Here is a 57,533-nt window from a genome sequence, read left to right as displayed (position 1 = left end):
CTGCAGCAGATCAACACCGGCCTCGACTACGCCCGCCAGACCGGCGCAGCCAGCGAGCGCAGTGTCAGCGAGCTGGATGGCCAGCTACGCCTGCTGCGCACCGCGCTGTCGGCCATGAATCGCAATCAGAGCAAGCTGGCCGAACAGGTCGCCCAGATCCGCAAACTGACCGGCGTGGTGCAGGAGATCGCGCACCAGACCAATCTGGTGGCGCTGAATGCGGCTATCGAAGCGGCGCGTGCAGGTGAAGCGGGCCGTGGCTTCGCCGTGGTGGCGGACGAAGTGAAACAGCTGGCCGAGAAGACGTCCCTGGCAACCGACGAAATCGAGCAAGTCACCGGCTCCATCGGCGATTTCTCACTGCAACTGGACGGCGATGTGCAGCAAGGCCTGCAGCGCCTGGAACGTGCGCAAGGCGGCCTCACGCAGACCGAGACCTCATTGCAGGACAGCAGCGAGGCGTTGCGCCAGGTCAACGAGCGCATTGCCACCATGCACAAGAACCAGGATGCCCAGCATGCACGCGCGGTCGCCGCGCAGGCTGCCCTGGGTGCCTGGCACCGTCGCGCTGCCGAGGCCAACCGCCAGGCCGAGGCGCTCAGTCGCGCCGCCTTGCTCGCCCATCGCCTCGCCCTGGACTGGCTGGAGACCGAAAGCGGCGTCGATCCGGCCAGCCTCAGCCTGACCGTGCGCGAAGCCGCACAGGGGCTGCGCCAGGCCATGGAACTGGCCCTGCAGGAGCCGGCCGCGCTGGACCGCCGCTGGTTCGACACACAGGCATTGAATCGCACCCTGCAGCGCCTGGCCGCCAGCCGCGACGGCCACCCGGCCGCCAGCGCCCTGACCGCTGCCGGTGCCCGCCTGCGCGAACATGGCAACACGTTTGCCACTTTGTTGTGCGATGGCCAGCTCGACCAGGCCAGCCGGGTGGTGCAGCAGATCGAAAGCGAACGGGAGCTCATGCTGGCCCAGCTCAACGTGTTGCTGGCTGACCTATGACGATCCGCCCGCTGTTCGCCTTGGTGCTGTGCGCCCTGACGCTGCCCGCCATCGCCGCGGAGCCGGCGCAGGCGGCGCGCGCCAAGGCCGAACAGTGGCTGCACGACCAGTATGCGAGCACGGGGAGCCGTGTCGTGGCCCAGGCCGCGGCACTCGACCCGCGACTGACTTTTGCCCCCTGCACGGCGTCATTGAGCGCCGGCCTGCAGGAGGGCACGCATCTCGGACCGCGCATGAGCGTCGTCGTCCGTTGCCCGCAAGCCGATGGCTGGACCCTGCGCGTCCCGGTGCAGCTGCAGGTTTTCCGCCAGGTGCTCGTGGTCACCCGCCCACTGCAGCGCGGCGACGGCATCCACTCCGACGACGTGCGTAGCGAGGAGCGCGACGTCACGCGCCTGGGTTATGGCTATGTGGGCGAGATGGGCGAGGTCGAAGGCCGCACCCTGTCGCGGGCGCTGGCTGCCGGCAGCGTGCTCACGCCGGGCGCCCTGGGTGGCCGTAGCGCCGTGCGGGCGGGCGACCAGGTCCAACTGGTGTCGCGCCTGGACGGCATCGAGGTGCGCGCCAGCGGCGTCGCCCTCGGCGGCGGCGACAGCGGCTCGCGCCTGCGCGTACGCAATGGCAGCTCCGGTAAGGTGGTCGACGCGATGGTGACGGCGCCTGGCGTGGTGCTGGCCCTACCCTGATTCGGAAGACTAAAGTTTGCGGCCACCCGGCCGATCCTGTGAGCAACAGGGCCAAAACCGCATAGAGAACGGACCCATGAACACGACCATATCCAACAACGGTCTACCCAAGCTCCCCCAGGCACCCAGCGGCCAGGGCAGCGCGTCCACGCAGACGGCCGGCTCGGCGTCCAGCGAGGCCGCCAGCACGGCGCCCGGTACCGACGATCGCGTTCAGCTGACCGACTCGGCCCGTGCACTGCAGGAAGCCTCGCGCACCAGCCAGGGCGCCACGGTCGACACCAAGAAGGTCGAGCAGGTACGCCAGGCCTTGGCCAACGGCACCTACCGCATCGATGCCAGCCGCATCGCCGATCGCATGATGACGCTGGACAGCCAGCTCAACGGCAAGTCATGAACAGCGCACTGCAAGCCGAACTGGACCACGCCTTGACGGCCACGGTCGAGGAAATGCGGCTCGCAGTGGAGCAACTGGCGGATGCGCTGCAGACCGAGCGAACCGCCCTCGCAACCGCGGACGTCGAGGCGCTGAACCAGGCCGGTGCCAGCAAGCACGCCCTGATGGTGCGACTCGAACAGCTCGACAGCGAGCGCGTGCAGCTAGGCCAAAGCGCCCCAGGAGCCACGCATGCGCTGGCACCGTTATGGCAGCAGGTACTGCAGTCGCTGCGCGCATGCCAGCAACTCAACCAGCGCAACGGTTACCTGGTGAGCCTCCGTCTGCAGCAGGTGCGCAAGGCGCTGGCCGTGCTGACGGGCAATGACACCGAACCCAGTGTGTACAGCCGTGGCGGCGAGCTGCGTACCAGCTTGCGCTCGCAGACACTCGCCGAGGCTTGAACATCATGATGCGCGCCATCGCTTATGAGCAGCGCATCCGCACGCACGCGGCGTACCGCGCGATCATCTTCCACTGCCATCACGTCGACCTACCATGAGCGAAGCCGCGGCACTCCCCTCCGCCCACGAAGCTTCAGGTAACGCCGCCAGCGAACTTCCGCTGCCGGTCATCCGGTTGCCGATGCTGGACGCCAAGCGCGAACTGTTCGCGTATGAAATCGTCTTCCAGAATGATGACGAGGACGAAGCCGCGCTGATGCGGCGCGCCCTCGCCACCATCACGGACGGCGCGCTCGCGCGCCTGGTGCGCGGAAACCGCACCTTTCTGCGGCTCACGCGCGACCTCCTGATGGAGGAAACCGACGTGCTGCAGCACCAGCCGCGTTTCGGCGTGCTGCTGGAACCCGAGGCGGCCACCGATGCTGCCCTGGTTGAACGTCTGCAACGCATGGCGCAGCGTGGATGTCCGCTCATGCTCGACGCGGGCGCCACGGCGCTCGAGTTCAACGCAGCAGTCGAGCCGCTGTTGAAATTCGTGCAGTTCGTGCGCCTGGATGCCAGCAAGCTCGATTCGGCCACGCTGCGCTCGCGCAGCGAGTACCTGCATGCACGCGGTACTCATGTCATTGCCGGTCACGTGGATGACCACGACACCTATCATCTGTGCGAAGAGCTACCGGTACAGGCGATTCAGGGCCGCTTCCTGCTCAAACCCGAGCCGGTCGAAGTACCGGTGCTGACCGCCAGCCGGCTGAGCCTGCTCCGCCTGATGAAGGCGCTCGAAGAAGGTAACCCCGGCCCGGTCGAACTCGGCCAGATCGTGCGTGACGACGCCATCCTCAGCTACAAGCTGCTGGGCTGCGTGAACTCGGCCTACTTCGCCCTGCCCCGCCAACTCAAGTCGGTGCAGCAGGCGGCGATCTTTTTTGGCGCCACGCGCATTCGCAACTGGATCTACACGATGGCGCTCAGCGGCACCGGCGACCGTCCGCCCGAGCTGTTGCGCGCCGCCCTGATCCGCGCGCACATGTGCGAAAAGCTGGCGCAGCACATGCCCAATGAACAGCGAGAGATGGCGTTCACCGCCGGCCTGTTTTCGTTGCTCGATACATTGATGGAAGCCCCGATGGACTTCGTGCTGTGGCATCTGCCGCTGGCACGCGAAATCAGCAGCGCACTGCTCGAAGGCAAGGGGCCGTTCGCACCGTTGCTGGAGCAGATCTATGCCTGGGAAGCCGGCAATCTGCGCAGCGGCCAAACCCAACCGCAGGTAATCCGTCGCATGGCGGCGATCTACCTCGAAGCCACGCAGTGGGCTGATCACGTCTACGCGTTTGCGGACCAGCGCCCGAACTGAGCTTTGCTCCCGACCTTGCTCCCTCTCCCCTCCCGGGAGAGGGTTGGGGTGAGGGGGCAATCTAGCGACAAGCCAGCTTCAAAGCGGGCTCTTTTGACAGTCCTTCGCGAGCCCCCGCCCTTTACCCCCTTTTTGGGGCTCACCTCAATCCTCTCCTCGCTTCTCAAAGCCGGGGCCATCCATGGCCCCTCCCCGCGTGCCCCGCAGGGGAGAGGAAGCTAAGGCGACGTCGCCCTTAGCCGCCACACGGCAAGCCCTAAACCTGCCAGCGCAACGGCAAACCACACGCCGCCCGCAACAACATCCGTACCCAACCACAGTACGCAAGCCACGGCAGCCACCACCAGCACGCCCGCACCACCGGCCAGCATCAGGTCGAGGCGCGTCCTGCGGCGTTCGGGCATCAGCAGCCACACGCCGAACATACCCAGCAGCAAGGCCGCGAGACGGCGCGCCATCACGAATGATGGCGCGTCGGGCACGTCCGGCACGACATCGGCCAGCGTGCGATCGCCTGTCTGCAATTCGTAGCCCTTGCCATCGAGTGCGTGCGCCGCCGGCACCAGCTCATCGCCGTCCACCTGCGCGAAGATCGTGACCTCTTGCGCCGGCACGGTCTCCCAGCTCACCCGCAAATCACCCAGGCGTGGCTGCTCCGGGTGGACACTCGTCACCAGGTGATCGTTGTAGAGCGAAAAACTGGCGGCGAGGTTCGGCGGCACCGATTTGAAATCCGGCGGCAAGGGATCCCCACCCGGCAACGCATGCAAGAGCGTTGGTGAAAGAGCGTAACCACCCACTCGCACCAAGCCCGCATCGAATTGCTTGCCGCGGATGGGGAAACTCTCCGGATTGGCATGACCCGAAGGCTGCGCGAATCGGCGGGCATCCAGCGGGCGATCAACCCAATCCAACTCGTAGTGCACGTCGGCACCCACACGCACTTCGCGCCATTGGAACATCTCCACGCGGCGAATCAACACCGGCGTCTTGGCACGCTGGCCAAACTCAGGATCGTACGGCTCCTCGATCACGCGAACCGGGCCGGCCACGCGAACCATATAGCCGTGCTGGCCCGCCTGCGGGGGGCCACCCTCACCCAGGTCGAGTATCTGCCCACCGTGTCGGGCAGCGGCATGGCGAAGATCGAGCACGCTTCGCTCGGTCATCGCGACCAGGCCGACACCTCCAAGCAACACCAGTGCACCCAGCACCCGCCGCATCCATTGCTGCATCTTCGCTGCGCCCCCCTGCGGCGTGTTCATCGGTGCCCCTATCCTCGTAATTCACGCTGTTCGTCGGCCGTACCGTAGCGGCCGCGCTCGTCGCGCACCACCCTGGCTACGGCGCAATCATGATCGTGCGTAAAGAACAGCCGCACGTCACGCGCCAGCTTGTCTTCCAGGAAGACCCGCTTCTCGTCGATCAATTTTTCCGGCCAGCGGTCATAGCCCATGGTGATGGGCAAGTGCACCCAGAAGCGCCCCGGAATCAGATCCGCGCAAAACACCACGCCGCCCACTTCGGACAGCATCAGTCCTGGCGTATGACCGTCGGAATAGTGGAAGCGCACCGCGGACCCAAGCGCTCTCGAGAACTCGCCCTCGACCAGTTCAAGCCGTCCGCTGGCTTCCAGCAACGGCTGCAGCTCTGGCACGAACGAGGCACGGTCGCGCGGATGGGGCTTCAACGCGCGGCGCCAGTGTTCGGCACCGACTACGTAGGTCGCGTTGGGGAACAACAGGCGCGGTGCCTGCCCTTCCTCCCATGCTGCGAGCAAACCGCCGGCATGGTCGAAATGCAGATGGGAAAGCACTACCACGTCGATGTCTTCGTGCGTCAGCCCCGCCTGCGCCAGCGAATCGAGCAGCACGTGACGGTCTTCCACCACGCCATAGCGTTCGCGCAGCGCCGGCTCGAAGAACGCCCCGATGCCGGTCTCGAACAGCACGTTGCGACCGTCCAGATCCTTCACCAGCAGGCAGCGGCAAGCCAGCGGAATGCGGTTTTCCGCATCCGGCGCAATCCAGCGCGACCACAGCGCCTTCGGCGCATTACCGAACATGGCGCCGCCATCAAGTTGCTGCGAATTGCCGATGAGTGACCAGAGTTGCATTACTGCACCTTACCCAGGCCCGACTGGCGGCGCGGGTCGCTGGCCGCATCGAGCTTGTTCGATTTCACGTCCCAGGTGACCACGTTCATGAAGCCCCAGGGATTGCGCTCCTTCAGCGTATGCCCCATCTGCGTCAGCGTAGCGGCCGTAGCGGGGTCGAACGCGCCCGGCTCCACGTCCACGCGATCGGGCATGTACTGATGATGGAAGCGCTTCTGCGCCACGATGCCCGCCGCGTCCTTGCCATCGATGAACGCCAGGATGCCTTCCAGCACCTGGGTGATGATGGTGGAACCGCCCGGCGAGCCGATCACGGCCACGCGATCGGCGCCAAACACGATGCTTGGCGTCATCGACGACAGCATGCGCTTGCCCGGCGCTGGCGCGTTCGCGGCGCTGCCAAGCAGGCCATAGACGTTCGGCTTGTTCGGCACCAGGGCGAAGTCGTCCATTTCATCGTTGAGCAGCACGCCGGTGCCTTGCGCCACGAAGGTGGAACCGAGCACGTAGTTCACCGTCAAGGTGATCGAGGCGATATTGCCGTCCGCATCGATGACCGAGAAATGCGTGGTGTGCATGCCCGGATCGACGCCCGAGCTGGCGGCCAGCATGGACGAAGGCGTGGCACGATCCGGCAGGATGGTCTGGCGCAGACCCGCCGCGTAGTAAGGCGACAGCAGCATGTCCAGCGGCATCTTCACGAAGTCCGGATCGCCCAGGTAGTCGTTATGATCACGGAACGCGCGACGCATCGCTTCGATGACCAGGTGCGTACGATGCGCCTCGTCGAGCTTGGTCAGGTCGAAGCCGGACAAGATGTTGAGGATCTGCGCCACCGCCACGCCGCCCGACGACGCCGGCGGCGCGGTGACGACACGGTAGCCGTGGTAGTCCACGGTAATCGGCGTGCGCTCCTTCACCTGGTAGGTTTCCAGGTCCTTCGCGGTCCACTTGCCACCTGCGGCACGCACGGCATCGACGATCTTCTTCGCCGTCTCGCCGCGATAGAAACCATCCGCACCGTGCTCACCGAGCAATTCGAGCGTGCGCGCCTGGTCCGGATCGCGCCATACCTGACCGGCTGCGGGCGGCTTGTCGCCTGGCAGGAACTTGCTGACCGAGGCCGGCCAGCGGCGGATGTCCTTTTCGCGTTCCGCGATCGAGTTGATCAAACGCGCGTCCGGCTCGAAGCCATCGCGTGCGGTGCGAATGGCCGGCGCCAGCGAATCCTTCAGCGGCAACTTGCCGTAATGGGCGGCAAGCCACACCAGGCCGGCGGGCTCGCCGGGGATGCCGGCGGACAGCGGGCCGTTGAGCGCGTTATCGCGATTGGGCGTGCCGTCCTGATTGAGGTAGTCCTTGCTGTCCACCACCAGCGGCGCGGTTTCGCGCGCATCGATGAACACCTCGCGCCCATCCGAAGCCCGATGCAGGACGGCCATGAAGCCGCCGCCGATGCCGGAGCTTTCCGGCTCCACCACCGAGAGCGTCGATGCCACCGCGATGGCCGCGTCGAAGGCATTACCGCCCTTGGCCAGCACTTCGAGGCCGGCTTCGGTGGCGTGGAAGTTGGCGCTGGCGATGCCGGCATGGCCGGGTCGCTGGGCGAGGACGTGCGAGGACGGTGTTGCAGCAGGCGAAACGGACGGACGGCTATCGGCGGCATACGCGACGCTGGCGGAAAGCAACAGTGCAAACAGGGTCACGCGCCCATTCAACAAACACTTCATGCCTGGTCCTTTGCCGCCATCAGATGTTGGTATTTCAGATCAAGCTGCGCGTGCGTCTCGGTGTGCTCGGGATCGATGATGATGCACTCCACCGGGCATACCTCCACGCATTGCGGCTGGTCGTAGTGCCCGATGCATTCGGTGCACAGCGACGGTTCGATCACGTAGAACTCCTCACCCAACGAAATGGCTTTATTTGGGCAAACTGGTTCACAGACGTCGCAATTGACGCAGGTATCGAGGATTTTCAGGGACATGGCGGTGAGTTTACACGGTAGGCCGCCATGCTGCGGAGCTGGCCGGGCTGGCGCGAGGCCACGAAAGTGGCGCTATTGGCCCGTTTAACGCCTTCCCGATGTGCGGCGCTGGGATGACGGCTCGTGCTGCGGTCGTTACGGCGGCTTGAACAGGCTCCAAGGGCGCGACCTGAAGATCGGCCCAGGTCACGCGGTGTGCTGAAAACGAAAAGCCCGCGGCACTTTCGCGCCACGGGCTCTCCTACTTGCTTTTGCGAAAGCGTGATCGCTTGCGAAGCGTCGCTTACATCGCCACGAAGCGCACGGTGGCGCCGGTCGGCTGCAGGGTTGCGTTGACGCGGTCCTCATCGGTCTTGTCGCCGATGAACAGGATGATCACGTCCTTGAACGAACCCGGCTTGGCGTCCTTGAAGGCTTCGATCAGCAGGTCGGCAGTCTTGGTCGAGCTCGGGCCGGCAAACACCAGCATGTTGCCCGGCAGCACGCCGCGAGCCACGGTGTCCTGCACCTGCTCGAGCTGACGCTGGTACTTGGCCTTGTCGTCATCGCTGTCGCCGGCCGGCACCAGGTACGGGAACGGACGGTCCGCAGTCATGCCCTGCATGTTCTTCTGCACGATCTGGCCGAGGTAGGCGCCCCATGCCTTGGTGTCGTTCGGGTCGGTCGGCTTGGAGACGGCCTGTGCCTGCTCGGTCGGCTGCGCGGCTTCTTCTTTCTGGCTGCAGGCGGTGATGGACAGGGTGCCGGCAAGCGCGGCGGCGGCGAGGAAAACATACTTGTACATGGTGGTCACCTTGGATGGCGGATTCTGGGCGCTTTGATCCGTTGGATGACGGGACCATCCAGCCGCCATTTCGGCGGCGCCGTGAAACCGGGAGAACGTGCTGCCAGCCGGAGTGAACCCCTTGCCATGCACCGTATCGCGCCCCTGGTTCGCGGCGAGTGACTGTCCTGTCCGCAGGATGCACGCGAGGATACACGAGGCCGGCCCGGCCTGACACCGTTGCACGTGTTGCAATGCGGGGTCAGGCAGCCTCCCCCCGCCCCATCAATGCCAGCGCTGGCGCATCGCCTGCTGCACGGCCGGATGCACGAAGCCGGAAATATCGCCGCCAAGGCGGCCGATTTCGCGCACGAGGGTGGAGGAGATGAAGCTGTACTGCTCGGCCGGGGTGAGGAACAGCGTCTCCGCCTGAGGGATCAGATGGCGATTCATGCTGGCCAACTGAAACTCGTATTCGAAGTCGGACACCGCGCGCAGGCCGCGAATGATCACGCCTGCGCCGACCTCCTCGACAAAGTGGGCGAGCAAGCCATCGAAACCGCGCACCTCGACGTTCTTCAGATCGGCCAGTGCCAGCCGCGCCAGCGCAATGCGCTCATGCAGGCTGAAACCCGGCCCCCTGCCCTTGTTGGGGCTGTCCGCCACGGCCACGATGATGCGCTCGAACAGCGGCGCCGCGCGTGCCACCAGATCCGCGTGGCCATTGGTGATGGGATCGAAGGTCCCCGGATAAACGGCGAGACGTGTATTGACCGGCGGCTTGTTCACGTGGGGATGCTGCTGGGCTTGAGGGAGGGCTAGCTTAGAACCAGACCTTGATCCCCGCCTAGAGTGAGTTCGCCAGCAAACACCAACCATACGCCAGCGTCAGGCAGCCGCCAGAACCCGCCGATAGAGCGCGTAACGCACTTCGCCAGCCACACCTTCCCGGTGCGGGTTCCACTGGATCGGCAGCACGGGCGCCACGGGCCGCGGCGATTCGACATAAATCCACGCACCGGCAGTCAGCCAGCCTCCCTGCTCCAACCGCTGCGCCATCGCCGCCCACAGGTCTTGCGCGAACGGCGGATCCAGAAACACCAGCTCGTAGGGCTGCGGCGGCCCTTGCAGGTACGCCAGCGCATCGACGCCAGCCACCTGCCCGCCCTGCGCCTTGAGCCGCGTCAGGTTGTCTCGCAGCGCCTGTGCCGCACGCAGGTCACGCTCGACGAACTGCACGCTGGCCGCGCCACGCGACAAAGCCTCGATACCAAGCGCGCCCGTGCCCGCGCACAGATCAAGGCAACGCGCACCGGCAATCACTGGCGACAGCCAGTTGAACAGGGTCTCGCGTACGCGCTCGGCGGTTGGCCTCAGGCCGGGCAGATCCGGCACATCAAGGCGCGAATTACGCAACTGGCCGCCAATGATGCGGATGCGCCCGGAGGCGCCCCTTACGTTGGCAGCCATGACTCAGGGGCTAGTACAGGTGGGGGTGGTAGCATGCCGCCCATTGTCTTTGAATCGCAGCCGCAATGCTCAAGTTCTGGAAGAAGAAACCCGCAGAAACGCCCTCGGGCCAGCCTGCCGCAGCCACTACGGAATCCGCTCCGGCGGAACAGCTTGCGCACGATACCGACGCCTTCTCGCTGGACAACACCGCATCCACCCTGGGCGAAGCACTGGCCGAAACGCCACCGCCCGCGGCCGCTCCGGCCGAAGACGAGGCCTTTGAGCGGGCCGCCATTGCCGAGGCCGCACCGGCCAAGCGCAGCTGGCGCGAGCGACTTTCCGGCAGCTCGTTCGCCAAGGGCCTGTCGTCGCTGTTCAACCGTCACCCCAAGCTCGATGACGACCTGCTCGACGAGCTCGAAACCACGCTGATCACGGCCGATGTCGGCATCGAGGCCAGCACGAACCTGGTCGAGGATCTGCGCAAGCGCATGCACAAGCGCGAGTTCGCCGATGCCACCGCCTTGCTGTCCGCCCTGCGGCAGTCGCTGATCAGCTTGCTCAAGCCGGTGGAAACGCCGCTGACTGTCACCGGCCGCCAGCCGTTCGTGATCCTTACCGTCGGCATCAATGGCGCGGGCAAGACCACGACCATCGGCAAGCTCGCCCGCCGCTATCGCGACGATGGCCACCAGGTGATCCTCGCCGCTGGCGACACCTTCCGCGCCGCCGCCGTAGAGCAGCTCAAGACCTGGGGCGAACGCAACAAGGTGCCGGTGATTTCGCAGGGCCAGGATGCCGACTCCGCCAGCGTGATCTTCGATGCGCTGCAGGCCGCACGCTCGCGCGGCGCCAATGTGCTGATCGCCGATACCGCCGGTCGCCTGCATACGCAAGGCGGCCTGATGGACGAGCTGGGCAAGATTGCCCGCGTGCTGAAGAAACTCGACGCCGACGCACCCCATGAAGTGCTGATGGTGATCGACGGCACCACCGGCCAGAACGCGGTGAACCAGGTGCGCCAGTTCCGCCAGATCGTTGGCGTCACCGGCCTGGTCGTGACCAAGCTCGACGGCACCGCCAAAGGCGGCGTGGTGTTTGCGCTGGCTCGTGAGTTTGGGCTGCCGATTCGCTATGTGGGCCTGGGTGAAACCGCCACCGACCTGCGCGTGTTCGAAGCCGAGGCTTATGTCGATGGCTTGCTGCCGTCCAGCCTGGGCCAGGGCTGAGGACCGCCGCCGGTGCCGCGCTGGCTCCGCCTGACCTTGCTGATTGCCAGCAGCGCCACGCTGCTGCTGGTCGCGGTGGCGCTGACCGCCGTGCACCTGCTGCTGCAGCCCGAACGCATCACCGCGGTGTTGCAAACACAGGCACGCGCTGCCGGCCTGGAACTCAACCTGGCCAGCCCGGCCACCCCCGCGCTGTTCCCGCGCCCGGCACTTGAACTCCAGGGCATCACGCTCAGCGCCCAGGGCGCGAACATGCCGATCCTGCTGGCTGCGCGCGGCACGCTGGCGCTGACATGGCGCACGTTGCTCGGCAAAGAAACCGTCATTTCGCAGATGGCCATCGATTCGCCTCGCGTCGACCTCGATGCGCTGCAATCCTGGCTGGCCCATCTGCCATCCGGCCCGGCCAGCGCGCCGACTGAGATTCCGCGCATCGACGCCGGCGTACGCATCACGCGCGGCAGCCTCGTGCGCGGCAACGAACTGCTGCTCGGCGACGTGGAGCTTGAAACCGGCCAACTGGCGGCCAACCAGCCCTTCCCGCTCACGATCTCGGCCAAGGACGCGCAAGGCATACCCACCCAGCTGCGCCTGTCACTGACACCGAGCATCAAGAATGGCGCACTGCAGTTGGACAACATCGCGCTGCGCCTCTCCCACAGCACTACGCTGACCTTGCAGCTTGCAGGTGAAGCGCGCTGGCGCGGTGCCGCCGACGCTTCGGCGCTTTTGTCGGGCAAGCTCGATCATGCCGACAGCGGCCAATACGTCACCGCGATCGAATTGATGCCGGCCAATGAAAACAGCCCGCTGATGCTGGGACTGAAGCTCGATGGCCCGAACAATCACGCCGATCTGCGCCTGCCACCGCTGGCACTCGCCGATTGGTGGGCGGAGCTCGACCATGACGACGGTCCGACGCTGGCCGTGCCGCCCGGCAGCGGCCATGCCGAAATCGCCAGAATCGATACCGGCAATATCACCATCGAAGGCTTGACCATCCGGGCCGGCTCCGATGTGCCGGCCAGCGCGGCCAGCGTCGCAGCTCCCGCACCGACGGCACCGACAAAAGCCGCGCCAGCGAAAGCTGCACCTGCCAGGCCCGCACCCGCAAAGCCCACGCCCGTCAGCACATCGCCATGAATCCCTTTGCCTCCGCGCTGCTGGCCTGGTTCGATCGCCACGGCCGCAAGGATTTGCCATGGCAGCACCCGCGCGATGCGTATCGTGTGTGGCTGTCCGAGGTAATGCTGCAGCAGACGCAGGTGGTCACCGTCATCCCCTACTTTCAGCGTTTTGTCTCCGCGCTGCCCGGCCTGCGCGACCTGGCTGCCGCCGACGAAGACACCGTGCTGGCGTTGTGGTCAGGTCTTGGCTATTACCGCCGTGCCCGCTTCCTGCAGCGCGCCGCGCAGATCTGCGTTGAGCAACATGGCGGCGAACTGCCGCGTGATTTCGACGCGCTCGCCGCCCTGCCCGGCATTGGCCGCTCCACCGCCGGCGCGATCCTGGCGCAGGCACATGGACTGCGCTTCCCGATACTCGACGGCAATGTGAAGCGCGTGCTGACGCGCTACCTCGGCATCCACGGCCATCCAGGACAAAGCGCGGTGGAGAAAGTGCTGTGGCAACACGCCGATGCACTCACGCCGGCAGAGCGCACGGCCGATTTCACCCAAGCGATCATGGATCTCGGTGCGACCCTGTGTGTACGTACACGTCCGCAATGCGACAGCTGCCCGTTCAGCGATAGCTGCGTGGCAAAGCGCGAAGGACTGACCGCGCAATTGCCCAGCGCCAAACCGTCTAAGGCGATACCCACGCGCGACACGGTGATGTTGATCCTGCGCGACGCGAAAGGTCGCGTGCTGCTGGAGCGACGTGGCCCGCAAGGCGTGTGGTCGGGATTGTGGAGCCTGCCCGAGGCCAGCGATCACGATGGCGCCTGGCGCGCGGCGCAATCTTTTGCGCACATCGATGACGCGCAGGCCCTGCCGCCCTTCGTGCACGTATTCAGTCACTACCGCCTGCAAATCGAACCGCTGTTGTTCGATGAGGCAGCAGCCCACCGTGGGATCGCCGATAATCCCACCCTGCGCTGGTGCGATGCCGGCGAACGCGCCGCCCTAGGCCTGCCTGCCCCCGTGCGCAGCCTGTTGCTCGGCCTTTAAAAACTTCACCTGATGAGTGGCACCACATGAGTCGTATCGTTCACTGCGCCAAACTGGGTCTCGATGCCGAAGGCCTAGATTTCGCCCCCTGGCCCGGCCCGCTCGGCCAGCGCATCTACGCCGAGATTTCCAAGCAGGCGTGGCAACAATGGCTGGCCCACCAGACCATGCTGCTCAACGAATACCGCCTCAACCCGCTCGATCCCAAGTCGCGCCAGTTCCTGAGCGAGGAAATGGAGAAATTCCTGTTCGGCGGCGACGTGAAACAGCCCGAAGGCTACGTCGCCCCCGACTCAGAGTCTTGACGCACGGCCCGGCATCAGATTTAATACGCGGCTCACGCAGTACCCGTGGCCGGGTAGCTCAGTTGGTAGAGCAGGGGATTGAAAATCCCCGTGTCGGCGGTTCGATTCCGTCCCCGGCCACCATTAAAAACAAGCTGTCACGCGAAAAAGGGCCTCTCGGCCCTTTTCTGTTTGTGTCGCTGTTAGCCGGTTGCTATCCGTTTGCAAAGTCCCGACGGCAAACGAGAAAGCCCGCGCAATGGCGGGCTTGTCTCCGACAGCTATGTCACTTCGATTTCAGCATAGCCGTCAACGCAATGGCGATGCCTTGCCCCATTATTGGCCTCGAAGTAACCTGCGAATTGGGGAAACTAGGGGAAACCACATGATCTTCATCAGACGCTTCGCCGCCGTCGCGGCGGTCTTGGCTTGCACGCTCTCGGCGGGCTGCGCCATGACATCCAAGGTCGTACCCGTGGGGCATGGTCAGTACACCGTGAACGCCACCGCTTCACCTATGCGTGGTGGCAGCGGCGGTGCGCGTGCGATGGCCTTCGACGCTGCCAACGACTTCTGCACCAAAAAGGGACAGCAGCCGGAAGTATCCAATTCAGGCACCGACACGCTTAACGGCTTTGGTGCCGGCTCAGCCGATCTAACGTTCCGTTGCGTCGATAAGTGATTCTTTGTCGGCTACTCGCCGTTGCGTTGCTGGTGTCGCTGCCTGCTATCGCCCAAGCCGGCTCGCGCTGCGAAACCGACGCCAACGGCGTCGTTCAATGCGAGCGAAAAAATGACCTGCAGCCTCTGCCTCCTGGTTTTGGGGCAGGGTCGCTGGGTCAGGCTGGTAGCAATACTGGGGCATCGGCGTTTTTCACTGGCAGGAAAAGCCAAGTGCAGACCGTTACGTACAAATGGGTTTGGTCCTGTGAGTACAACTACAACGGCCAGTTGTTCACGCGCCTCTTTGAAACTGGGTGCCCAGCCACTGTATCGGTGCAATAGCAACGATTGAACAGGCGGCCCTCCGCGGGCGGGCGCCGCAACTGTCTCCGCTCAACATAGATTCAACGGATTTGGGATTGGTCTAGTGCGACCGTAAACACACGACAAACATTGAATCACGAAAATGGCCGTAGGCAGCATCATCGAAGCCCAACAGAAAGCCGAGGAATGGCACGACTTCTTACGCTTCGTTGATGCAGCGGAGCTGAAGATCGACGATGCATCAATCAAGCAACCATCCCCGCGCGCGCCGGACATAGAGGTGCATGTGGATGGTGTCGGCGTGATGGCGTTCGAGTTTGGCGACTTGAACAGCCATGCCTGCCGAAAAGGCATGTCGCTGGTGGAGCAATCGCGCAGTCTTCTGCGGGCGCATTACGATGGGCTTCCAGACATCCGCCGCCAAGCATTCCGTAAAAAGTATTGGGGAGCTCATATCTCGTTGCCCTCGAATGAGGTCGACTAGATGAAAGTGATAGCTGGGCGTAGGGGCTTTCTCGTATTCGAATCGAGCACGACACGCGCCGCCATGGAGATTGATTTGTCGTTCTTCCAGTACAAGCCGTAAGGGAGATACGGTTGGCGATAGATAAAGATTCGATTGAAGCCCGCCTTCAAGAATTCTCGTAGCAGGGACCGCTCAGAAAACAACCTCATCTCCAGGGTAGCGCCCTCGCCGCCGTGAAAGACAAGTTCGTTGAATACCTGAACCTTTCCACGTCTCGTTGTGTTCTTCAGATAGGAATGGCCGTCACTATGGACGACCTCATATTCATGAAGGTCTGGGAAACGTTCGATCGTTTGCGCCCACCATTTTCCAGGGCGATCGTAGGGCACGGAGAACACGAAAACGCCACCAACCTTTAACAGGCGGCGAGCATTTACGAATGCCCGTCTCACCGGCGGGGCCACATGTTCGAACACATCTGTCGATGTGATGAAGTCGTACTGGCCGACATTCGCGTCAGAGATGTCTGTGATGTCGAGCCTCGGCTCCTGGTGGTAGAACGTATTGGTGAAGTTGAGGCGTTCAGCCAGAGGGGTGGCGTAGCCTTCCCAGCAGCTCATGCCGACGCCACTCAGATCCTTTCGCATCGGAAGGTCAGGCAGGGCGATGCTTTCGCCGAAAAGCTCCGTCGTGAGGATGTGTGCAATCGATCGCATGCGAACTGTAGATCCACATTGCGAACAACTCGGCATTTCTCGACCGAGGTCAGCGATGGCGCACTGGTTGGGCGATCCGCAAATGTTGCAGGTGAAAGCCACGATCTGAGCTGGATCCATGCCCTGCATCTTTGCACCCTTAAGCAAGTCTATTTGCGCGAGAGGCCTATCATAGCCGCGGCCTGGCAAATGCCCAATGTGACGTTCTTAATGTCTAAGACCGCGCCGGCGTACCTTCGCCGGCATGAACGAGCCAGTCGTCATCCAGTGGCCGCAATTGAAGATGAGCGGCCAGCCGCTCGAAAAATGGTGTCAGGGACCATTTGAAGGGCCTGGTGGGCGTCCGACCGGTCGCACCAGATCGAAACGGCCCGTCCTGTTTTCTACCCACGACCGGAATCTCCCTGTTCCAAGCACCTTCTGCTGTTGTAGGTAGCTGCCGGTCTCGTCGATAGGATCGTTGGGCAACGCCTCATCAAACTGGAACCAGAAATTATCCCTGGCACCTTCTTTTTCACATCCGAACCGGCATCGATCTGCGTCCCAACATCCGCTCGCCAGCAAGATCGGCACATGGCCTTCGTCGCCTCTGAGCCGTACCGGCTGCAAAGCACAAGGTCCGACCAAAATGCACTTGGGATCGGTCTTGAAGGTCGCCAGGCACTAGTTCATAACAACCACAAAATAGGAGTGGCGATCGCTCGCCACTCCAATCGATCACAAACACTTGTTGCGCTCGAGAGATTTCAGGTCAAGCTGGCTGACCGCACTCGCCGCAGAACTGGTCGTCCGGCGCTCGCCTCGTTCCGCAGCGCATGCAATTCTCCGCCGGTACTGGAGCAGGCGTTGCCTGTGGTCGATGCTGTTCCATCTTTTTCTTGAGCTGCGATACGCCGCCACGCAGACGCCCTTCGGCACGCGAATCGATGCCTGCGCCAAGCGAGTCATAGACCATTACATAGCCGAACATACCGACCAATACAAAGAGCGCGATCAAGATAAGCATGACAAATCCAACCGACGCGGTAGCCGCACCCGCGCGCTGCAGGCTGTCCATCGCCGTGGCCATTAGACCGCCACCGAAGCCATCAAAGGCGCTATACGGATTGCCGCCCCCAAACATTGAGCCCCGGCCCGCGTATATCGCAACGGTAGTCGTCGACGTGAACGTGAACAGGCCTATCACGAAGACCGCCACGGGTGCCACGATTAGACCCAGCAAGAGGAAATTGAGCAGTGCCTCAAGCGGACGCTTCAGGACTATATCTATAGCGCGGCCGAGAGCTCCCAACGCACTCTCCCCACGCCAAACAGCCACCAAGAGCAGCGGCACTCCGATGACCAAAAGGCCGTAACAGAAGGCGAGCACGACAGCACTCGGTCCAGCAAACAGGAAAGCGAACACGGGACCGATGCCCGGTACGTGTGCAAGCAACGACAGCAGATACAGCGCGACTTCGATCACGACCACGCCCAGGGTCAGCAGTGTAAGTGCAAGGAACACGGTCACGGTGGCGTGCAACCCACCCATGAAGGCAGCGCCCACGCCCCGGCCCGGACGATTATCTGCTTGATCTACCAACAGCAAGCCCGCACCATTGATGCCCGCCAGATAGACCACTAGGGCGATAACCGCCACCAACAGCCCACCCAGCCAGCCAACTGTTTGCGCTGCATTACCAGCCGCCGCGATCAGCGTACCGCCGGCAACGACGCCGCAGCTTAGCAAGAGAAACGCACGCCCGTTTCTCAAGCCTTCGAAACTGCGTACGAGCAGGCCAATATTGTTCACAGTCTTTTCTGTCATCAATCTATCCCTTCTTCCGAAGCATTCATCCATAAAAATCGCGCGCTCATAGGCCAGCGGACGATGGGCGCGCGCATGGGCATCGCCTTAGCTGACGATCAGGATCGGCATGTCGTTTGTTTCCACCGGATGGTTATTCATCGTCAACGACGACCGGACGATGTACTTCCCGTTCTGAATGCCCTTCGGCAGATTGAGCGTGAAGTTGGTCTGGTACTCGCCAGTCTGATTCTCCATCGCCGGTTTGGTGACGGTGAATGCCTGCTTGCCGTCGGGAGTCAGCAGCGTGAGAGTCTCGGCAAGTTGAGGCTGCGTGTCGTGGGTACCATTGACGACGACAATGTTCGAGGTCAGCTCTACAGGGCTGCCGGCCTGCACGGTGCCACCCGGATCTAGCGAACTCTTATACGAGGTGACAGTGTTACTCGCCGGCAATGCACCGCGCTGCTGGATGTATTCGGCCTCGACAGCCTGCGCGTCCCGCACCTTCTTGCTGTGGTAGTTGTACGCCGTGCATGCCAGTGCGCCCACTCCCGCGCCGACCACCGCGCCCACGATATGCCCTTTACCCTTGCCGAGTAGGGCGCCGGCCAAGGCACCGATCGCCACGGCTGCACCCGCGTTGCAAGGCGATGATGTTTGCTGGACCGGAGCAACGCTGCCGTAGCTCGTGCTATTACTGCCCGCTGTTGTGTTCTGGGCCGGCATCTGCGCACAACCGGAGACCAAGGCCAACGTCACGCTGCAGACAAGCAGGCTGACGGTCTTAAAGCTGCAACTACTCGTACTCATCAAAAAACTCCCTTTCATTGGATGGAAATGCTGTTCATGGCTTGCTGCTGGGCTCGCTGGGCTTCATCCAGCAAATTCTGTGCTCTTGCCAGTCCAGGCTTCACCTCAAGCGCCGCCTTGGCGTTGGCGATCGCAGTCGAATAGTCCTGGCGGAAAAACGCGATCTCGCCCTTGCGCACCAAATTGAGAGCGATGTCCTGCACCTGCGATGCCGCGAGTGCATCCGCAGGCACGTGCGACCGCTCGTCCTTTCGAGGCGTCGGCGCAGGCGTCTGCTGATCGTTCGCAGCGCGAACTGGGAGCGGAGCGGCGCGCTGGTTCGCCACCGAGTCTGGTCTGGGCTGCTCGACCTCCACCGTGGTCTGCTGTGGGGCTGCGCCGGGCGCGGACGTCACGGCCTGCACCGACTCGTCGCGCGGTAGAAGCGTGGGTTGTGCCAACACAACCATTGATGACCCTGGCTGAGGCATGGCCTGGGTCGTCACGGCCGCGGGAGTTGAATTTGCAGAAGCAGGCGTTGCCGCGATCGATGCCAAATCATTCGACTTCGGTGTGCTGGGTGCGGATCTGGCTGACTCGGGCACAACCGCTGCCGCTGAGGCTTCCATCGTCGTGGTTGACGCGACCGCCGCTGCATCGTCGTGGCGCAGGAGTTTGTAGGCAACGAGCGTGCCTACCATCCCCACGATGGCGATGGTGCCTACAGCGAAGGCAATCACGCGTCCCTTGCCGGCAACCGGGGCTGTCGGTGCCTTCGTTTCGTTGGGGCGAGCCGACTCAGCGGGTCGGTCGGCACGAGCGACGGATCCAAGCCGCGAGGGTGCACCCACCCCGCTCGGTGGCACACCCTCTGGCGTTGCTGCTTCAGTCCCGCCGAGCGGGGTCGATATCGTGTGTGTGGGCTGGGACAAGGCAGCTGCCGTTTCCGCTGGCGACTGATCTTTCGCAGCGGATGGAGTGGCGGCCGCCACTGCACCCATGGGTGTGCCGCAGGCTTTGCAAAAGCGTTTACCGGCCGCGTTCTCGTGGTTGCAGTGAGTACACGTCACAGCGTCGCTTTCGGTCATCGGCTTGTCGACCGGCGTACCGCAACCGCGACAGAACTTGCTTCCTGCAGCATGGCTTGGCCCGCACATGGGACACGTCATGGTTGAATCTCCCCTTATTCTGGTTCGGAAAATGAACGGCCTGGCTAAACTTGCGAACCCTGTACCACCCCATACCGCGCTCGGCGACATATCGATGACCGATCTCGAGCCGTCGATGACGACGGTATCGGCCAGGGAACGAAAAAATAAAGGGCACCAGAATTTGAGTCGCGCAGGCGGCCCTTTCGGCGCCGATGGCCGGCCCCGCGCTCGCTCCCCTACATCCGCCTCCGCGGCCTCCTTGCTCGCAACTAGCCATTGCACCAGCGTGAGGCGTTGGTAATCCTATGCGGGAAAAACTGTCAGTTGATTCACTAGCGCCACCGCAGCACCGGCGCGAGATCGCACGCTCGTCACTCACGATGACCCAGTCATTAGCTCAAGGAAGGATTCACGATGTCCTATGAATACAGCGGTGAAAGTAAGCGGATGGACTTTCCCAATCCGTTCTACGTCGAGAACTGGTTCCTACTGGCCGCGACCGCCTCGCTAATTCTTGGCAGCCTCGTCCTGCTGTTGCTGAGCCGCGGAAATATGGCCGGTGGTCATGGTGTGCAGAGCGCGTTGCCCTTGATTCTCGGATTGGGGCTTCTGCTATCCGGACTACGCCAGGGACAAAGGCTGCTCGTGCAGTTGCGCTTTTTCTTTGGTCGAAGTCAGCCTGTGGGACTCGCGGCGGAAATCGCGGCCGATGCAACCGGGACCAGTCCGCTGGCAGACGAGCTGAAGGAGACGCTGCGCCAGAACGCCCTTAAATACCCTGAACCTAAGGGTCCACTGAACGGGCTGCTTTACGCGTGGATACCCGAGCTCATCTATGCACCGCTCCCGGTGCAGCGCATCGCTCAACGCCAGTTTCAGACGGGTGTCGCTATTACGGTAACTCTCATCTCATTCCTCGTCGCATGGATCGGATTCTCCGATTCCCAAGCGGCGTCATGGATGGGTATGTTCTATTTCGGCTTTAGCGTATTTCTTTTGCTGCGGCCTCTCGAGGACGGGGCGGGTGCCCGCGCAGACGTAGGCATCCGTGGCCTTATGACGCTGATCATAGTGGCAATCTTCGGGCCAATCGTGCTTCCACTGTTCTCGCACGGCTTGCCAGATGTCGGCTGGCTTTCACTTGAGGGTCAGACCCTGTTTCTCCTGCTCGCTTCGCTGGGTAGCGTCGCCCTGTATTTCGTCGCCCTCATGAACCAGATGAGCGGCCCTCCGACGACCAACATGGCGCGCGAGCAGACGAGTCTTTCGATCAACTGCCATCCCAAACAGCTTATGGACGAGCTTGATCGTACGCTCCAAGACAGCTGGGTCGAGCGCATCCCCAATCGTCGCTACTCACGTGTACTGCCGCTGGTCGGAGACGGCACTGGCACCTTTAGTGCTGAACTGGTCGAAGAGACGCAGCCCCTGCCGGCGAGCGACCAGCGTCGCCTCGACATCCTGGAAGCCTTCGCCTCGCCACGGTTTCGCTGGATCGCATGGCTTGATGTGACGGGCGTGTCGTTGCTGGTTCTGGCCACCGCGTGGCTTGTCACGTTTGGTGCGCGCCTTCAACCAGCGGCGGTTGAGCCCCGGTTGTTTTCCCTGGCCACCCTCGGCCTTGCCATGCTCACGCTCGGACACTATTGCCTGCGTGCTGGCCATGTCCTTTGGAGCCGCTTTGACTTCACGTCACGCGTCATCTGGGTAGAGATGCAAGGCAACTATCAGTCTGCTCGAATGGACTTTGGCAATACGTTCAGTGATCGAGTGAGGACGGAAAAGCAAATCATCAACATCGAGACGATGACGCTGCGGGTCTGGGCAGCCGAGCTGGACAGCGTGATTTTTGGCAAGGGTACGCCACGCAAGATCACCGGCCTGCGTGGCACACCAGGATTCGCCAAGCAAATGGTGGCGCATCTCACGCAGTTCGCCAATGATCAAAGCATTGTCGTCGCGCCCACCTCGCAGAGGGACCTGCAGAAGGGCGCGATGCTCGGAGCACTCAATCAAGTAGGCGGGGCGGTTCCAAGTGGAGCGTTGCCACCGGCTATGCTGCAGACGGTCCGCGCAGCAGCCACAGCTGCCATTTCGCCGAGAATGGCCCAGACCCTAGCTATCAACTGCTCCAACTGCCAGTCACCAATAGAGGAAGGTGATCGCTTCTGTGGCGCATGCGGTACGGCGCAGTAGCTTGAGTATCATCACCCTGAATAGACCGGCCTTGCCTAGATGCCTTTGGAAAAGTGGTGTCTGAAAAAAGGTGTCAGGGACCATTTGAAGGGGCTGGTGGGCGTCCGACCGGTCGCCCACCAGCGAAACGTCCCGCGCTGTCTGCTAGCCACGAGTGCCAGAAATTGTCCCTAGCGCCTTTTTCCAAGATCCGGCCTAACGTCAGAAATTGGCCCTGGCACCTTTTTCCTGGCACCTTTTTCGCAGATGTGCAGTGACTCTTCTGGCAGCCAAGCTAGTGGGCTGTCTGATCAATGCCATATCGTATGGCTGCTTTGAGCGTCTCTATCCTTACATCGCTGAGCGCTTTGAACTTGATGCAATACCCAGTTATTTTTGCCTTACCGAGGTCCTTTCCATACGCCTGCGCCAGGTATTTCCTGTCTTCGATGCCAAGAATGTAGACGGAAATTCCCGTTGTGTTTGCGCTGATGCCGATCTGGTAGAACTCCCTGGTATTGCCGTTGGCGTACTTAATCGTCTGGGTTCCATACCCGACGTTTGGGTTGGAAACGGTTTTACCTGATTCGTCCTTGCCATCCAGGAACCACAGTCTGCACTTCGGCATGACATTCAGAATAATGCGGTGCAACTCCTGCATATCGCTGCGCTTTGGTCCAGGCAGAGCGGCGAAATATGCTTTGATTTGTTCATCAATGCTCATACAGGCCCCCTTACCTGAGTTGCGGCAGGGCTCTGCCCTTCCCTCGCACCGATGATCAGGAGCCAGAGCATGGCGGCGAGCTCGGCCAGGAACACCGGCTGGAGGTAGAGGAAGAGATTGTCCTGGTAATCCGGAGCGAGGAAGTAGGCCACACTCAAGGCCACCCAGGCGACACCGTCAAGCAGGAGCCAGTAGCCGAGCCAACGCGGCAAGAAGCCTGAGCTCACGACCAGCGATCCAAAAGGCAACAGCCACAATCCCCAGAACATTTGGTTGATGCCATTCGCTTGCCCATGCATCCGGATCAGGAGCATCCCGATAGTCGCGCGCGTGTGGTCGTCGAAGGCTGCGAAGGGATCACCACCGCGAAAAACGAGGAGCGCGGCCGCATTGAAAAGCACCGTCACCAGGCCGAGGGAAGACGACACGAGTACCAGGGCAACCAGTTGTCGTGCGCGGTGGCGGTCCACACCTTCAAAAAGGCGATAGAGCGCCAAGCCCAGTCCGACGAAAATGACCGCGCCCAGCGTCTCGGCGAGCATGCCCCAGCGGAACAGTGTCTCGTGGCCGAGAACACGGGCCGCAGTAGTAGCAGCGTCATTGCGCACGACCGTCCGCGACGGGACATAGAGTAGGTAGAACGGCCCCAGGGTGAAGCCCAGATACCATAGACCGGCGATACGTGCCGTCCTCTTCAGCGTCATGATGCGAACCTCCAACGTCAGGGGCGGGTACGCGATATGGCCTACAGAAGTGCGGCCAGGATTATGGCCAAACCACCCCACCGATTCCAGCGGCCTCGCTGAGCGGAGTCCAGCGCGTCTGTCGCGAGCTCTGATTGCGTCGAATCACGTGAGCCGCGTGTATCCGATCGCTCGACACCGAACTTTGTACCCGAATGTATCGGCTCAAAGGTCTACTACACGACCTTACAACTCATGAGCGATGCCAACACAAACGGGACACACTCGTGTGTTTTCGTATTGCCGTACCGCTTGCCGTGAGTGCGTCATGTCGAATCCTATCGACGAGATGAGTCGAAGCACCCTTTGCAAGATCATCTTTGACTGGTGAGCGACACGTCGGGAAGGAAGAACAACGTTAGCGAAAAGTATCTTGGGTAGACCGCAGATGCGTTGCCACAAGGGCCAATAGAAGAGGTCGCTTGCTCGCGTGCATCTTCGCTCGGCCGTCGCAGGGCTTCCCGAGCCACATCCTGTCGTGGAAAACACGCTCGCGTCGCGAAACCGGGCCGCGGCCGCTGCGAGAGATAGTCCGGTCAATTCATGCAGAGACTTTTATGAGCAAGACATTCCTTTTGACCGGGAGCGCCCGCGGGCTCGGTCGTAGTATTGCCATCGCCATCCTTGATGCCGGCCATCAAATCATCGCGACCGCGCGTAAACCGAACAAGCTAGACGATCTTGTCGCCCGATACGGTAATCGCATTTTTTCGGTGGCTCTCGACGTCACTGACTTCGAAGCGGCGCAGCGTGCAGTAAAAGCTGGAGTCGAAAGGTTCGGACGACTTGACGTCCTGATCAACAATGCCGGATTCGCCAACGTCGGGGCTGTCGAAGACATGCCCATGGAGGCGATTCAGTCGCAGCTCAACACAAACTTCATAGGTAGCGTGCACACCATCAAGGCGGCACTACCACTCTTTCGTGAGCAGGGCGCCGGACAGATCATCCAGATCTCTTCCATTGGAGCACGCATCGCCACTCCTGGCGCAGCGGCTTACTACGCCTCCAAGTGGGCATTGTCCGGCTTCGTGGAGTCGCTCGCGCAGGAAGTTAAACCGCTCGGTATCAAGGTAACCGCCATGGAGCCTGGCGGCATGAAGACTGAATTCGCCGAAGACTCTTCGCTAACAATCTTTCCCAGCCAACCCGCCTACGACGCAACAGCCGGGGCGACTGGCAAGATGATGAAGTCACCTGACTATCTTGAATATTATGCCGATCCCGAGCGGGTAGCTGCTGTGGTGATGAAGATCTCGGAGCTGGATGAGCCCCCGGTTCGACTGTTGCTCGGCGGAGGAAACTTTGACTATGCCAACTCATTCGACGAGGCCCGCATGCGATCTGACAATGACTGGAAGTGGCTAACGTTGGAGGGTTGAGTCTATTACGGCCACGCCGCCCCTCCGCCGTGAGGGGCGGCTCGTTTTTCATGCGCATAATCTCAACGGGAAAATTGGTGTCAGGGACAATTTGAAAGTCCTACTGGCCATCCGACCGATCGCACCACAGCGAAACGGCCAGTCCTGTCTTCTACCCACTCGCGGAACCTATCCGTTCCAAGCACCTTCTGCTGTTGCAGGTAGCTGCGGACCTCCTCGATAAGATCACTGGGTAACGTCGCGTCAACCAGGGATCGGTACATTGACGCCTACCATCGTTACAAAAAAAAAATCTGCAACGATGCAGTCCTTTTTCTTTTGCCCAACGGAAACCCGGGCTCCGACACGTCGCCATTTGAACCCTCCGGAAATCGGAAATCCAGCAAGACAAAAGGCCGGGCATCCCTGCCCGGCCTTTCTTCACAAACAACGTGACTCGCTCACAGATCCCATGAGCGACTAGTTACGGCATGGTGTAACCCGCGGTAGCAGCACCCTGCAGACGGTTGGCCTGGACTTTGGCGCCGGCCGGAATCATGAACGGCGCACCCGTCGGGTCGGTCACCTGGAACGACTGGAAGCCATTACCCGTGCTGCGCCACTGGTAAACGTCACCCGCGGTGCCTACCCACAAAATGTCGGCCAGGCCATCACCGTCATAGTCAGCGATGCTGGACATCGTGTAACCAGGCTGGACGTTGCGAACTTCCTGATCGACGATGTTGAACCCGTTCATGATCCACCAGCTCATCTGGTTCGTGCTCGGGTTGGTCCAGATCAGATCCGTCTTGCCATCGCCATTGAGGTCACCCGCGCCGTAAAGCACGAATCCCGGCTGATGGTCCGTAACGCGATGACGAACGAAATCACCGGCGTGGTTGTTGATCCACACATAGACACTGTTGTCGTGCGGATTGGTCCAGATGATGTCGGCATAGCCATCACCATCGACGTCCGCAACAGTCGGGGTATATCCCGATGCCGCCGTCATTGGCGTAGGCGCATCCACGCTCCAGTGGTATTGCCGACCACCGCGGACAAAGTACAGCCCCAGATTCAGGTGCCACCACTCGAGCTGGCCCGTGCTGTCATTGCGCCACAGCAGTTCGTCCTGACCGACGCCATCGAAGTCGCCTGCGCCAACCAACGTCCAGCCGGATGCATAGGGACTGCCAATGGCGTGAGACAGATAGTTGCCCTTGCCGCCAACACCATTTGAAATCCAGACATACAGCTGATTATCCGGACCGGTCCACGCAATGCTGGCGTAGTTATAGCCAGGCAGTCCTGCCGACGCGAGCGCGCCCGCAGGATCGTCAAAGTGCGGGTAGAACGCGCCGATCACGCCAATGGTGTAGCCCTTGCCCACCGTCTGCGTCTTCACCTGCACCGCGAAGCTACCCTGCATGGCGACGTCGGTAAAGACACCCGCCACCGGGTCAACCAGCGCGATATCGCTGTAGCCGTCCACACCGGGGATAGTTGGGCTCAGGAAGTCCTCGGGCGATGCATATCCACGCTTGCGCGGCGTGTCGTAGGCAACCACAGCATCAACGAGGTTGGCTGCGTTGATCGAACCCAGGCCCGTCGCATAGTCATACCCGGCATTGGTTTGCCATGCCGGTGCCAAACTGACATCGCCGCCGTGGCTCAGCACACCAAAGCTGTTCTTGCCACTACCGCTGTAGCAGGAGGAAGAGCCCGCATAGCACGGCTCATCGATATCGCCCTGGGTCACGTCATAGAAGACGCATGAACTGTCCACCGACGTACCATTGGACGAGTTGCACGCACTCATCTTGGCGTAGTTTGGCGCCGTAGTGGTGCCATATTCCTTCGAAGCAATGTCGTAGAGCGTCGGCGTAATGATGCCGTGGGCCTGTCCGGCCGCCTGATTGATCAGGGCCTGGATGCCAGCCATGGCAGGCGCGGCAAACGACGTACCGCCTGCGCTGTTGAAGGCCACATTGTCAGGGTTACTGTAATCGCAAGCCGTGCCGCCCACATTCGGGTCGGACATGCAGAAGACCAGCGCGTGGCCGTACAGACCATTGGCGGCAAACAACGCGATATCCGGCTGCATGCGCATGGCATTGTTGGCGGAACCGTAGATGCCGGTCTGCCATACAGGCTTCGACCACAACACGCTGGGGCCACCACTACCGCCAGCGGTGTTCATGAAGCGCTGGCCGGCGCTGCTGTTGCATGCGGTGACACGATCACTGAGCTTGAGTACGGCGTCCAGCTTGCTGCTGGCACAGGAGTCGTTCCAGGTCTGCTCCGGAATGTAGCCCAGTGCCGACAGGCCATTGGCCATGTTGGTCGACGTCCAATACTGGCTGTATTTATTGAAATCGTCGAAGTCCGTGCCACCCACCGAGACGTTAAAGGGCGTGGCCGACATCATGTTGACGTTGATGCCGAAGACCGCCGCGCTCTGGTTCTGGTCACAACCTGCCGAACCCGCATCGCCCGAAGAAACGTATACCGTCACGCCTTGGGCAGCCGCTTGCTGCCACACTTCACCAACGTAGCTCACGATGTTGGTGATGCTAAGCACTTCGCATTCACCGTAGCTGAGACTGAACACCGTCGGCGGCGGAACGCCCGGGTTATTGAGAAGATTCAGTGCCGCCGTAAATGGACCGAACGACGGACTATTGCTGTCGTCACAGGACGCAAACACGATATTGGCATCAGGCGCTGCTGCACCGATCCACTCCACGTCGAGCGCTGCCTCGCCTTCGTCGCCATTCAGGCCTGGATCGTTGCAGGTCGTGTCTGTGGGTAAACCCACGTTCGTGTACGGCGATTGTGGGTTCACGTAGCTGACTACACCCTGGGCATCAGCAGGGAGGAAGGCGCTGCGGAAGGTCACGACGTCAGACGGCAAGACGTCCGTTCGCTCAAGTACCGCTACGGTCTGGCCGGCGCCGCGGATGGGCGTGGCACGCCCCCACAGCGATTCAACGTTGTAAATCTTATTGAAGTCGGCCGGTGCTACGTCATAGACGGTTTTCGTGATGACGGTGCCGGGTGGGACGGTGTAATCGGGGCTATTCGCCAGCTGCGACCACTTGCCGGTCTTCTTGTCCTTCGTCACAACGCCGACATTGTGGTAAAGCGGCCGGGGGAAGAAGTTATCCAGCGAACTGACGCCAGCCACCACCGGTGATAAGGCTTCGGGGATCTGCTGATCCGTGGCGTTTGCAAAATGCGTTTCACCCTTCAAGCTGAAGCTGTGCATTTGGGTGTGGAAGGCGCTGTTGACAGTAGACGCAGTGCCGGAAAAGCGCACCATCATACCGGTCGGCAACACGCCATCGACCTTGAGGCCCTGCGAACTGAGCCAGTTCGTCACCTGCTTGATGTCCGCGTCCGTCGGGCCGAACATCGTGCCGATTTGCTTGGCGGTGAGCCACTTGTGATATTTCGGCGAACTGGGATTGCTTAGCTCGTTGATGTACGCGTTGTACTTGGCCTGGCGTTCCGGGCTCCGCTTGAGCACCAAGGTCATGTTCCGAATCGACTTGGTGCCAGGCATCGCTCCCTGGTCGGTGGCCACCTGGGCTTTCAGCGAGCGCGTGCCTGCAATGGTCGTCAGGCGTTTGTTGTCGATAGCATTGGTGATGCGTGACGCTTCGGGTTGCACACCCGTTGACGCGTTTACTTGCGGCGCGGCCGCCTGAGCCCCCAGCGGCAGCCCACCTCCGAACAACAGGAGTGCCGCATAGGCCAGCAATTTATTTCCACAGTGGGTAGTCATACCCCCCCCAAAGATTTTTTTGAACAAAGAAAAATCCAGGCCGGATCGCCTGCAGCGATCCAGCCTGACTCGTCTGACACTTCCCCCCTACCCACACCATGTCAGTGACGTGCATGTGACACGCGTGGGTCGCCGGAAAATAGAGAACGGTCCGCCAACCGTCACGCACCATAATTTCGGTCGATTAGCCAAATCTCACCGAACACGAAAACTGGCGTGAGGGACCATTTGAAGGCGGACAGTTGCCTGCGAAAAGGTTCCAGAAACAACTTCCGCACGGGTCCGTTCGTTGGCCAATGAGATGGTCTGTGTGGACGGGCAGTCGCTATCGGCAGACAAGCTCCATGTGCTCATCCGCTCTCCAACCTACGTGAGCACTTCAGCTGCAATGCCTCTTGGATTTGCCTCACCGTTCATGGTGCCTGCCTGTTTGCCCTTGCCAAGGACGAGCGCCAACGCAGCGATAGGGTCGTCACCTGGACCTGGCGGGGGCTTGCCGAGGAACGGCGGTAGTAGAGGCGTCGACCGGCTCAGCGTCACCAGCTTAGGTACATAGTCGACGCCAATAACAGCTAAGCCCCACACGAAAGCCCGCTGCTGCACCACGCAAAACGCAGCGCTTCTCAAGCCATGCGCGGGACTTCTCCGGACGGACACGACGGTCGCCGCGTGCGATGGTCCGTGGGTCGGCGGCAGCGACGTATCGAATCTGTCCGCCGACGCTTTGCTTCATCGCAAGTGAAATAGCGCGGGCCGAAAGGGCTGGAACCCAGACGACCCGCTGACCACAACCAACTTATATGGAGTTGATCATGGCTACGGTCGATCATACGTCAGCACCAAGCCCTTCCGCGCCCAACGGCGTCACCCGCCCCACCAATCCACTCTGCCGTCCGTTCTGGACGTTTTCGCGCGCCAAGGATGGCGACAAGTTCCGCTCCGCGCGTATCGCCGGCTTGTGCATGGGCATCCAGGCGGTGACGCGCATCCTGGTCAATAGCGACACCTTCCGCGTGATCCAGTCGAAATGCCGAGAGATGGAACCCGGCAACTGGCCCCTGGATAGCGAAGTCACCGAGGGCATGTTCGCGGCGCTCTATTTCCTCAGCGAACAGGCAGAACTCGCCTGCAAGGCGTCGATGGACGAACTTGGCTTCGAATAACAATCGGGGCTCGAAGGGTTCCAGGTTCACTTATCTCTTGATCAGACTGACTATGTCTGGAGGTGAGCCTGGAACCGTATTTCCGTCCCTTGTGAACCTCACGAACGTGCCGGCTTCGGGGTCATGCCCGAAACGCTACTTACTGACGACCGCCCCATCCGCTTGCGCGATCGTGGCGCTGGAAGGTGCTTCCGTTGCCTGCAAGCGCTTGGCCACGACAGCGGCTTCGCGCATGACGCGCAGCATGTTGCCGCCGGCCACCTTGCCGAGCTCCTCGTCGGTCCAGCCGCGTCGTGCCAGCTCCTGGAGCAGGGCCGGATAGTGGTCGACACCTTCCAGACCTTGCGGCGTGTTGGGAATGCCGTCGAAATCCGAACCGATGCCGACAGCGTCGATCCCTGCCACCTTGCGTATGTGTTCGATGTGATCGGCCACCATCGCCAGCGTGACCACGGGCCTCGGGTGTTGACGATCCCATTCGGCCATGGCCGCCTGGGCCCGCTCGGGCTGACCGATGTAGAGACCGGCATAGGGAGGTGCATTGAAACGCGTCTGCTCGGCCGCGCGATCGGCTTCCCACCGGCTGCGCTCGGCCGAGACATAAGTGCCCGCGAAAGTCGCCATGACGATGCCGCGATTGCGCGCCACCATCGTCAGCACGTCGTCCGGCACGTCGCGCGGATGGTCATTCAAGGCGCGGGCGCCGGAGTGCGAGAAGATCACCGGCGCTACCGAGGTATTCAAGGCATCGCGCATGGTGTCCGGCGACACGTGGCTCAGGTCGACCAGCATGCCGAGGCGGTTCATCTCATGCACCACGGCGCGGCCAAACGGCGTCAGGCCATGGTGCTTCGGAGCATCCGTGGCCGAGTCGGCCCAGTCGTTGTTCAAGGTATGAGTGAGCGTCATGTAGCGCGCACCGAGCACATACATGCTGCGCAGTACCGGCAGCGAATTGTCGATCTGGTGGCCGCCCTCGATGCCGATCAGTGAGGCAATGCGGTCGGCCTTGTGGGCGCTGACGATATCGTCTGCCGAATAGGCCATCTGCAAATCTTTCGGATAACGCGCGACCATCGTACGGACGATGTCGATCTGCTCGAGCGTCATCTTCACCGCCGCCGGTCCCGTGACCGTGGGCGGAATCCACACGGACCAGAACTGGCCGCCGACGTGGCCCGTACGCAGGCGCGGAATGTCCGTCATCAGCGGGGTTGGCGTTTCACCGGCCTCGGCTTTCATCGGCAGGTTCGCCGTGTTGGTGCTCAGGTCCACGCCGGCAACGTTGCCGAAGCCGGTCCGGATCGCCCACGGCAGGTCATTGTGCCCGTCGATCAACGGCGTGGCGGCCAGTACCCGATCCACTCGTGCGGCCAGCGCGGCATCGCTCGGTGTGGCGGCGCGAGACGACCCGCACAGCACGAGCGCAACGGCCATGACCGTCTGGACAGAGAGGGATCGCGGGGTCAGTTTCATCGCAGGTGTCTCGCAAGAAGATAGGTTTTCGATGCTGATGATGCTCAGGCATCAGAGCATGGCCGCAGCGCCGCGTCGACCAGCTGTTCGAACGCCGCGCCGCCGCGCATGGGGTCAGCCACTGGCAGGCCGAGCCGCTGGCTCTCGGCCAACAAAAGCGCCTGCGCCGCATCGGCATCCAGCATGCCGGTATTGAGGCTTACCCCGGCGCAGCGGATCAAGGGATTAGTACGCCGGCCAAGCCGGATCGTGATGTCGATCACTTCCTCGAGCTGCGGCAGTGGAAACTCGGGATAACCGAGCATGTGCCTACGCCCAGGTTCGTGGCATACAACGAAGACATCGGGCTGGCTGCCATGCAGCAAGCCGAGCGACACGCCTGCATAGGCCGGATGGAACAGCGAGCCCTGCCCTTCGATCACGTCCCAATGCTGCGGCGACGCCGCGGGGCTGAGCAACTCGGCGGCCCCGGCCTCGAAGTCGGCAACCACCGCGTCCATCGGGATGCCGCCACCGGCGATCAGGATGCCCGTCTGGCCGCTGGCGCGAAAATCCGCGTCGACACCTCGCGCCACCATGGCCCGCGCCAGCGCCAGCGCGGTGTATTTCTTGCCGAGGGCGCAGTCGGTGCCGACCGTGAGCAGCCGCTTGCCGGAGCGCTTGCGCCCGGATGCCACGGGGATGTCGCGTGGCGGCGTGCGGATGTCGATCAGGCGGCGGCCGAGGCGCGTCGCGCTCGCCGCGAGCAGCGGGATGTCGGCCAGCCGCATGTGCATGCCGCCGACCAGGTCGAGCCCGGCCTCGAGCGCCTCGATCAGCGCCGGCATCCAGCGGTCGGGAATGAAGCCACCGGCATTCGCCACGCCGATGACCAGCCCGCGTGCACCGCGCGCCCATGCCTCGGCCGGCGTGAGCGTCGGCAGTCCCGTGCTGACCGTCGCGCCGCACGACCATTCGCCAACGCAGCGATCACCTGCCCAATCGCGCAGCCCGAACGCGGTCTTGGCATAACCGGGCTCGCTCGTGTCGCCAAGAAAGAGCAGGTAGGGCTGCGGCAACCTGCTTACCTGCGCATCCGTAGAAGAATTAGGCGTATCCAAGCGACCGGGTTCCTGATGATGACCGGACCGATTTCGCGTCGACATCAACGCGAATAGCGGCCGAGTGGGCATGTCTATTTCGACGCGTGGACCGGCGTGAAGCGCAGATCCTGGTAGTCCCAGCTGAAATCGGCGATCGGCGAGATCGCCTTCATGGTCATCTCATCGATGCTGCCGTCCGGCTTCAACGCAAAGGTGACGTAGGCGTCCTCCACGTCCGGTATGGTCCAGTGCGTGCGGAACGTGTCGTACTGCACATGCTCCAGCGTGCCGTGCATGCCGGGCGAATGATCGAAACTGATGGTCAGTGCGCCCTTGCCGTCCCGGCCGAGCGTCGCGGTGCCGTACCACGGATCACGGTAGACCCCGACATAGTCGGACAACGGCAACGATGGCCCGCGTGCGGGATGCGCGGCTTTTGCAGGTGACTTGAGCGCGGCCACGGCCTCGGCGTTGATCCCGTCGAACACCTGTTTGTAGCTGGCGATCCAGTCCGGCGAAGGCAGGCCCAGCAACGTATCGAGCAGATGCTCGCGCACGGCGAACAGCGTGCCGACATCTTCGGAGTTGAGCATGATGGCGAATGCCGCGTGCTTTTCCGGAATGATCACCACCGCCGAGACACCACCCAGCACGCCGCCGAGATGGGTGATGATCTTGTGCCCGCGATAATCCTGTACCTCGAAGCCCAAGGCGTAGGCCTCGAATTGCGGCTGCGCCAGCGCCAGCGGCTTCGGGAACGTGGGAATTGGAATGAGTGTCTGCGGCGTCCACAGCGTCTTCGCCGCCGCTTCGCTGAAGATCCGCCGGCTCTTATCCAGCTGCCCGCTGTCGAGTTGCAGGCGCAACCAGGGGCCCATGTCCGTCGCGCTCACCTGCAGCGCTCCCGCTGGCGCGAACACCTGGCCGGACATCACCGTTTTGAGCACCGATTGTTGACCCACGCCGCGAACCGCCGTGGTGTTCTTGGCATGCAGCGCCGCCTGGTCGCCGGTGCGCGTGTCGATGCTGACCTGCGTGTCATGCATCTGCAGCGGATCGAGGATCTGCTGCTGCACGAAATCCTCCCAGCGCTGGCCAGAAACGGCCTCGACCAGTGCCCCGGCCACGATGTACAGCACGTTGTCGTAGTCATAGCCGCCGCGAAACGAACGCGCCGGCTTCAGATAGCGGATGTCGTGCACCAGCTGCGCACGCGAGCGGTCCGAGGTCGGAAACATCATCAGATCGCCCTCGCCCAGCCCCAGGCCGCTGCGATGGACGAGCAGATCGGTGACGGTCATCTCGCTGGACGCGTAGGCGTCGTACATGCGAAAGCCCGGCAGCTTGTCGACCACGCGGTCGTCCCAACGCAGCTTGCCCTGGTCGACCAGAATCGCCAGCGCGGCCGAGGTGAAGGCCTTGGTGTTGGAGCCGATCGGGAAGATGGTGTGCGCATCCACCGGCGCCGCATCACCGAGCTTGCGCACGCCATACGCGTGCGTGGTGACCGTGTCGCCATCGACGATCGTCACCGCCATGCCTGGCGTGTCGAACGTCTGCATGGCCTTGTGCGCGAACGCGTCGAGTTCCGGCGTCGACACGGACGACTCGGACGCGGATACCGTCGCGCAGGACGCTACCATCAGCGCCACGAAGACACTCACACGCCAGCGCTTTGGCTGGATCGGCGAGGCGGCATTTTCACGGCAACGGTGAATCATCAAGAACACTCCCCTTCTGTGGACGCTGCCGAGCAAACCGCGAAGCGCCGCGGTGGCGCAGGTATTAGGCTTTGGGCTTATTGCGAGGCTTGCTGGCAACCGTCTTGCGTGGCTTGCCAGTCTTGCCGGGTTCGCGCTTCTCCAGCGCTGGCGCTTCGACGTAACCCACAAGCTTTTGCCGCAGCTGCGTGATGTCACCGATGCGATCGAACATGTCGCCCTGTTCGCGGGTGACCGCGCCGATCAGCAGGCTCAACAAGCTCGTCGCCGCGGTGAAGTTATGCCACGGCCGCGTCAGGTCGGCCGGCAGCATCAAGACATGGCTGGTGAGCTGGCGTGCCCAATAGCACTGGCTGTCGGTGATGATGACCAGCGGGATGCCGCGTGCGGCCGATTCCTCGGCCAGAATGCGGAAATGCCGCGAATAGCGCCGGAAGTCGATCAGCAGCACGCAACTCTTTTTGGTCGAATCCAGCAGCAGGTCGGTGTAAGCGCCGTCCAGCCCTTCGTGGAAGATCGTGCGCGGTTTGACGTGCTGCATCAGGCTGGCGAAACCCAGTCCAAGGAAACGGCCCTGGTGGAAACTGGCGACCGAGAGCCGGTCGGCGTCCACCAGCAGCTTGACGATGGCCTTCCATTCCGCCGTGCGGGTCAGCCCGTGCGCAATCGTGATGCCGCGGATCTCGGCCTTGAGGCTCTCGGACATCGTGGCGGAATCGCCCGCCTGATCGGGGTTCTTGTACAGCTGCAACCAGGGCGCGTCGCCACGCAGTTCTTCCTTGAGATCGTTGAGGCCCGCATAACCCAGGTTGTGCAGAAAGCGACCGACCGTCATGGGGCTTACGCCCACGCGCTGTCCCAGCGACGCGGCCGTCTCGAACGGGATGCCATTGAGATTGTGCAGCAGGTAGGTGGCGATCTTCTGCTCGGACGTGGTGAACGTATTCCAGCCGTCTTTAAGCTTTTTCTGCAGATCCTTGATCATCGGCACTCGCTCATCGGGCCAGCACCGCGGTGCTGCCGGCTTGTCCATGTTGCCCCACGCCGCTGTGGCGGCGATTGAGCATATACAAAAGCACGGCGGATAGTCCCGCGACTGCACCGATCAAAACAAAGAACGCGCCGTGGCCCATGCGGCTCCACAAGGTGCCCAGCCAGCCGGCCAGCAGGTTGCCGAAGAACCCGGCGAAGAACCACGTGGCGATGCTGGTGGCGCGAAAGCCTTCCGGCGCCATGCGCCCGAACAAGGCCAGCCCGGTCGGCAGGATGTACAACTCGCCGATCGTGAACACCACGAACCACACGAACAACCAGATCCAGCTGGCCCGTGTGCCATGTGCCTCGCTCCAGGCCGCGACCAGACCCAGCGCGACATAGGACGCCCCCACGATCGCCGCACCGAAGGCCATCCTGCCCAGCAACGGCGTCACGATGCCGCGCTTTGCCAGTCGCGCCCAGCGCGCCACCAGCACCGGCGTCAAGGCGAACACCGCCAGCGAGTTGACCGACTGGAACCAGGTCATCGGTATCGTCCAGCCGGGTGCCAGCACCCGGTCGATGCCGGTGTCGGCCCACAACGCAATCGTATTGCCGTTCTGCTCATAGGCACCGCGGAAAATCACCACGATCGCGGCAATGCCAATCAGCAGGCCGAAGCGTTCGCGTGCCGCACGATCCATCGGCGGGCGGACCTCACGCGTCGCCGCACCAAGCGCCGGTTCCGGGGGCAGGTAACGACGTCCGCCCAGATAGATCACCAGCGACAGCAGCATGCCGATACCCGCCGCCGCGAATCCCCAGTGCCAGCCAAACGCCTCGCCGAGGGTGCCGCATACCAGCGGCGCCAGGAAGCCGCCGAGGTTAATGCCGACGTAGTAGATGTTGTACGCGCTCTTGCTGCGCTCGTCCCCGGCGCGATACAGCCCTTCGATCTGGCTGGCGAGGCTGGGCAGGAACAGGCCGTTGCCCAGCGCGATCATGCACAGCGCCGGATAGAACAGCGCTTCGGACGACATCATGAAATGCCCGAGCGCCATCATCGAACCGCCGATGACCACGGCGCGCCCCTTGCCCAGCCAGCGATCGGCAAGCATGCCGCCAAACACAGGAGTGAAGTAGACGAAGGCCGCGTACACGCCGTACACCACCGACGCGTACTCCTGGTCCATGTCCAGGTGCTTGGTCATGTAATAGACCAGGATGGCGCGCATGCCGAAGAAGGAGAACATCTCCCACATTTCGGTGAGGAACAGGATGGTCAGGCCACGTGGATGGCCGAACCAGCTTTTCTCCGTTGCCTGGGTCGTTTCGATGGAAGTCATGCGGACGGGCATCCTCGCTGATGGCGCATGGTCACTAGCTCGCGGCCGACGCTGGGCCACCCCAGAGCATGTCGGGACACCAGATAGTGCCATGTTCGTACACCACCGACGGCTGGTAATCGGCCACCAGGCTGATCGGACCGTCGAGGTCTACCACGTCGCACAACTGGCCCACCACGAACGAAGGTGCCATCGCCAGCGAGGAGCCGCCCATGTTGCCGACCATCAGGTCGAAGCCCAGCTTGCGCGCCTCTTCGGCGATGGCCAGCGCTTCAGTGAGTCCACCGCACTTGTCCAGCTTGATATTGATGACGTCGACGCGGCCAACCATCTTGGCCAGGTCACTGCGGTCCTGCACGCTTTCGTCCGCCGCGATGCGGATCGGCCGCTGCAGGCCGTCCAGCCAGGCTTCGCTGCCGACCGGGAACGGTTGTTCCACCACGTCCACGCGGGCTTCGACCAGGGTGGGCAACAGCTTCGCGAACGACTCACGGGTGAAACCCTGGTTGGCGTCGACCATCAGCCATACGTCCGGGCGCGCCTGGCGCACGGCCAGCACCCGCTCGGCATTGCGCCCGTCGTCAGTGAGCTTGAGCTTGATCGCGCGGGCCACTGAGTAGGTGCCCGCCTTTTCGGCCATCACTTCCGGCTCGTCCGCGCCCACCGTATAGGTGGTCAGCAACGGCTTCGGTGCCGACAGGCCGGCCAACTGCCAGACGGGCTTGCCGGCGCGCTTGGCTTCCAGGTCCCACAAGGCGCAGTCGAGCACGTTGCGTGCGCCGCCGGCCGGTAGCAGCTGTTGCAGGGCTTCGCGCGTGATGCCTGCCTCGATATGCGCGCGCAGCGCCTCGATCTGCGCCAGCATCGAGTCCGGGGTGTCGTGGTGGTAATAGACGCCTTGCGCTTCGCCACGCCCGGTCAAACCCTGGGCGTCGGTCAGCTCGACGATCAGCGCATCGAAGGCGGTGAAGGTGTAGCCGGTGATGTGGAACGGCGTATGGATCGCCCAGCTCTTGCGCGTTGCCTGCAGGCGCAGGCGCCCGTCAACATGGATATTCATGTCTCTACTTCCTCGGATGGAGCGCGCGACGGCGGTGCTACGCCGCCGCGCAATGAACTCAGTAATGGGCGCTGAAACTGACCAGGCCGAACGTAAGGATCAGCCAAACCAGGTAGATCGCCGCCAGCGCCAGCAGGGTTTCGCCGGCCAGTACCCAGCGACCGCGACGCGGCGCCATCCAGCTACGTACGCTATGTGCCACCACGGCCAGCGCACCGAGCAGACCCAGCACGCCGAGCACGTAAAGCACGTAAAGCCACGGCGTCATCGTGCCCTGCAACAACATGTCGTCACTGATCGACGAGACCACCAGCAGGCCCATCCAGCCCGCCAGGACTACGAACAGGGCGAGCACGCCAAGGCGCGACAGCAGGCGCGAACGGCGCTGCGCGGCATCCAGCGCGAGCGGACGGCCATAGTGGCGACGTACCCAGGCGCCCACGCCCCAGCTCAGCAGTGCGACCACCAACAGGAAGCAGGACAGCCCGGCCCACAGACCCACCGAGCCCATCGAGCGCGCGCCCGAGACGCGCTGGAACACGAATACCGGCACCTCGACGTCGGTCGCCCAGTACGCAATGTTGCCGTCGGCATCATTGACGAACTTCAGGTGTGCGTCGCCGTTGACCTGACGCCACGTCGACGGGCCCACCTCGCGCCAGTACAGCGGCTTGCCCGCGTAGTTGTTCCATGCCGATACCACGATGGTGCCGTCCGGCTGCGCGGCCACGCTGGACTGACCGAACAGGTACAGCGGCTTCAGCGCACTGTCGTTGCGGCGGCTCGATTCGTAATAACCGGCCACGCGCGCAGCATCGGCCTTGGCCGTGGCCAGGGTCTCTTCCTTCGGCGCGCTGTAAGGGAAGTAGCGATCCAGGAAGGTCTGGAACACCGCCTTGCGGATCACATGCGCGCCGCCCTCGTTGCCGGCGCTGTTGAACGACATGAAGACGCCGACGTTCGCATCCAGCATCAAATGCAGGTCACTGTGGAACACCTCCGTATCGCCCGCATGGCCGATGATGCGCTGGCCGTGGCTGTCCTCGTGATAGAAACCAAGGGCGAAACCACCGAGTCCTTCCGCTGCAGTGTGCTGCGGGCTGTGCATCAGCTCGGCGGTTGCCTGCTGCAGGATGCGCGTATCTCCGAAGCGGCCCTGCTGCAGGTGGGCGATCATGAAGTTCGCCATGTCTGTCGCGGAGCTGCTCAGCGCACCGGCCGGCGCCGGATCGACCGGCTCGAACGGATGCGGCTTGCCGTCGGAAGCGCTCTTGTAGCCATTCGACAACAACGGCGCCAGGTGCGCAGGCAGTGGCTGCTCAAAGCTGGAACGCGTCATCTGCAAGGGATCGAAGATGTGCTTCTGCACGTAGTCCTCGAAGCGCTCGCCCGATATGCGCTGCACGATATAGCCGGCCAGGCCGCAGCCATAATTGGAGTACGCCACGATCGTGCCCGGCGCAAAGATGCGCACCGGGATGTGCGACTTCAGGTATTTTTCCAGGTTCACGCTGTCCGTGGACGCCGGCAGCAGATCGCGCGCGGTGTCCTCGAAACCCGGCGTGTGGGTCATGATGTTGCGCAGGGTGATCGGCTTGCCGTCACGCGGCGGGATCTTGAAATCCAGGTACTGGTTGATGTCGGTGTCGAGATCCAGCTTGCCCTGCTCGACCAGTTGCATCACCGCGGTCCAGGTGAACAACTTGGAGGTGGAGCCGGGACGGAACAGCGTGTTATCCGGCGACGGTGCCTGGCGCGTCTTGAGATTCGCATAGCCGTAGCCGCGCGCGAAAATGACCTTGCCGTCCTTGACCACCGAGATCACGCCGCCGGCCACGTCGCCACGCTCCAGCGCAAACGGCACCAGACCGTCGAAGAAGCTCGACAGGTCTTCGTTGGTGAGCGCATGCGCCTGGTCGCCCGGGTTCGTCTTGGCATCGGCCACGACGGTCGTTGCGCTGCTCGGCGCCGGCAGGGCTGCCGAGGTTGCGGGGGCCGGGTTCACCGGCGCGGGTACCTGCGCCAACGTCACGCCGGTGGCGAACGTCACCAGCAATGACGCTAAAAATTTTCTGTAATGCTTCATTACGCGAATGCTCCAATAATGCCAGCGTGCGATGCTCAGAAATCGAGGCCGAGGGTGACGCCCACCGTGCGCGGTGGCACGTAGGACGCAGCAAACGGGCTGCCCTGCGGATCGGTCGTTTCAGAGGCCAGTGACGTGATGCCACGCTGGTTGGTCAGATTCTTGACGTAGCCCTTGATCGTCCAGTTGCCGATATAGGTGCCCGCGTGCAGATCGATGCCGTGATAGCCGGGCACCGAGATGCGCGGTCCGGGCACGGAGAGGAAATCGGACTCGCGCCTGCCGACGTAGTTGTAACTGCCGCCCACGAAACCGGACCACCCTCCCCCCAGCGGGAAGTCGTATTCCGCACCCACGCTGGCATTCCATTTCGGCACCCACGGCAGGCGATCGCCGTTGTAGCCATACAGGCCCGGCGGGGTATCCGCGGTCAGTGCCGCATCGGTCCAGGTGGCGTTGGTCGACAGCACCAAGCCTCGCACGGGCGCGTACTTCCAGCTGGCTTCCAGACCTTGGCTCTTGGCCTTGCCGCCGTTGCTGAGGTAAGCGAAATTCGCGTTGACGGTGGTGAGCTGGATCTGGCTCCAGTCGATGTAGAACGCGTCGGCCTCGAAGGTCATGCGCTGATCGAGCAAGGTGGATTTGAAACCCAGCTCGTAGCTGGTCAGCTTGTCCGGCGCGAAGGTCAGCGGCGCACCCAGGCCTGGCGGCACGCCCACGTTGGCGCCGCCGGGACGGAAGCCCGAGGCCACACGCAGATAGGCCATCAGGTTGTCGGTGAACCTGTAGCTGGGATTGAACAGGTAGGTGGTCGGCGTATCCGAGCTGCGCGTGGTGAAATCCGCAGGCCCCGTCAGCAGGCCGCTGCTTACCTGCGTGTACGAGGTGCTGTCGTGGGTCTGGCGGGCGCCCACCAGCACGCTCAGCTGTGAGGTGGCATGCCAGGTCACGTCGGCGTAGCCGGCCCATTCCTTGAAGATGCCTGGGCCGATGTGGATGTCACCCAGGTTGGGCAGATCGATCGGTACCCCGGTTGATGCATCGAAGACGTTGACGGTCTGATGGTTCGTGGTGCTTTCGCGGGTGTAGAACACGCCCGCGCGCCACGCCAGCATTTGCTCGGCCGGTGACTCCAGCCGCAGCTCCTGGGTGAATTTCCCGAGCGTAATCGGCTGCGTGATCGAATACCCGCCATTGTCCAGGCCGAACACGGGGTTGAGCAGCGGACCATAGGCGGTGGTGACGTCGCCGGTCTGGTCGACTTTCTGCGAGCCGTAGCTGCTCGACGAGACCAGCTTGGCCCAACCGAAATCGGCGTCGACGGAAAGGTCGTAGAGACGATACTGGATCGCCAACAGGCCGGTCCCGGCGGCACGGCTCTGCTTCTGGTAGCCGTAGATGGGCAGCAGCGTGGCCGGATCCACTTCCACGCCGGTGTTGGCGAGGCCGTCACCACGGAGGTTCTGGGCCAGTGCCGACAGGCGCACCGACACCTTGTCCGTGGGCGTCCACATCAATTGCGCCCGGCCGCCGCTGACGTTGGCCTCGTTGACTTCTTTTTGGCCGGTAAACACGTTGTCGATGTAACCGGGATCGTCGCGGTCGTAAGCGTTGACGCGTAGCGCCAGCTTGCCCTCCACCAGCGGCAGGTTGAACATGGCGCGCTCGGCGAAGCCGCTACCGCCGCCATCCACGCTGGTGTAGTCGACCGAAGCGCGACCGAACATGCGCGTGGAGTCCGGTGGCGCAGTAACGAATTTCACCAGGCCACCCAGCGAGTTCGAGCCGTACAGCGTGCCCTGCGGGCCGCGCAGCACCTCGATGCGCTCGATATCGGCCGGATCGATATCCGGTGTCAGCAGGCTGCCCGCGGCATACACGGTGCTGGAACCGTAAGGTGCATCGTCGATATACGTGCTGACGCTCGAGTTGGCCTGCGAGCTGCCCGACGTGATGCCGCGCAATACCAGCTGCGTCTGCCCCACCGAGGTGGAGATCAGGTTGAGCCCGGGTATCTGGCTGGCGTAGTCGGCGAAGCTGTTGGCGCCCTGGCGCCGGAGGTCGTCACCGGAAAGAGCAGTGACCGCCATCGGCACGACCTGCAGGCGCTCCTCGCGCTTGTTGGCGGTCACCATCACGGTGCCCAGATTGATGGGCTTCGTGTTGCCGGATGTGGACTGCGGATTCTGTCCCCCTGGTGCCCCAGCATCCGTCGCAGCCACCTGGCCCTGTGCCGAATCACCGTTCACGACCGCCGGAGCCGCGAGATCGCCGCTGGCGGACGCCAATGGCTGTGCCGTCGCAGCGAAAGATCCAAACAAGGCGATGGTGACGGCCACACTGATACAGCGGCGCCTTGGCCGCAGTTGCCGAAATTGCATGAGGTTCTCCCCCCGGAGAATCACGTGGACAGTCCACGCCACGACTGATATCGCATTATCAGAGGCGTGTCAATGATATTTCTATATCAGACGGAGTGCGGCGTATTCCCGGATATCTGTGGAAAATCCCCGCGCCGACGCTTCGATTCCGCGCCAGGCCACCCGCGCATTCAGCAGTAAGCCCGCTCGCTGGAGCGCGCTATGGGGTTGCCTCAATGAAGCGCGGGCGGCAACGATTACGCGTCAATGGTCGAAAACAGCCGCTCGGGTAATTGCGCGCGCAGTGCCGCTGCGTCCAGATGGACGAGATTCTTGTTCACTTCGAACATCACCCTCTCGCGGGTGGCCCCATCCAGCTGCACGCGCATGGCGCCAAGGAAAGCCGGTGCGGCAATCAGCGCCAAGGCGTCGAAGTGGCCATCGGTACGCGCCTTGCGCAGACACCGGGACAGCTCCGTGGCGAAGCTCGTCATCTCATGGGCGGTTGCCGTGGTATCCGGATCTTCAGCATGACCTCCGGGGCCGAATCGCTCGAAACCACGCCCCGCGCGATCCGTCACCAGTTCCTGATCCAGCATCCGCCCCTCGGGGTGGATGAACGAGTCCATTTCTTCCAGCGGGCCGGTCGGCTGACTCGTCCGAAACAATCGCGCCACGGCACGATTGGCGACGACGATCCACACGGTTTTTTTCATCACGCGCTCCCAGAGAGTTTCACCAGGAATGCCCTGCCAGATCAGCCACTATGCAGAGCAGGAGCGAAGCCTCGTCGGCTTTGCTGCAGTACTCAGGTTCGCTGAAAACGCGTCAAGCGGGCGTGAGCAGTCCGCCTGACGCCTCATTCAGTGACTAGACGCTGCGAAACAGCGTGAGCTGATCCACGATCTGTTCGCCCTCGACCTTGAGCCAGGACTCCTGCAAAACCGCGTCCGTGCAGGGGCCTAGCGTACAAACGCGAATCTCGCGCTTGCTCGCTTCATGTTTCAACATGTCGAGCACGGTACGCAGTACGCCACCTTTGAACGGCGTGTAGAGATAGAACACCGTGCCTTCAGACAGATCGGCTAAACGCACGTCTTGCTGAATAAACGTCACTCGCTTCAATTCGAGCGCCTGCGCACTGCGGCGAGCGCAATCGGCATAGACACCTTCGATTTCGATGCCGATACAGCGTGCGCCCGTGCAGATGCTGGCCACCAGGGGAACATGCCCCAGTCCCGAGCCAAGATCGATCAGCACATCCTGCTCATTGAGCGCACTGCAACGAATCAGGTCGAAGATGAAACGCGCCGGCGTGGGCTGATAGAACACCATTTCCGGCGCAAGCTCGGCAATCCCGCCAGCGGGCTCGTCAAATTTAAGGACGCCCGTCACCAGTGCGTCGAGATAGTCGTAACCCACACCGTTCAACTGATAGTCCGCATGCACGGCGGGGTCGTAAATCCTGGCCCAGTCGAGCAAGTGCTTCGCCCCTTCACCTCGACGGATCTCGGCGCGAATCTCCTGATAGAGCGTGTGGTTGGCCACTTCCAGATTGGCCGAAATGGCTTCAACGCGGCGTTGCAGTGCAGACGCCCGGGCAATCTCGGCTTCGCTCTGCGGGGGCGGCATATGAAAAAGGCAGGTTTCAATGCGATCGAGCGCTTCCAGGCGTCGCCGCAGTTGATCCGGCTCGTACAGTGAACGGTCTTGCTCCAGTTCACTTACCAGATCTCGTAATTCACCCATCATCCGCCAACATTTCCTTGGTAAAGCCTCGCGGGGTACACCGTGCACCCCACGCCAGCCCGCCAATGCTGTCACGATCGGCGCGCCTTTCCCACCAAAGCTTCAGAAATAGCTCGCAGGGCGGCTCGATTTGGCGCGCTGTGCGCACCCATTCGCCCGGTTCGCTGAGCGATTTGGTCTGGGACAGCGGCTGACGCAGCGACCGCCTGGGTGACCCTGGGCAGGCCCGGCGTAGCGCAGCCTCTGCGACAGTCCGGCTGCCGCCGGTCGGCCGGCTCGGCTGCCGTATTCAGCGCATCCGAAGGGTCGATGGCCCAGGCGGCGGCGCCACCCTAGGCACGGCTGCGGATCGCGCAGAGCAGCGCCGCACCGACTTCCGGCAGGCTACCGTCATTGATGATGGTGAGCGCGTCGCCCGGCACCACGTATTGATCGTTACGCGCGAGGCGTTCCTCGATCTGTTCCGCCGTCTCGCGGCCACGCGCCATCAGACGGTGGGCGATGCTTTCGCGACTCGCCGTGATCAACACAGGCACCATGTCATGGAAGCGCGCGCGCGCCAACGGAAAGGCATTGCGCGAACCATTCACCAGCACGTTGACGCCCTGCCTCAACCAGTGCTCGATCTCCTTGCCCAGGCCGCAACGCAAGCCATGCGCCTGCCAGGTGAGCGCGAACAGGCCGCGGCGCTCGCGCCGCTCGAATTCCTCGGCACTCAAGGCGACATGAAGATCGCCTTCCTGCTGCGCCGACCGAGTGATATAGCGATGCGCGCACACCACCGCATAGGAAGGACTATTGTCACGCACCCAGCCAAGCACACTGTCCTTGCCGGCACCGGAAGGACCCATCACGTAGTAAAGCCGACCTGCACTCATGCTGCGGATACTTTTCTCAAGGCGAAGCGTTCCAGTGGCTGGAATGCGGCACCTGGCGATGCTTCGACGCACAGCGTGAGTGCGTCGATACGCGCGGCGGGCAGCATGGCGGCACGCAGTGCAAGCCAGCGTTGCAGCGCACGCTCCTCATCAACCGAGGCGGGCGCGGACAGCGTCATGTGGAAGCGGTAGCGTTCAAACACGTAGGGGTATCCGTAGCGTTGAAGGTAGTGGGTTTCGATGGCGTCGAGCTCGGCAGCGCGACGCTGGAATTCCGGCTCGGCGAGCGGCGCCCGAAGCGGCTCAATGGCGTCGGTGCAGGCCGCTGCGAGTGCATCCACTGCACGACACTCACTGACCGGCCGTAACGCCAGGAAGCCATTCAGTCGGCTAAGGCGTAGCGACAGATTGATCGGCGCGTGGTTTTGCGCGATCAAGGACAGCGTACGACGCAAATCGCCGACGTCATGATCTGGGGACAGCGTGAAAGGCGAGCGCAGGGTGGCGTGCCAGCCATAGCGACGCACGTCGGCCAGCAACGCATTCCAACGCGGTAAGGGAATGCCGGGAATGCCATTGGGCGTCAGCTCGACACTCAACCAGTCGCGACCCAGCGCCGCAAGCGCACTGGCGGGTGATGGGCAGAAATAGATCGCGTAGCGCATCAATCACCCGTCACGGCGAGGTACTGCAGCCGTTCGCGGGAGCAGCGCGTGTTGCCGATCCGCGCACGAATGACGCGTGGATCGAGCCGTGCTGCCGGCGCGGGCATGAGCTTTTGCATGTCTTCGGTGATGCCAAACTGGTTAAGCCTTCGGGTCACGGAACGGGTACGCCGGTAGAGGTCGGGAGGATTAGGAAAGCGCTGTCCCGGAAAATACGCTGTGCTGTGGTCGACAATATGACCGTCCGCCTTGGTCGGTGTGTCCTCCAGCCTTGCAGCCGGCATGCACTACACCGGGAGCGCGATGCCCCGGCCGGTCTAGATAACTAAACCTTTGTGACAAGACGAGGAACATGCGCGGACACCCTCTTACGGCGGTGCCCAGGGTCGTCAACGGCGGCGCTAGAACGAACCGAACATCGTCCCGAGCACGATGACGGCGATGAGTCCAAGGATGGCGCCGACGATGCCGACCATGACGATGTCGCCATAGCTCTCCCCGTGCTTGGTGCCGCATACGGCAAGTAGCGTGACGACCGCGCCGTTGTGCGGCAGGGTGTCGAGCGTGCCCGAGCCAATGACGGCGACGCGATGCAGCAAGGCCGGGTCCATGCCGATGGCCGCCGCGCGTTCCATATAGGTGGGACCGAGCGCATCGAGGGCGATGGTCAGGCCACCCGATGCCGAGCCCGTGAGCGCCGCCAGCACATTGGTGGCGACGGCCAGCGAGGTCAGCGGTCCGCCACCGATATTGAGCACGGCGTCGCGTACGCCGGCAAAGGCTGGCAAGGCGGCAACGACCGCGCCAAAACCGACCAGGCTGGCCACACTCACCGCGGGCAAGACCGCCGCGTTCGCCCCGGCATCCAGGGTCGCGCGCAATCCCGCGAGCCTGCGGAAGTTCAAGGCCAAGGCCACCGCAATGGCGCAGGCCAGAGCCGTCACCACGGCCCACACGCCACCAACCCGGGCCAGCGAGGTGTTTCCCCACTGCGGCTCGTTGAGATAGCTGGTGTCCAGCGCCGGGAGAATGAACAGCGACATCGCAAGATTGACAGCCACCACCGTGAGCAGCGGCAGCGCGGCGGCCAGCGTCGACGGTGCATCGGCCTGGGTGCCGTGCGCGATCTCGGTGGGATCGAATTCGTGCGCGGTGGTGGCACGCTCGCGCAGTGTCTCGCGCTTCGCAATGTCCTGCGGCGACAGCAGGTCGCCCTGCCCGAAACCCTCGCCCAACTTTCTTGCCGATGCCTCCCGCCGCCCGAGCCACCACATGCCGAAGGCCATCATGATCAGTGACGCGATGACGCCCAGCCCCGGCGCGGCAAACGGCGTGGTGCCGAAGAAAGGCATCGGGATCGCGTTCTGGATCGACGGCGTACCGGGCAAGGCCGACATGGTAAACGTCGAGGTGCCCAGCACGATGGCCGCCGGCATCAACCGGCGAGGTATGGCGGCGGTACGGAACAACTCCTGGCCCATCGGCGCCAGCACGAAGAACGCGACGAACAGACTTACGCCACCGTAGGTGACAAACGCACCGGCCAACACCACGGCGAGCACGGCATGCTTCTGGCCCAGCTTGCCTATCATGAAGTCGGCAATAGCCGTGATCGAACCGCTGTCCTCCATCAACTTTCCGAACACGGCGCCGAGCAGGAACAGTGGAAAGAACTGCGCGAAGAAGGCTGCGCCGCTGACCATGAAGGTCTGCGTCCAATGCGCCAGTAGCGGTTCGCCGGCGAATAGCGCAGCGATCAAGGCCGCCATCGGCGCCAGCAGCAGCACGCTCCATCCGCGAAACGCCAGCCACACCAGCAGCGCCAGACCAAGCAGGATGCCTAGCAGCCCCATGGCATCAGCACTCCGCCAGCAGGGCGTCGAGATCGGCCGTCGAACGGTGACCGAGATCGTCCCCGTGCACACGCAGGAACTCGTCCGCGCTGCGCCGCCCCTCGTCCTTCAGCAAGCTGAGAAATTCCCATTCGGCATTGAGTTTCGACGAGGCGCCAAACGTCTCGAGCTTTTCGGTCATGATCCGGTGCACTCGCATGCCGGCCCACAGTGCACCCTCGCCATGGCCGGGGTCGGCCACCTCGCGCAGCAACGCGATCATGCGCAACTCTTTCATCAGCGGTGAATTGAAGGAAATCTCATCGAGGCGATTGCGAATCTCGTTCGCCGTTCGCGGTGTTTCCTTGCGCTGTCGCGGGTTGATCTGTACGAGGATGCTGTCGTGCGCATCACTTTCGCGGATCAACGGGGTGATGGTCGGGTTGCCGACGTAGCCACCATCCCAATACGGCTCGCCATCGATTTCCACCGCCTGGAACATCGTCGGCAGGCAGGCCGAGGCAAGCAGAACATCCACCGTGATCTCAGCATTGCGGAAGATCCGGCCGCGGCCGGTGTGTACGTTGGTGGCGGTGACGAACAGTTTTATCGGTGCCTGGGCGAGGCGTTCAAAGTGGATGCTGTCGGCCAGCAAGGACCGCAACGGATTCATGCCGAGCGGATTCAGGTCATAAGGCGAGAACACGCGCGAAGTGAAGTCCATGGCGATATAGGCGGGCGACGCATCCAAACCCCAGCGGCCCATGTAGCGATCCATCGGGGAACGCTGTATCGGGCTGAACATGGCCGCTTGCGCTACGCGCAACCAATAGGCGTCGAGTGCGGCACGCGCACCTTCGGCGCCGCCCTCCGTCCAGCCGTCCACGAACACGACAGCATTCATCGCACCGGCCGAGGTGCCGGAGATGGCATCAATCTGCAGCCAGGGCTCCTCCAGCAACCGATCGAGCACGCCCCAGGTATAGGCTCCATGGGAGCCACCGCCCTGCAAGGCAAGGTCGATCAATACCGTTGGACGTACCGACGCAGGTTCGACAGGGGGCCTCGACCTGCCCTTCTCCTGCGCGCGCTCACTTGTCACGGGCGGGCCCCTTGCCTCCTGGGCCACCCGCCATGGGCCACAGCTTGCCCCACTGCGCCATGACGTCGTTCCACGGCGCACTGCTGGCCGTGACGTCGCCCACGCTTCCAAGCGCGCTGGAAGTGTCCTTCTGCCAGGTCATGATCGCCTCCTGCAGTCCCTGCGCGAAATGGGCCTGGACGTTGGCGGCGATCTGATTGTTGACCTCGGTGTCACCCACGCGCTGCTGCAACAGGCGCCAGAACGTCTCGCCGGGCATGCTCGCCAGCGCCGTCCAGTCCTGCGCCTTGAGCAAATGCTCCACGCGCGCCTGCGATTCGCTGATGCCATCGTCGACGGCACGACTGGACAACTCCAGCCACTTCTTCCAGTTCTCCATGACCAGCTTGCTCACGCGCAACTGGAACTCGGTGTTGGCCTTATAGAGACTCAGCGGGAGATCACTTGGATTGCTCATCGGTCATGCCCTCGGTGGAGTGATGCGTCCTGCGACGGGGCCGGTGGCCCACGGACTTGCCAAATCGATGCACAAAAAGTGCGCAACACATCACCGGCAGCGGATATCAATCCTTACGACACAGAGGGCGACGCGGCTATGCGCGGCTTGACCGACTACGCGCAGTCAAGCGATAGCACCGCACGAACTAGCCCCTGTCGATCGTCAGCATGACTCGCATGGATGCGCTTGAGCTCGTTTTGACACTACCGTTCCCATCGTGATGCCGATGTCACGGCGACCGATGACGTATTTCTTACCGTTGGTCGTGCGCGCTACGCCCTCGGTAATTCAGCCCGAGGTCCGTTTGTATTCACTGCAAGTCGCGACAGGCGGAACAACACTCGGCAGCCATCCAGGGAACCTCGACAAGCCGTTCTTTTCCCGCCATTCCCGCGGCTCTCAACAGCCGAAGGGCTGGTCAAGCGGGAACGACGAGCTTTTTCGAGATTCCCTCCAGCAACGAGGTACGTCCATGAAGAAGATCGCTTCATTGACCCTTGCGAGGGCCCCGGGTGTTTCCGCTGTCGTGGCTGCCCAAGACGCGCTGTTCGAACACCAGGTTCAGGCTTCGCTTGAGCAACAGGGCTACACGAAAGTGCGTGAGCTGGACTTTCGCAACGACGTATGGACGGCTAAGGCCCGAAGTGCAGACGGCCAGAAGGTGACGCTGCGAATCGATCCGGAAACGGGCCGGATCATGGGTGGCGACAAGCGGTGACCGATGGGATGGAACGGACGGATGGATGGTCGGAGGCCCCGATGGGGCCTGACAGGCCCGCCCTTGCGGCGGCTGTATGAAACCCTCGACTCGTCAGGTGCGGCGAAACCGCCGCACCTGACGTCTGACGCTATCGAACGACTACGCTCAGAGAGCGGCGTCCTTCAGCTTCTTCAACGGGCGAACCTTGAGCTTCACCGTGGCGGGCTTGGCAGCAAACCACTGCTCTTCCTTGGTGAAGGGGTTGATGCCCTTGCGCTTCGGCTTGGCCGCAACGCTGACAGCGGTGATCTTCAGCAGACCCGGCAGCGTGAAGTGGCCAGCGCCCTTCTTGTGAACGGAGCCCGTAACAGCCGCTTCGAGCGAAGCCAACACGGCACGGACGTCCTTGGCGATCACGCCGCTGCTTTCAACGATGTGAGCAACCAGGCCCGACTTGCCCAGGGCTTCCTTGATCGGCTTGTGAACGACTGCCTTTGCGGCGGCCTTCGGAGCTGCCTTCGGAGCGGCCTTCTTCTTTACTGCTTTCTGCGCCTTCGCCATACGTTTCCCCGTGGTCATCAAGATGATGGTGTGTTCAATGCCTTTCGGCATGCGAAATGTATGGCATGCCAGGGCATCGCGCCAAGCTGCAACACGGAAAAAATGCGGTTTTTTTGCATCCGGGGCCGAAAAGGGGTGAAGAAAGTCACGATTGGACCCGACAGAGGCCTGTTTTTTAGGACTTTTCCTATAGGTCGACCAGCGCCCCACCCCGTTTACGCGGGCGTCAGGCTATGGACCGGCGAGGCCAGCGGTATCTACTATCGAGCTTCGTTTCCCCGTCCAGGTGTCGCCTATGAAGCGTTTGGCCTTATCCATTCTTGCCTTGTCCGTGTCGTCGGCGCTGTTTGCCGCAGCCGCCACGAATGCCCCCAGCATCGACCCGCACCGCTTGTCGGACGACGTCAAGACGCTTTCCTCCGATGCCTTCGAAGGCCGTGGGCCGGCTACCGCCGGCGAAACCAAGACGGTCGACTTCGTCGTCGCGCAGCTCAAGGCAGCCGGCGTGCAGCCCGGTGGTGACCTGAAGAACGGCAAGCGCGAATGGACCCAGGCAGTACCGCTGCTGCGTACCGAGATCGTCGGTACGCCCACGCTGTCGTTCAACAACAATGGCAAGATCGAAGCCCTGACCCAGGGCGACCAGATTGCCGTGCGCGCCGCGCTGGACGGCTCCAAGCAGGTGTCGATCAAGGACGCGCCGCTGGTATTCGTGGGCTATGGCGTCAAGGCGCCGGAGCGCAAGTGGGACGACTACAAGGGCGTGGACCTGCACGGCAAGATCGCCGTGGTGCTGATCAACGACCCTGATTTCGAGACCGGCGTGGGCGACTTCGGCGGCAAGGCCATGACCTACTACGGTCGCTGGACCTACAAATACGAGGAACTTGCACGCCAGGGCGCCGCCGGCGTGCTGATCGTGCACGAAACCGCACCTGCCTCGTACGGCTGGGCCACGGTAAAGAACTCCAATACCAACACGATGTTCGACATCGTGCGCGACCACCCTGCTTCGGTGCATCCGCAGGTGGAAGCGTGGATTCAGCGCGACGCGGCGGTGAACCTGTTCAAGAATGCCGGCCTGGATTTCGAGGCGCTGAAGAAGCAGGCGCAAACGCGCGACTTCAAGCCCGTCGTGCTCAAGGGACAAACTTTCTCGGCCAACTACAAGGTCGATTCCAAGGTCATCACCTCGCACAACATCGTAGGCCGCATCGAAGGCAGCAAGCGTCCCGACGAAACCGTGATCTACAGTGCCCACTGGGATCACCTGGGCGTCGGTGAGCCGGATGCCAAGGGCGACCGCATCTACAACGGCGCCGTGGACAACGCTACGGGTACAGCCGCGCTGATCGAACTGGCCCGTGCGTTCGCGAGCCAGCCGAAGCCGGAACGCTCGGTCGTCTTCCTCAACGTCACGGCCGAGGAAAAGGGCCTGCTCGGCTCCGAGTACTACGCCGCCAAGCCGCTTTATCCGCTGGGCAAGACGGTCGCCAACATCAATATGGATGCGCTCGACCCGCATGGCCCGGCCCGTAACTTCACCATCTCCGGCAACGCCAAGCTCGATCTGCTCGACGAGCTGACCGCTACCGCCAAGAAGTGGGACCTGGTGTATGAGGCCGATCCAAAGCCGGAAGCGGGCCACTTCTTCCGCTCCGATCACTTCTCGTTCGCCAAGCGCGGCGTGCCCGCCATTTCATTCGGCTCGGGCAATGACTGGGTGGATGGTGGCGTCGCTGCCGGTAAGGCCGCCGAGGATGAGTACGTCGCCAATCACTACCACCAGCCCTCGGACGAATGGCAGGCCAGCTGGCCGTTCACCGGCATGGCGCGCGACCTGCAGATCCTGTACACGCTGGGCAACGACCTGGCCAATTCGGACACCTGGCCGAACTGGAGCAAGGACTCGGAGTTCCGTGCTGCCCGTGATGAGACGGCTTCGCAGCGCAAGTAAACGCGTCTGAAACTGCTTGGCCAAAACGGCTCGCAGCGATGCGAGCCGTTTTTTTGCGCCCGTTGAACGGAATTTTCATCTCTCGCGGAAGTTCATGACGCCTGCAACACAACTGCAGCATGGGCGTCATCAAGCAGCCAGCCGAGCGCCATCTAACCGTCGCCGTGGAATAACAGCGGAGTCATGGACAACGGGCAAGCTGAGCAGCATTAGTCGTCCAGAATCGTCCCGCATATGCTGGCCCAATACGTCTACCCGTCGAAAACCGGCCTGTTCCGCATCGTCCGCCATGGTCGCCAATGGCGCGTGCTCTGCGAGGCCCAGGAAATCGGCCGCCACGAGACCGCCGAGGCCGCCATGATCGCCGCCCGCATCGCCTGCCCACAGGCGCGCCTGCCGGGCTCGCTGGAGCAATGGCGGCATATACCCGAACAGGCCCTGGCCCATTCACGCGTTTCGTGTGAGGGCGGCACGCGATGGCGGCTTGCGGGCTGAGCTATTAACTCCCTCTCCCCTTGGGGGAGAGGGTTGGGGTGAGGGGCCAATCTTGCGGGAACGCTGGCTCGAAGCCCGGTTCTTTGCAGCCCCATCGCGAGCACCCACCCCTCACCTCGATCCTCTCCCCGCAGGGGAGAGGAAGACCAGCAGTCACTCCTGCGCGTTGATCACCGCCAGGAAATCCTGCCCATAACGCTTGAGCTTCGCCTCGCCGACCCCGCTGATCGACGACAGCTCAGCTTCGTTGGACGGCAACGCGCGCAGCATCGCCAGCAAGGTCGCATCATGGAAGATCACATACGGCGGCACGCCATGCTGTCTGGCGAGCTGGGTGCGCAGCTTGCGCAGCTCGTCCCATAGTGGCTGCTCATAGGCTTCTACGCCGAGACTGCCTCCTGTCACCAGCTGGCTGTCACGACGCTTGCGCGATGCACGCACCGGCCGCGCGTCCTCGCGCAAGCGCACGGACTGGTTGCCGGTGAGCACGTCGCGACTGGTTTTGGTCAGGCGCAGCGTGCCAAAGCCTTCCGCGTCGGCCTCCAGCAAGCCCATCGCCAACAGTTGCCGGAATACCGAGCGCCATTGCTTGTCGTCCATATCGGCGCCGATGCCGAACGTGGACAAGCGGTCGTGGCCCAGATCGCTCATGCGCGTGCTGTCCTCGCCGCGCAGGATGCTGATGACATGCCCCGAGCCGAAACGCTGTCCGCTGCGGTAGACCGCCGACAGAGCCTTCTGCGCAGGCACCGTGGCGTCCCACGTCTTGGGTGGTTCGATACAGTTGTCGCAGTGGCCGCAAGGGCCGTGATAGTCCTCGCCGAACGCCGCCAGCAACAACTCGCGGCGACACTGCGTCGCCTCGGCATACGCCAACAGCGATTCAAGCTTCTGCCGCTCCACCCGCTTGCGCTCATCCGCGGATTCGGACTGGGCAATCATCTGGCTCATCGTCACCACGTCCGACAAGCCGTAGATCATCCACGCCTCGGCGGGCAGGCTGTCGCGGCCCGCGCGACCGGTTTCCTGGTAATAGCCCTCCATGCTGCGCGGCAGGTCCAGGTGCGCCACGAAACGCACGTCGGGCTTGTCGATGCCCATACCGAAGGCCACCGTCGCCACCATCACCAGCCCATCCTCACGCAGGAAACGCCGCTGATGCGCGTTGCGCGTGGCGGCGTCGAGGCCGGCGTGATAGGGCAACGCGTCGAAGCCTGCTTCGGCCAGCCACGCCGCCGTTTCGTCCACCTTGCGCCGACTGAGCGCGTAGACGATGCCCGTTTCGCCGCGATGTCGCTCCAGGAATTCCATCACCTGTCGTCGCGCGTTGTGACGAAGACCGACGTGATAGCGAATATTGGGCCGGTCGAAACTGGAAACGAATTGCTTTGCGTCCTGTAGCGCCAGGCGTTCGACGATTTCCTCACGCGTGCGGTCATCCGCCGTCGCCGTGAGCGCGATGCGTGGCACGTGCGGAAACCGCTGATGCAGCACCGCCAGTTCGCGGTATTCCGGGCGGAAATCGTGGCCCCACTGCGATACGCAATGCGCCTCGTCGATAGCGAACAGCGCCACGTCTTTGCGCTCGAGCAGGCTCAGGAAGCGCGGCGTCAGCAATCGCTCGGGCGCCACATAGAGCAGGTTCAATTCCCCGTCCAGCAGCCTCCGCTCCACCTCGCGCTGGTCTTCCGCGCCCAGGCTGGAATTGAGGTAGGCCGCCGCCACACCGGCCTCGCGCAGCGCATCCACCTGGTCCTGCATCAAGGCGATCAGGGGCGACACGACAATGGCGGTGCCCTGCCGGATCAACGCGGGAATCTGGTAGCACAGCGATTTGCCGCCGCCCGTAGGCATCAGCACCAGCGCATCACCGCCCGCGATCAACTGCTCGACGATCGCCTGCTGCGGACCGCGAAACTCGGTGTAGCCAAAAACACTGTGGAGGATATCGAGGGGAGAGGAATGCATCGCGAGATGCTAGCAGTGGCACCCCCGACTCGACCGGTACAGATGGCGATCGCGAAAAAAACCGATGAAGAAAACGCAATTTACTACGCCGCGAAGCAATGAAGTCTCGCATTGCGCATCCATGAAAGCTTGCGTAGTTGCTGTCATTACCTTACGCGACATGCATCGTAATGCACATTGACAAAACAAGTCATTGCGAAAGAACGAATTGCAAGTCCCTGTATTTACGAAAAACGAATTTTCACGTGACGAACATGCGAATAGTTCGTTGACAAATTGTTATTGACGCCCGTAAGTTTGAAGCAAGGAAGCGGGGGGAATACCGCAATTTCCTGTCCTGTTGGCTCAAGCACGGACCTGTGGAAACAGGCCCGCGGGGAGGCTTTTGCCTCGAAAAAGGCCGCCATCGCTCGGCCTGATTGTTGATTGCAACCAAGCTGTTTAGGGGAGTTCACACGTGAAAGAATTGGGTAATAGCAAGCTTGCCATTGCCGTTCGTCTGGGCCTGGCCATGGGTGCCCTTGTGGCAACCGGCTCGGTTTTCGCCCAGGACGCGGCAGGCAGTAATCCTGAATCCGCCAAGAAGCTGGAAACCGTGACGGTCACCGGCTCGCGCATTCGCAGTGTCGACGTTGAGACGGCTCAGCCGATCATCACCGTCACCCAGGCCGATATCCAGAAGACCGGCCTGACCAATGTCGGCGACATCCTGCAGAACCTGACCATCACCGGCCAGCCGACTTTCAGCAAGTCCGCCGTACTGACATCCAACACCGAAGAAGGTGGCCAGTACGCCAACCTGTACAACCTCGGCGAGAACCGCACCCTGGTGCTGGTCAACGGCAAGCGCTGGATGACCAGCCTGGCCGGCTACACCGACTTGTCGACCATCCCGGCAACGCTGATCGACCATATCGAAATCCTCAAGGACGGCGCATCGGCCATCTATGGTTCCGATGCCATCGCCGGCGTGATCAACATCATCCTGAAGGATCACTTCGAAGGTGCCGCAGTCAGCGGTCAGATCGGCCAGAACGAAGGTAACGATGGCCGCCAGCAGGCTTATTCGTTCACGGTGGGCAGCACCGGCGCGAAGTCGTCCATCGTGTTCGCCGCGACCTACAACAAGACCGACCCGGTCTGGGCGAAGTCGCGCGACATCACCGACTACACCTATGGCCCGAACCATATTGAAGACGGTTTGAGCTCCACGTCTCCCTGGGGCCGCTTCAAGCCTGCCGATCCGTCTACCGCCACGGTGACAGGCTCGCATTATCTCGACCACACCGGCAGCTGGAACGGCCAGGGCGAGGGCGCAGACTCGACCCAGCTCAGCAACTACCATTCGCCGGCCAACTTCCCGGACGATTACTACAATCCGTCGCAGCAGATGATGGCCCAGCTGCCGACCGAGCTGAAGTCGATCTTCACCTCGGGCAGCTACACCTTCAACGATTACGTGACGTTCAAGGCGACGGGCATGTACTCGGAGCGCGATTCGTCGACGCAGACGGCCGGCTATCCGTTGAACAGCGCCAGCCAGCCGACCTTCCCGGTCTACCTCAGCGGCCAGAGCTTCTACAACCCGGTGCCGGGCCAGGATGAGTTCTTCTATCGCCGCATCGTCGAGATGCCCCGCGTCAGCGACGAATCGGCCAAGTCGTTCCATTTCGACGCCGGCTTCGAAGGTGCGTTCCAGGTTGGCAAGTACACCTGGAACTGGGATGCCGGGTTCGGCTACAACAAGTACGACGTCAACACGATCGGCACCGGCAATATCAACCTGCTGCACCTGCAGAGCGCGCTGGGTCCGTCGTTCCTCAATGGCGCAGGCGTCGTCCAGTGCGGCACGCAGGCCGCTCCGATCGCGCTGTCGCAGTGCGTGCCGTTCAACATCCTCGGCGGCCCCACCGCCTCCACGCCGCAAGCGCTGAACTACATCAACGCCCTGGAGCAGTCCAACCTGCAGAGCCTGATCAAGGACTACACCGCCAACATCACCGGCGGCCTGTTCGAGATGCCGGGCGAAGCGGGCACGGTCAGCTTCGCGGCAGGCGTCGAGCATCGTGGCGTCAGCGGTTACGACTACCCCGATGAACTGGCCAGTGCCGGCTTCACCACCGACCTCGCGGCCGGTGCCACCGTGGGCCGTTACAACACCAACGAAGTCTATGCCGAGCTCAACATCCCGGTCTTGAAGGACCTGCCGGGCGCGAAATCGCTGTCCTTCGACGTGGCCAGCCGTTACTCGCACTACAGCAGCTTCGGCGGTACCACCAATAACAAGTACAGCTTCCAGTGGATGCCGTTCGACGACCTGATGGTGCGTGGCACCTTCGCCAAGGGTTTCCGCGCACCCACGCTCGCCGACACATTTGGCGGCGGTTCGCAGACGTTCGATCCCTATTCCGATCCCTGCGACACCAACCCGACCATCGGCTCCACCAGTAATCCGACGGTGGCCAAGGCGTGTGCAGCGGCCGGCTTGCCGGCTAACTTCCATCAGACCGACACCAATGGCAAGCCAGTTTCGGCCCCGGATACCCAGGGCGTTACGCCGTTCAATGCGGGTGCTGGCAATGCCTACCTGCAGCCTGAGCACAGCATCAGCCGCACGGCGGGCTTCGTCTACAGCCCGAGCTATGTGCAAGGCCTGGACTTCACGCTCGACTACTACCACATCAACATCACCAACGTGATCACGGCGATCAGCGCTGACTATGTGCTGCAGCAGTGCTATGTGTTCTCGGTGCAGAACTATTGCAATCAGTTCAGCCGTGATGCCAATGGTCAGGTGGTTGGCTTGAACCGCGGCAACGCCAACCTGGGTTCGCTGGATACCTCCGGCTACACCTTCGGTGTGCATTACCGTCTGCCGGAGTTCTCGTTCGGTAAGTTCGTGGTGACCCTCGACAGCAACTATCTGTCGAACTACACCACCATCAGCACGGCAGGTGCACCGCCGCAGGACTACGCCGGCACCTATGGCTACCCGCGCGTGCGTGCGAACCTGGGTCTCGACTACACGAAGGGTAACTGGGGCGCCACCTGGGGCCTGCGTTACTACGGTGCCTTCCGCGACCTGTGCTGGGACGACACCGAGTGCAACGAACCCAACTACAACGGCCACAGTTGGCCGTATGGCGTGGGCGCGAACCGCAAGGGCGCGATCATCTACAACGACGCCCAGGCCCGTTACGAGCTGCCGTGGAAGGCCAACATCGCGTTCGGCATTCGCAACATCTTCGACAAGCACCCGCCGACCACCTACTCGGTCAACAACAGC

50 protein-coding genes, 1 tRNA gene and 1 pseudogene (2 of these 52 cut by a window edge) are annotated in these 57,533 nt (G+C 62.5%); 19 read left to right on the top strand and 33 right to left on the bottom strand.

Features of this window, described 5'->3' with window-relative positions; translation table 11 throughout:
• The 5 genes from OUZ30_RS18945 to OUZ30_RS18925 all read left to right on the top strand — a co-directional run.
• Nucleotides 1-999 carry the 3' portion of a methyl-accepting chemotaxis protein gene (locus tag OUZ30_RS18945; protein WP_283256149.1) on the top strand. 309 nt of this gene lie to the left of the window's left edge, so 999 of the gene's 1,308 nt are visible here — the last part of the coding sequence; its start codon lies off the left edge, out of view; it ends in the stop codon at nucleotides 997-999.
• The gene (gene flgA / locus OUZ30_RS18940) at nucleotides 996-1,685 is read left to right on the top strand and encodes a flagellar basal body P-ring formation chaperone FlgA (protein ID WP_266184011.1); all 690 of its coding nucleotides are present in this window, start codon (nucleotides 996-998) and stop codon (nucleotides 1,683-1,685) included. The genes OUZ30_RS18945 and flgA overlap by 4 nt, the downstream gene beginning before the upstream one ends.
• Before the next feature lie 76 nt (nucleotides 1,686-1,761).
• Nucleotides 1,762-2,082, top strand: coding sequence for a flagellar biosynthesis anti-sigma factor FlgM (gene flgM / locus OUZ30_RS18935; RefSeq protein ID WP_266184010.1), 321 nt, complete (start codon nucleotides 1,762-1,764; stop codon nucleotides 2,080-2,082).
• A complete protein-coding gene (locus OUZ30_RS18930; protein WP_266184009.1) occupies nucleotides 2,079-2,525 on the top strand; it encodes a flagella synthesis protein FlgN in 447 nt (148 codons plus the stop codon). Before flgM ends, OUZ30_RS18930 begins: the two co-directional genes overlap by 4 nt.
• 94 nt (nucleotides 2,526-2,619) lie before the next feature.
• The gene (locus OUZ30_RS18925; protein ID WP_266184008.1) at nucleotides 2,620-3,882 is read left to right on the top strand and encodes an EAL and HDOD domain-containing protein; all 1,263 of its coding nucleotides are present in this window, start codon (nucleotides 2,620-2,622) and stop codon (nucleotides 3,880-3,882) included.
• 218 nt (nucleotides 3,883-4,100) lie between these two features.
• Here OUZ30_RS18925 and OUZ30_RS18920 read toward each other — a convergent pair whose 3' ends face one another.
• From OUZ30_RS18920 to rsmD, 7 genes are all read right to left on the bottom strand, one after another.
• Complete coding sequence (locus OUZ30_RS18920) at nucleotides 4,101-5,147, bottom strand: TMEM43 family protein (RefSeq protein ID WP_266184007.1); 1,047 nt, start codon at nucleotides 5,145-5,147, stop codon at nucleotides 4,101-4,103.
• An 8-nt stretch (nucleotides 5,148-5,155) separates the two neighbouring features.
• Nucleotides 5,156-5,998, bottom strand: coding sequence for an MBL fold metallo-hydrolase (locus tag OUZ30_RS18915; RefSeq protein ID WP_266184006.1), 843 nt, complete (start codon nucleotides 5,996-5,998; stop codon nucleotides 5,156-5,158).
• Entirely contained in the window at nucleotides 5,998-7,728 is a 1,731-nt protein-coding gene (gene ggt / locus OUZ30_RS18910) for a gamma-glutamyltransferase (RefSeq protein WP_266184005.1), read from the bottom strand. The genes OUZ30_RS18915 and ggt overlap by 1 nt, the downstream gene beginning before the upstream one ends.
• Nucleotides 7,725-7,985, bottom strand: coding sequence for a YfhL family 4Fe-4S dicluster ferredoxin (locus OUZ30_RS18905; RefSeq protein WP_266184004.1), 261 nt, complete (start codon nucleotides 7,983-7,985; stop codon nucleotides 7,725-7,727). The genes ggt and OUZ30_RS18905 overlap by 4 nt, the downstream gene beginning before the upstream one ends.
• A 283-nt stretch (nucleotides 7,986-8,268) precedes the next feature.
• Nucleotides 8,269-8,769, bottom strand: a complete 501-nt coding sequence (locus OUZ30_RS18900; protein WP_266184003.1) for a hypothetical protein — start codon at nucleotides 8,767-8,769, stop codon at nucleotides 8,269-8,271.
• A 264-nt stretch (nucleotides 8,770-9,033) separates the two neighbouring features.
• The gene (gene coaD, locus OUZ30_RS18895) at nucleotides 9,034-9,537 is read right to left on the bottom strand and encodes a pantetheine-phosphate adenylyltransferase (RefSeq protein ID WP_266152431.1); all 504 of its coding nucleotides are present in this window, start codon (nucleotides 9,535-9,537) and stop codon (nucleotides 9,034-9,036) included.
• A 99-nt stretch (nucleotides 9,538-9,636) separates the two neighbouring features.
• A complete protein-coding gene (gene rsmD, locus OUZ30_RS18890) occupies nucleotides 9,637-10,218 on the bottom strand; it encodes a 16S rRNA (guanine(966)-N(2))-methyltransferase RsmD (protein ID WP_266184002.1) in 582 nt (193 codons plus the stop codon).
• A gap of 65 nt (nucleotides 10,219-10,283) precedes the next feature.
• On the opposite strand from rsmD, the gene ftsY reads away from it, so the two are divergent.
• From ftsY to OUZ30_RS18855, 7 genes are all read left to right on the top strand, one after another.
• On the top strand, nucleotides 10,284-11,429 hold the full coding sequence (gene ftsY, locus OUZ30_RS18885; RefSeq protein ID WP_266184001.1) for a signal recognition particle-docking protein FtsY: 1,146 nt from the start codon (nucleotides 10,284-10,286) through the stop codon (nucleotides 11,427-11,429).
• A 12-nt stretch (nucleotides 11,430-11,441) separates the two neighbouring features.
• A complete protein-coding gene (locus OUZ30_RS18880; protein WP_266184000.1) occupies nucleotides 11,442-12,572 on the top strand; it encodes an AsmA family protein in 1,131 nt (376 codons plus the stop codon).
• Nucleotides 12,569-13,600: an A/G-specific adenine glycosylase gene (mutY, locus tag OUZ30_RS18875; RefSeq protein ID WP_266183999.1), complete on the top strand. Its 1,032-nt coding sequence runs from the start codon at nucleotides 12,569-12,571 to the stop codon at nucleotides 13,598-13,600. Before OUZ30_RS18880 ends, mutY begins: the two co-directional genes overlap by 4 nt.
• Nucleotides 13,601-13,626: 26 nt before the next feature.
• A complete protein-coding gene (locus OUZ30_RS18870) occupies nucleotides 13,627-13,905 on the top strand; it encodes an oxidative damage protection protein (RefSeq protein WP_266183998.1) in 279 nt (92 codons plus the stop codon).
• A 47-nt stretch (nucleotides 13,906-13,952) separates the two neighbouring features.
• Nucleotides 13,953-14,028 (top strand) — tRNA-Phe (locus OUZ30_RS18865).
• Nucleotides 14,029-14,269: 241 nt separating this feature from the next.
• Nucleotides 14,270-14,566 carry a hypothetical protein gene (locus OUZ30_RS18860; RefSeq protein ID WP_266183997.1) on the top strand — a complete coding sequence of 99 codons (297 nt, stop codon included), beginning with the start codon at nucleotides 14,270-14,272 and terminating at the stop codon, nucleotides 14,564-14,566.
• Nucleotides 14,567-15,013: 447 nt separating this feature from the next.
• Entirely contained in the window at nucleotides 15,014-15,355 is a 342-nt protein-coding gene (locus OUZ30_RS18855) for a hypothetical protein (RefSeq protein WP_266183996.1), read from the top strand.
• On the opposite strand, the gene OUZ30_RS18850 is transcribed toward OUZ30_RS18855, so the two are convergent.
• From OUZ30_RS18850 to OUZ30_RS20470, 5 genes and pseudogenes are all read right to left on the bottom strand, one after another.
• Nucleotides 15,352-16,053: a methyltransferase domain-containing protein gene (locus OUZ30_RS18850; RefSeq protein WP_266183995.1), complete on the bottom strand. Its 702-nt coding sequence runs from the start codon at nucleotides 16,051-16,053 to the stop codon at nucleotides 15,352-15,354. The two genes, OUZ30_RS18855 and OUZ30_RS18850, sit on opposite strands and share 4 nt — an antisense overlap.
• A 751-nt stretch (nucleotides 16,054-16,804) precedes the next feature.
• Nucleotides 16,805-17,863 (bottom strand): zinc ribbon domain-containing protein, encoded by a 1,059-nt coding sequence (locus OUZ30_RS18845; RefSeq protein ID WP_266183994.1) that lies wholly within the window; start codon nucleotides 17,861-17,863, stop codon nucleotides 16,805-16,807.
• Nucleotides 17,864-17,947: 84 nt separating this feature from the next.
• Entirely contained in the window at nucleotides 17,948-18,652 is a 705-nt protein-coding gene (locus OUZ30_RS18840; protein ID WP_266183993.1) for a glycine zipper domain-containing protein, read from the bottom strand.
• A gap of 14 nt (nucleotides 18,653-18,666) precedes the next feature.
• Nucleotides 18,667-19,371 (bottom strand): hypothetical protein, encoded by a 705-nt coding sequence (locus OUZ30_RS18835; protein ID WP_266183992.1) that lies wholly within the window; start codon nucleotides 19,369-19,371, stop codon nucleotides 18,667-18,669.
• A 279-nt stretch (nucleotides 19,372-19,650) separates the two neighbouring features.
• Nucleotides 19,651-19,788, bottom strand: a pseudogene (locus OUZ30_RS20470) (double zinc ribbon domain-containing protein); the annotation flags it as partial.
• A gap of 408 nt (nucleotides 19,789-20,196) precedes the next feature.
• Between OUZ30_RS20470 and OUZ30_RS18830 the strand changes: the two are divergent.
• Nucleotides 20,197-21,978 carry a zinc ribbon domain-containing protein gene (locus OUZ30_RS18830; protein ID WP_266183991.1) on the top strand — a complete coding sequence of 594 codons (1,782 nt, stop codon included), beginning with the start codon at nucleotides 20,197-20,199 and terminating at the stop codon, nucleotides 21,976-21,978.
• 274 nt (nucleotides 21,979-22,252) lie between these two features.
• On the opposite strand, the gene OUZ30_RS18825 is transcribed toward OUZ30_RS18830, so the two are convergent.
• Both OUZ30_RS18825 and OUZ30_RS18820 read right to left on the bottom strand, forming a co-directional pair.
• Nucleotides 22,253-22,681: a DUF1801 domain-containing protein gene (locus OUZ30_RS18825; RefSeq protein WP_266183990.1), complete on the bottom strand. Its 429-nt coding sequence runs from the start codon at nucleotides 22,679-22,681 to the stop codon at nucleotides 22,253-22,255.
• Nucleotides 22,678-23,385 carry a DUF4386 domain-containing protein gene (locus tag OUZ30_RS18820; protein ID WP_266183989.1) on the bottom strand — a complete coding sequence of 236 codons (708 nt, stop codon included), beginning with the start codon at nucleotides 23,383-23,385 and terminating at the stop codon, nucleotides 22,678-22,680. The genes OUZ30_RS18825 and OUZ30_RS18820 overlap by 4 nt, the downstream gene beginning before the upstream one ends.
• Before the next feature lie 596 nt (nucleotides 23,386-23,981).
• Here OUZ30_RS18820 and OUZ30_RS18815 point away from each other — a divergent pair.
• Nucleotides 23,982-24,806: an SDR family NAD(P)-dependent oxidoreductase gene (locus tag OUZ30_RS18815; protein WP_266183988.1), complete on the top strand. Its 825-nt coding sequence runs from the start codon at nucleotides 23,982-23,984 to the stop codon at nucleotides 24,804-24,806.
• A gap of 463 nt (nucleotides 24,807-25,269) precedes the next feature.
• Here the strand turns inward: OUZ30_RS18815 and OUZ30_RS18810 are convergent, their stop codons facing one another.
• A complete protein-coding gene (locus OUZ30_RS18810; protein WP_266183987.1) occupies nucleotides 25,270-28,572 on the bottom strand; it encodes a protease pro-enzyme activation domain-containing protein in 3,303 nt (1,100 codons plus the stop codon).
• An 812-nt stretch (nucleotides 28,573-29,384) separates the two neighbouring features.
• On the opposite strand from OUZ30_RS18810, the gene OUZ30_RS18805 reads away from it, so the two are divergent.
• On the top strand, nucleotides 29,385-29,735 hold the full coding sequence (locus OUZ30_RS18805; protein ID WP_266183986.1) for a hypothetical protein: 351 nt from the start codon (nucleotides 29,385-29,387) through the stop codon (nucleotides 29,733-29,735).
• Between the two features lie 135 nt (nucleotides 29,736-29,870).
• On the opposite strand, the gene OUZ30_RS18800 is transcribed toward OUZ30_RS18805, so the two are convergent.
• The 16 genes from OUZ30_RS18800 to OUZ30_RS18725 form a co-directional block, all read right to left on the bottom strand.
• On the bottom strand, nucleotides 29,871-31,172 hold the full coding sequence (locus OUZ30_RS18800) for a dipeptidase (protein WP_266183985.1): 1,302 nt from the start codon (nucleotides 31,170-31,172) through the stop codon (nucleotides 29,871-29,873).
• Between the two features lie 83 nt (nucleotides 31,173-31,255).
• Nucleotides 31,256-32,311 carry an N-acetyltransferase DgcN family protein gene (locus OUZ30_RS18795; RefSeq protein ID WP_266183984.1) on the bottom strand — a complete coding sequence of 352 codons (1,056 nt, stop codon included), beginning with the start codon at nucleotides 32,309-32,311 and terminating at the stop codon, nucleotides 31,256-31,258.
• Between the two features lie 74 nt (nucleotides 32,312-32,385).
• Nucleotides 32,386-34,014 (bottom strand): serine hydrolase, encoded by a 1,629-nt coding sequence (locus tag OUZ30_RS18790; protein ID WP_266183983.1) that lies wholly within the window; start codon nucleotides 34,012-34,014, stop codon nucleotides 32,386-32,388.
• Between the two features lie 64 nt (nucleotides 34,015-34,078).
• Nucleotides 34,079-34,999 carry a MurR/RpiR family transcriptional regulator gene (locus OUZ30_RS18785; RefSeq protein ID WP_266183982.1) on the bottom strand — a complete coding sequence of 307 codons (921 nt, stop codon included), beginning with the start codon at nucleotides 34,997-34,999 and terminating at the stop codon, nucleotides 34,079-34,081.
• 10 nt (nucleotides 35,000-35,009) lie between these two features.
• Complete coding sequence (locus OUZ30_RS18780) at nucleotides 35,010-36,335, bottom strand: peptide MFS transporter (protein WP_266183981.1); 1,326 nt, start codon at nucleotides 36,333-36,335, stop codon at nucleotides 35,010-35,012.
• A gap of 34 nt (nucleotides 36,336-36,369) precedes the next feature.
• Entirely contained in the window at nucleotides 36,370-37,395 is a 1,026-nt protein-coding gene (locus tag OUZ30_RS18775; protein ID WP_266183980.1) for a dipeptide epimerase, read from the bottom strand.
• 58 nt (nucleotides 37,396-37,453) lie between these two features.
• Nucleotides 37,454-39,481, bottom strand: coding sequence for a serine hydrolase domain-containing protein (locus tag OUZ30_RS18770; protein WP_266183979.1), 2,028 nt, complete (start codon nucleotides 39,479-39,481; stop codon nucleotides 37,454-37,456).
• A 35-nt stretch (nucleotides 39,482-39,516) separates the two neighbouring features.
• Nucleotides 39,517-41,862 carry a TonB-dependent receptor gene (locus tag OUZ30_RS18765; RefSeq protein ID WP_266183978.1) on the bottom strand — a complete coding sequence of 782 codons (2,346 nt, stop codon included), beginning with the start codon at nucleotides 41,860-41,862 and terminating at the stop codon, nucleotides 39,517-39,519.
• 236 nt (nucleotides 41,863-42,098) lie between these two features.
• Nucleotides 42,099-42,557: a host attachment protein gene (locus OUZ30_RS18760; protein WP_266183977.1), complete on the bottom strand. Its 459-nt coding sequence runs from the start codon at nucleotides 42,555-42,557 to the stop codon at nucleotides 42,099-42,101.
• A gap of 154 nt (nucleotides 42,558-42,711) precedes the next feature.
• Nucleotides 42,712-43,593 carry a hypothetical protein gene (locus OUZ30_RS18755; RefSeq protein WP_266183976.1) on the bottom strand — a complete coding sequence of 294 codons (882 nt, stop codon included), beginning with the start codon at nucleotides 43,591-43,593 and terminating at the stop codon, nucleotides 42,712-42,714.
• Nucleotides 43,594-43,922: 329 nt separating this feature from the next.
• A complete protein-coding gene (gene phnN, locus OUZ30_RS18750; protein ID WP_266183975.1) occupies nucleotides 43,923-44,468 on the bottom strand; it encodes a phosphonate metabolism protein/1,5-bisphosphokinase (PRPP-forming) PhnN in 546 nt (181 codons plus the stop codon).
• Complete coding sequence (locus tag OUZ30_RS18745; RefSeq protein ID WP_266183974.1) at nucleotides 44,465-45,133, bottom strand: DUF1045 domain-containing protein; 669 nt, start codon at nucleotides 45,131-45,133, stop codon at nucleotides 44,465-44,467. The genes phnN and OUZ30_RS18745 overlap by 4 nt, the downstream gene beginning before the upstream one ends.
• Nucleotides 45,133-45,417 carry a hypothetical protein gene (locus OUZ30_RS18740; RefSeq protein ID WP_266183973.1) on the bottom strand — a complete coding sequence of 95 codons (285 nt, stop codon included), beginning with the start codon at nucleotides 45,415-45,417 and terminating at the stop codon, nucleotides 45,133-45,135. Before OUZ30_RS18740 ends, OUZ30_RS18745 begins: the two co-directional genes overlap by 1 nt.
• A gap of 117 nt (nucleotides 45,418-45,534) precedes the next feature.
• A complete protein-coding gene (locus OUZ30_RS18735) occupies nucleotides 45,535-46,986 on the bottom strand; it encodes a GntP family permease (RefSeq protein WP_266183972.1) in 1,452 nt (483 codons plus the stop codon).
• A 4-nt stretch (nucleotides 46,987-46,990) separates the two neighbouring features.
• Nucleotides 46,991-48,067, bottom strand: a complete 1,077-nt coding sequence (locus OUZ30_RS18730; protein WP_266183971.1) for a patatin-like phospholipase family protein — start codon at nucleotides 48,065-48,067, stop codon at nucleotides 46,991-46,993.
• Nucleotides 48,057-48,524, bottom strand: a complete 468-nt coding sequence (locus OUZ30_RS18725) for a phasin family protein (RefSeq protein WP_266183970.1) — start codon at nucleotides 48,522-48,524, stop codon at nucleotides 48,057-48,059. Before OUZ30_RS18725 ends, OUZ30_RS18730 begins: the two co-directional genes overlap by 11 nt.
• A gap of 514 nt (nucleotides 48,525-49,038) precedes the next feature.
• Between OUZ30_RS18725 and OUZ30_RS18720 the strand changes: the two genes are divergently transcribed.
• Nucleotides 49,039-49,284, top strand: coding sequence for a PepSY domain-containing protein (locus OUZ30_RS18720; RefSeq protein WP_266183969.1), 246 nt, complete (start codon nucleotides 49,039-49,041; stop codon nucleotides 49,282-49,284).
• Nucleotides 49,285-49,431: 147 nt separating this feature from the next.
• Here the strand turns inward: OUZ30_RS18720 and OUZ30_RS18715 are convergent, their stop codons facing one another.
• Nucleotides 49,432-49,827 carry an HU family DNA-binding protein gene (locus OUZ30_RS18715; RefSeq protein ID WP_266184108.1) on the bottom strand — a complete coding sequence of 132 codons (396 nt, stop codon included), beginning with the start codon at nucleotides 49,825-49,827 and terminating at the stop codon, nucleotides 49,432-49,434.
• A 295-nt stretch (nucleotides 49,828-50,122) separates the two neighbouring features.
• Between OUZ30_RS18715 and OUZ30_RS18710 the strand changes: the two genes are divergently transcribed.
• Together OUZ30_RS18710 and OUZ30_RS18705 are read left to right on the top strand one after the other, a co-directional pair.
• Complete coding sequence (locus OUZ30_RS18710) at nucleotides 50,123-51,784, top strand: M28 family metallopeptidase (protein ID WP_266183968.1); 1,662 nt, start codon at nucleotides 50,123-50,125, stop codon at nucleotides 51,782-51,784.
• 234 nt (nucleotides 51,785-52,018) lie between these two features.
• On the top strand, nucleotides 52,019-52,279 hold the full coding sequence (locus OUZ30_RS18705) for a hypothetical protein (RefSeq protein WP_266183967.1): 261 nt from the start codon (nucleotides 52,019-52,021) through the stop codon (nucleotides 52,277-52,279).
• 153 nt (nucleotides 52,280-52,432) lie between these two features.
• On the opposite strand, the gene recQ is transcribed toward OUZ30_RS18705, so the two are convergent.
• Nucleotides 52,433-54,247 (bottom strand): DNA helicase RecQ, encoded by a 1,815-nt coding sequence (gene recQ, locus OUZ30_RS18700; protein WP_266183966.1) that lies wholly within the window; start codon nucleotides 54,245-54,247, stop codon nucleotides 52,433-52,435.
• A gap of 511 nt (nucleotides 54,248-54,758) precedes the next feature.
• Between recQ and OUZ30_RS18695 the strand changes: the two genes are divergently transcribed.
• Nucleotides 54,759-57,533 carry the 5' portion of a TonB-dependent receptor plug domain-containing protein gene (locus OUZ30_RS18695; RefSeq protein WP_425601541.1) on the top strand. The gene runs 72 nt beyond the window's last position, so only the first 2,775 of its 2,847 coding nucleotides appear in the window; it begins with the start codon at nucleotides 54,759-54,761; the stop codon falls past the right edge of the window.

The sequence above is a fragment of the Dyella humicola genome, from assembly GCF_026283945.1.
Taxonomy (GTDB): Bacteria; Pseudomonadota; Gammaproteobacteria; order Xanthomonadales; family Rhodanobacteraceae; genus Dyella; species Dyella humicola.
The sequence above is the reverse complement of the archived record's forward strand: the minus strand, read 5'-3'. Positions and strand labels throughout refer to the sequence as shown.

Coding starts and splice junctions, on each gene's coding strand:
- flgA (WP_266184011.1), top strand. CDS start 996: ATGACGATCCGCCCGCTGTTCGCCTTGGTGCTGTGCGCCCTGACGCTG.
- flgM (WP_266184010.1), top strand. CDS start 1,762: ATGAACACGACCATATCCAACAACGGTCTACCCAAGCTCCCCCAGGCA.
- OUZ30_RS18930 (WP_266184009.1), top strand. CDS start 2,079: ATGAACAGCGCACTGCAAGCCGAACTGGACCACGCCTTGACGGCCACG.
- OUZ30_RS18925 (WP_266184008.1), top strand. CDS start 2,620: ATGAGCGAAGCCGCGGCACTCCCCTCCGCCCACGAAGCTTCAGGTAAC.
- OUZ30_RS18920 (WP_266184007.1), bottom strand. CDS start 5,147: ATGAACACGCCGCAGGGGGGCGCAGCGAAGATGCAGCAATGGATGCGG.
- OUZ30_RS18915 (WP_266184006.1), bottom strand. CDS start 5,998: ATGCAACTCTGGTCACTCATCGGCAATTCGCAGCAACTTGATGGCGGC.
- ggt (WP_266184005.1), bottom strand. CDS start 7,728: ATGAAGTGTTTGTTGAATGGGCGCGTGACCCTGTTTGCACTGTTGCTT.
- OUZ30_RS18905 (WP_266184004.1), bottom strand. CDS start 7,985: ATGTCCCTGAAAATCCTCGATACCTGCGTCAATTGCGACGTCTGTGAA.
- OUZ30_RS18900 (WP_266184003.1), bottom strand. CDS start 8,769: ATGTACAAGTATGTTTTCCTCGCCGCCGCCGCGCTTGCCGGCACCCTG.
- rsmD (WP_266184002.1), bottom strand. CDS start 10,218: ATGGCTGCCAACGTAAGGGGCGCCTCCGGGCGCATCCGCATCATTGGC.
- ftsY (WP_266184001.1), top strand. CDS start 10,284: ATGCTCAAGTTCTGGAAGAAGAAACCCGCAGAAACGCCCTCGGGCCAG.
- mutY (WP_266183999.1), top strand. CDS start 12,569: ATGAATCCCTTTGCCTCCGCGCTGCTGGCCTGGTTCGATCGCCACGGC.
- OUZ30_RS18870 (WP_266183998.1), top strand. CDS start 13,627: ATGAGTCGTATCGTTCACTGCGCCAAACTGGGTCTCGATGCCGAAGGC.
- OUZ30_RS18860 (WP_266183997.1), top strand. CDS start 14,270: ATGATCTTCATCAGACGCTTCGCCGCCGTCGCGGCGGTCTTGGCTTGC.
- OUZ30_RS18855 (WP_266183996.1), top strand. CDS start 15,014: ATGGCCGTAGGCAGCATCATCGAAGCCCAACAGAAAGCCGAGGAATGG.
- OUZ30_RS18850 (WP_266183995.1), bottom strand. CDS start 16,053: ATGCGATCGATTGCACACATCCTCACGACGGAGCTTTTCGGCGAAAGC.
- OUZ30_RS18840 (WP_266183993.1), bottom strand. CDS start 18,652: ATGAGTACGAGTAGTTGCAGCTTTAAGACCGTCAGCCTGCTTGTCTGC.
- OUZ30_RS18830 (WP_266183991.1), top strand. CDS start 20,197: ATGTCCTATGAATACAGCGGTGAAAGTAAGCGGATGGACTTTCCCAAT.
- OUZ30_RS18825 (WP_266183990.1), bottom strand. CDS start 22,681: ATGAGCATTGATGAACAAATCAAAGCATATTTCGCCGCTCTGCCTGGA.
- OUZ30_RS18820 (WP_266183989.1), bottom strand. CDS start 23,385: ATGACGCTGAAGAGGACGGCACGTATCGCCGGTCTATGGTATCTGGGC.
- OUZ30_RS18815 (WP_266183988.1), top strand. CDS start 23,982: ATGAGCAAGACATTCCTTTTGACCGGGAGCGCCCGCGGGCTCGGTCGT.
- OUZ30_RS18810 (WP_266183987.1), bottom strand. CDS start 28,572: ATGACTACCCACTGTGGAAATAAATTGCTGGCCTATGCGGCACTCCTG.
- OUZ30_RS18805 (WP_266183986.1), top strand. CDS start 29,385: ATGGCTACGGTCGATCATACGTCAGCACCAAGCCCTTCCGCGCCCAAC.
- OUZ30_RS18800 (WP_266183985.1), bottom strand. CDS start 31,172: ATGGCCGTTGCGCTCGTGCTGTGCGGGTCGTCTCGCGCCGCCACACCG.
- OUZ30_RS18790 (WP_266183983.1), bottom strand. CDS start 34,014: ATGATTCACCGTTGCCGTGAAAATGCCGCCTCGCCGATCCAGCCAAAG.
- OUZ30_RS18785 (WP_266183982.1), bottom strand. CDS start 34,999: ATGATCAAGGATCTGCAGAAAAAGCTTAAAGACGGCTGGAATACGTTC.
- OUZ30_RS18780 (WP_266183981.1), bottom strand. CDS start 36,335: ATGACTTCCATCGAAACGACCCAGGCAACGGAGAAAAGCTGGTTCGGC.
- OUZ30_RS18775 (WP_266183980.1), bottom strand. CDS start 37,395: ATGAATATCCATGTTGACGGGCGCCTGCGCCTGCAGGCAACGCGCAAG.
- OUZ30_RS18770 (WP_266183979.1), bottom strand. CDS start 39,481: ATGAAGCATTACAGAAAATTTTTAGCGTCATTGCTGGTGACGTTCGCC.
- OUZ30_RS18765 (WP_266183978.1), bottom strand. CDS start 41,862: ATGCAATTTCGGCAACTGCGGCCAAGGCGCCGCTGTATCAGTGTGGCC.
- OUZ30_RS18760 (WP_266183977.1), bottom strand. CDS start 42,557: ATGAAAAAAACCGTGTGGATCGTCGTCGCCAATCGTGCCGTGGCGCGA.
- OUZ30_RS18755 (WP_266183976.1), bottom strand. CDS start 43,593: ATGATGGGTGAATTACGAGATCTGGTAAGTGAACTGGAGCAAGACCGT.
- phnN (WP_266183975.1), bottom strand. CDS start 44,468: ATGAGTGCAGGTCGGCTTTACTACGTGATGGGTCCTTCCGGTGCCGGC.
- OUZ30_RS18745 (WP_266183974.1), bottom strand. CDS start 45,133: ATGCGCTACGCGATCTATTTCTGCCCATCACCCGCCAGTGCGCTTGCG.
- OUZ30_RS18740 (WP_266183973.1), bottom strand. CDS start 45,417: ATGCCGGCTGCAAGGCTGGAGGACACACCGACCAAGGCGGACGGTCAT.
- OUZ30_RS18735 (WP_266183972.1), bottom strand. CDS start 46,986: ATGGGGCTGCTAGGCATCCTGCTTGGTCTGGCGCTGCTGGTGTGGCTG.
- OUZ30_RS18725 (WP_266183970.1), bottom strand. CDS start 48,524: ATGAGCAATCCAAGTGATCTCCCGCTGAGTCTCTATAAGGCCAACACC.
- OUZ30_RS18720 (WP_266183969.1), top strand. CDS start 49,039: ATGAAGAAGATCGCTTCATTGACCCTTGCGAGGGCCCCGGGTGTTTCC.
- OUZ30_RS18715 (WP_266184108.1), bottom strand. CDS start 49,827: ATGGCGAAGGCGCAGAAAGCAGTAAAGAAGAAGGCCGCTCCGAAGGCA.
- OUZ30_RS18710 (WP_266183968.1), top strand. CDS start 50,123: ATGAAGCGTTTGGCCTTATCCATTCTTGCCTTGTCCGTGTCGTCGGCG.
- OUZ30_RS18705 (WP_266183967.1), top strand. CDS start 52,019: ATGCTGGCCCAATACGTCTACCCGTCGAAAACCGGCCTGTTCCGCATC.
- recQ (WP_266183966.1), bottom strand. CDS start 54,247: ATGCATTCCTCTCCCCTCGATATCCTCCACAGTGTTTTTGGCTACACC.